The 54,921-nt window shown below is 65.9% G+C and carries 57 protein-coding genes (1 of these 57 only partly in view); 26 read left to right on the top strand and 31 right to left on the bottom strand.

The window, feature by feature from the left end; translation table 11 throughout:
- Nucleotides 1-506, bottom strand: the beginning of a protein-coding gene (gene tauA, locus AB3X89_RS27800; RefSeq protein ID WP_368586150.1) for a taurine ABC transporter substrate-binding protein. It extends 544 nt beyond the left edge of the window; 506 of the gene's 1,050 nt are visible here — the first part of the coding sequence; its start codon is at nucleotides 504-506; its stop codon lies off the left edge, out of view.
- Between the two features lie 234 nt (nucleotides 507-740).
- On the opposite strand from tauA, the gene AB3X89_RS27795 reads away from it, so the two are divergent.
- Genes AB3X89_RS27795 through AB3X89_RS27785 form a run of 3 tightly spaced genes read left to right on the top strand, consistent with a single transcriptional unit; the run spans nucleotide 741 to nucleotide 3,437 of the window.
- Nucleotides 741-1,811: an aliphatic sulfonate ABC transporter substrate-binding protein gene (locus tag AB3X89_RS27795; RefSeq protein ID WP_368586149.1), complete on the top strand. Its 1,071-nt coding sequence runs from the start codon at nucleotides 741-743 to the stop codon at nucleotides 1,809-1,811.
- 28 nt (nucleotides 1,812-1,839) lie between these two features.
- The gene (locus AB3X89_RS27790) at nucleotides 1,840-2,703 is read left to right on the top strand and encodes an ABC transporter permease (protein WP_368586148.1); all 864 of its coding nucleotides are present in this window, start codon (nucleotides 1,840-1,842) and stop codon (nucleotides 2,701-2,703) included.
- A complete protein-coding gene (locus AB3X89_RS27785; RefSeq protein WP_368586147.1) occupies nucleotides 2,700-3,437 on the top strand; it encodes an ABC transporter ATP-binding protein in 738 nt (245 codons plus the stop codon). Before AB3X89_RS27790 ends, AB3X89_RS27785 begins: the two co-directional genes overlap by 4 nt.
- Nucleotides 3,438-3,456: 19 nt before the next feature.
- Here AB3X89_RS27785 and AB3X89_RS27780 read toward each other — a convergent pair whose 3' ends face one another.
- The 6 genes from AB3X89_RS27780 to AB3X89_RS27755 form a co-directional block, all read right to left on the bottom strand.
- On the bottom strand, nucleotides 3,457-3,897 hold the full coding sequence (locus tag AB3X89_RS27780) for a zinc-finger-containing protein (RefSeq protein ID WP_368586146.1): 441 nt from the start codon (nucleotides 3,895-3,897) through the stop codon (nucleotides 3,457-3,459).
- A gap of 107 nt (nucleotides 3,898-4,004) precedes the next feature.
- Nucleotides 4,005-4,682, bottom strand: a complete 678-nt coding sequence (locus tag AB3X89_RS27775; RefSeq protein ID WP_368586145.1) for a DJ-1/PfpI family protein — start codon at nucleotides 4,680-4,682, stop codon at nucleotides 4,005-4,007.
- 280 nt (nucleotides 4,683-4,962) lie between these two features.
- Nucleotides 4,963-5,424, bottom strand: coding sequence for a hypothetical protein (locus tag AB3X89_RS27770; RefSeq protein ID WP_368586144.1), 462 nt, complete (start codon nucleotides 5,422-5,424; stop codon nucleotides 4,963-4,965).
- Nucleotides 5,425-5,552: 128 nt separating this feature from the next.
- Complete coding sequence (locus AB3X89_RS27765) at nucleotides 5,553-6,038, bottom strand: hypothetical protein (RefSeq protein WP_368586143.1); 486 nt, start codon at nucleotides 6,036-6,038, stop codon at nucleotides 5,553-5,555.
- Between the two features lie 9 nt (nucleotides 6,039-6,047).
- Entirely contained in the window at nucleotides 6,048-6,704 is a 657-nt protein-coding gene (locus AB3X89_RS27760; RefSeq protein ID WP_368586142.1) for a M35 family metallo-endopeptidase, read from the bottom strand.
- Between the two features lie 218 nt (nucleotides 6,705-6,922).
- Nucleotides 6,923-7,342, bottom strand: coding sequence for a hypothetical protein (locus AB3X89_RS27755; protein ID WP_368586141.1), 420 nt, complete (start codon nucleotides 7,340-7,342; stop codon nucleotides 6,923-6,925).
- Between the two features lie 616 nt (nucleotides 7,343-7,958).
- Between AB3X89_RS27755 and AB3X89_RS27750 the strand changes: the two genes are divergently transcribed.
- Complete coding sequence (locus tag AB3X89_RS27750) at nucleotides 7,959-8,933, top strand: GlxA family transcriptional regulator (protein WP_368586140.1); 975 nt, start codon at nucleotides 7,959-7,961, stop codon at nucleotides 8,931-8,933.
- A gap of 32 nt (nucleotides 8,934-8,965) precedes the next feature.
- Here AB3X89_RS27750 and AB3X89_RS27745 read toward each other — a convergent pair whose 3' ends face one another.
- The 13 genes from AB3X89_RS27745 to AB3X89_RS27685 all read right to left on the bottom strand — a co-directional run bounded on the left by AB3X89_RS27745 (nucleotide 8,966) and on the right by AB3X89_RS27685 (nucleotide 21,115).
- Nucleotides 8,966-9,505 carry a hypothetical protein gene (locus AB3X89_RS27745; protein WP_368586139.1) on the bottom strand — a complete coding sequence of 180 codons (540 nt, stop codon included), beginning with the start codon at nucleotides 9,503-9,505 and terminating at the stop codon, nucleotides 8,966-8,968.
- A gap of 321 nt (nucleotides 9,506-9,826) precedes the next feature.
- Complete coding sequence (locus AB3X89_RS27740) at nucleotides 9,827-10,822, bottom strand: MxaL protein (protein ID WP_368586138.1); 996 nt, start codon at nucleotides 10,820-10,822, stop codon at nucleotides 9,827-9,829.
- Complete coding sequence (locus tag AB3X89_RS27735) at nucleotides 10,819-11,364, bottom strand: tetratricopeptide repeat protein (protein WP_368586137.1); 546 nt, start codon at nucleotides 11,362-11,364, stop codon at nucleotides 10,819-10,821. Before AB3X89_RS27735 ends, AB3X89_RS27740 begins: the two co-directional genes overlap by 4 nt.
- Nucleotides 11,361-12,347 carry a vWA domain-containing protein gene (locus tag AB3X89_RS27730; RefSeq protein ID WP_368586136.1) on the bottom strand — a complete coding sequence of 329 codons (987 nt, stop codon included), beginning with the start codon at nucleotides 12,345-12,347 and terminating at the stop codon, nucleotides 11,361-11,363. Before AB3X89_RS27730 ends, AB3X89_RS27735 begins: the two co-directional genes overlap by 4 nt.
- A complete protein-coding gene (locus AB3X89_RS27725; protein WP_368586135.1) occupies nucleotides 12,344-13,270 on the bottom strand; it encodes a calcium incorporation protein MxaA in 927 nt (308 codons plus the stop codon). Before AB3X89_RS27725 ends, AB3X89_RS27730 begins: the two co-directional genes overlap by 4 nt.
- Nucleotides 13,267-14,178, bottom strand: coding sequence for a DUF58 domain-containing protein (locus tag AB3X89_RS27720; protein ID WP_368586134.1), 912 nt, complete (start codon nucleotides 14,176-14,178; stop codon nucleotides 13,267-13,269). Before AB3X89_RS27720 ends, AB3X89_RS27725 begins: the two co-directional genes overlap by 4 nt.
- A 19-nt stretch (nucleotides 14,179-14,197) precedes the next feature.
- The gene (locus tag AB3X89_RS27715; protein WP_368586133.1) at nucleotides 14,198-15,220 is read right to left on the bottom strand and encodes an AAA family ATPase; all 1,023 of its coding nucleotides are present in this window, start codon (nucleotides 15,218-15,220) and stop codon (nucleotides 14,198-14,200) included.
- A gap of 198 nt (nucleotides 15,221-15,418) precedes the next feature.
- Complete coding sequence (locus AB3X89_RS27710) at nucleotides 15,419-15,979, bottom strand: DUF3280 domain-containing protein (protein ID WP_368586132.1); 561 nt, start codon at nucleotides 15,977-15,979, stop codon at nucleotides 15,419-15,421.
- 4 nt (nucleotides 15,980-15,983) lie between these two features.
- Nucleotides 15,984-16,988, bottom strand: a complete 1,005-nt coding sequence (locus tag AB3X89_RS27705) for a LysR family transcriptional regulator (RefSeq protein ID WP_368586131.1) — start codon at nucleotides 16,986-16,988, stop codon at nucleotides 15,984-15,986.
- A gap of 7 nt (nucleotides 16,989-16,995) precedes the next feature.
- Complete coding sequence (locus AB3X89_RS27700) at nucleotides 16,996-17,772, bottom strand: hypothetical protein (RefSeq protein ID WP_368586130.1); 777 nt, start codon at nucleotides 17,770-17,772, stop codon at nucleotides 16,996-16,998.
- Nucleotides 17,769-18,680 (bottom strand): substrate-binding domain-containing protein, encoded by a 912-nt coding sequence (locus AB3X89_RS27695; protein WP_368586129.1) that lies wholly within the window; start codon nucleotides 18,678-18,680, stop codon nucleotides 17,769-17,771. The genes AB3X89_RS27700 and AB3X89_RS27695 overlap by 4 nt, the downstream gene beginning before the upstream one ends.
- Nucleotides 18,681-18,712: 32 nt before the next feature.
- On the bottom strand, nucleotides 18,713-19,132 hold the full coding sequence (locus AB3X89_RS27690) for a c-type cytochrome (RefSeq protein ID WP_176120582.1): 420 nt from the start codon (nucleotides 19,130-19,132) through the stop codon (nucleotides 18,713-18,715).
- Between the two features lie 165 nt (nucleotides 19,133-19,297).
- A complete protein-coding gene (locus AB3X89_RS27685; RefSeq protein ID WP_368586128.1) occupies nucleotides 19,298-21,115 on the bottom strand; it encodes a methanol/ethanol family PQQ-dependent dehydrogenase in 1,818 nt (605 codons plus the stop codon).
- 418 nt (nucleotides 21,116-21,533) lie between these two features.
- Here AB3X89_RS27685 and AB3X89_RS27680 point away from each other — a divergent pair, with 418 nt between their 5' ends.
- From AB3X89_RS27680 to AB3X89_RS27640, 9 genes are all read left to right on the top strand, one after another.
- Complete coding sequence (locus AB3X89_RS27680; protein ID WP_018437330.1) at nucleotides 21,534-21,932, top strand: 4a-hydroxytetrahydrobiopterin dehydratase; 399 nt, start codon at nucleotides 21,534-21,536, stop codon at nucleotides 21,930-21,932.
- A 283-nt stretch (nucleotides 21,933-22,215) separates the two neighbouring features.
- Nucleotides 22,216-23,241 (top strand): beta-ribofuranosylaminobenzene 5'-phosphate synthase family protein, encoded by a 1,026-nt coding sequence (locus AB3X89_RS27675; protein WP_368586127.1) that lies wholly within the window; start codon nucleotides 22,216-22,218, stop codon nucleotides 23,239-23,241.
- 114 nt (nucleotides 23,242-23,355) lie between these two features.
- A complete protein-coding gene (locus AB3X89_RS27670; RefSeq protein WP_368586126.1) occupies nucleotides 23,356-24,282 on the top strand; it encodes an NAD(P)-dependent methylenetetrahydromethanopterin dehydrogenase in 927 nt (308 codons plus the stop codon).
- An 11-nt stretch (nucleotides 24,283-24,293) separates the two neighbouring features.
- A complete protein-coding gene (locus AB3X89_RS27665) occupies nucleotides 24,294-25,514 on the top strand; it encodes an ATP-grasp domain-containing protein (RefSeq protein ID WP_368586125.1) in 1,221 nt (406 codons plus the stop codon).
- Complete coding sequence (mch, locus tag AB3X89_RS27660; RefSeq protein WP_368586124.1) at nucleotides 25,480-26,517, top strand: methenyltetrahydromethanopterin cyclohydrolase; 1,038 nt, start codon at nucleotides 25,480-25,482, stop codon at nucleotides 26,515-26,517. The genes AB3X89_RS27665 and mch overlap by 35 nt, the downstream gene beginning before the upstream one ends.
- Complete coding sequence (locus AB3X89_RS27655; protein WP_368586123.1) at nucleotides 26,514-27,512, top strand: RimK family alpha-L-glutamate ligase; 999 nt, start codon at nucleotides 26,514-26,516, stop codon at nucleotides 27,510-27,512. Before mch ends, AB3X89_RS27655 begins: the two co-directional genes overlap by 4 nt.
- A gap of 5 nt (nucleotides 27,513-27,517) precedes the next feature.
- The gene (locus AB3X89_RS27650; protein ID WP_368586172.1) at nucleotides 27,518-28,420 is read left to right on the top strand and encodes a triphosphoribosyl-dephospho-CoA synthase; all 903 of its coding nucleotides are present in this window, start codon (nucleotides 27,518-27,520) and stop codon (nucleotides 28,418-28,420) included.
- A 185-nt stretch (nucleotides 28,421-28,605) separates the two neighbouring features.
- Nucleotides 28,606-29,115 carry a formaldehyde-activating enzyme gene (gene fae / locus AB3X89_RS27645; RefSeq protein ID WP_176107508.1) on the top strand — a complete coding sequence of 170 codons (510 nt, stop codon included), beginning with the start codon at nucleotides 28,606-28,608 and terminating at the stop codon, nucleotides 29,113-29,115.
- A 137-nt stretch (nucleotides 29,116-29,252) separates the two neighbouring features.
- Entirely contained in the window at nucleotides 29,253-29,630 is a 378-nt protein-coding gene (locus AB3X89_RS27640; protein WP_368586122.1) for a hypothetical protein, read from the top strand.
- A 46-nt stretch (nucleotides 29,631-29,676) separates the two neighbouring features.
- Here the strand turns inward: AB3X89_RS27640 and AB3X89_RS27635 are convergent, their stop codons facing one another.
- On the bottom strand, nucleotides 29,677-30,183 hold the full coding sequence (locus AB3X89_RS27635; RefSeq protein WP_368586121.1) for a dihydroneopterin aldolase: 507 nt from the start codon (nucleotides 30,181-30,183) through the stop codon (nucleotides 29,677-29,679).
- Nucleotides 30,184-30,569: 386 nt separating this feature from the next.
- On the opposite strand from AB3X89_RS27635, the gene AB3X89_RS27630 reads away from it, so the two are divergent.
- From AB3X89_RS27630 to AB3X89_RS27620, 3 genes are read left to right on the top strand one after another with little or no spacing between them, the layout of a single operon-like run.
- On the top strand, nucleotides 30,570-32,633 hold the full coding sequence (locus AB3X89_RS27630; RefSeq protein ID WP_368586120.1) for a sigma-54-dependent Fis family transcriptional regulator: 2,064 nt from the start codon (nucleotides 30,570-30,572) through the stop codon (nucleotides 32,631-32,633).
- Nucleotides 32,630-33,250 carry a flavoprotein gene (locus AB3X89_RS27625; RefSeq protein WP_368586119.1) on the top strand — a complete coding sequence of 207 codons (621 nt, stop codon included), beginning with the start codon at nucleotides 32,630-32,632 and terminating at the stop codon, nucleotides 33,248-33,250. The genes AB3X89_RS27630 and AB3X89_RS27625 overlap by 4 nt, the downstream gene beginning before the upstream one ends.
- Nucleotides 33,229-34,611, top strand: coding sequence for a DUF6513 domain-containing protein (locus tag AB3X89_RS27620; protein WP_368586118.1), 1,383 nt, complete (start codon nucleotides 33,229-33,231; stop codon nucleotides 34,609-34,611). Before AB3X89_RS27625 ends, AB3X89_RS27620 begins: the two co-directional genes overlap by 22 nt.
- Nucleotides 34,612-34,624: 13 nt before the next feature.
- Here the strand turns inward: AB3X89_RS27620 and rpe are convergent, their stop codons facing one another.
- From rpe to AB3X89_RS27580, 8 genes are all read right to left on the bottom strand, one after another.
- Entirely contained in the window at nucleotides 34,625-35,332 is a 708-nt protein-coding gene (rpe, locus tag AB3X89_RS27615) for a ribulose-phosphate 3-epimerase (protein WP_368586117.1), read from the bottom strand.
- A 22-nt stretch (nucleotides 35,333-35,354) separates the two neighbouring features.
- Entirely contained in the window at nucleotides 35,355-36,392 is a 1,038-nt protein-coding gene (fba, locus tag AB3X89_RS27610; protein WP_368586116.1) for a class II fructose-bisphosphate aldolase, read from the bottom strand.
- A 44-nt stretch (nucleotides 36,393-36,436) separates the two neighbouring features.
- Nucleotides 36,437-38,488, bottom strand: coding sequence for a transketolase (gene tkt / locus AB3X89_RS27605; RefSeq protein WP_368586115.1), 2,052 nt, complete (start codon nucleotides 38,486-38,488; stop codon nucleotides 36,437-36,439).
- A gap of 46 nt (nucleotides 38,489-38,534) precedes the next feature.
- Nucleotides 38,535-39,407, bottom strand: a complete 873-nt coding sequence (locus AB3X89_RS27600; protein WP_368586114.1) for a phosphoribulokinase — start codon at nucleotides 39,405-39,407, stop codon at nucleotides 38,535-38,537.
- 45 nt (nucleotides 39,408-39,452) lie between these two features.
- Nucleotides 39,453-40,556: a class 1 fructose-bisphosphatase gene (locus AB3X89_RS27595; protein WP_368586113.1), complete on the bottom strand. Its 1,104-nt coding sequence runs from the start codon at nucleotides 40,554-40,556 to the stop codon at nucleotides 39,453-39,455.
- Between the two features lie 27 nt (nucleotides 40,557-40,583).
- Nucleotides 40,584-41,579 carry a CbbX protein gene (gene cbbX / locus AB3X89_RS27590; RefSeq protein ID WP_368586112.1) on the bottom strand — a complete coding sequence of 332 codons (996 nt, stop codon included), beginning with the start codon at nucleotides 41,577-41,579 and terminating at the stop codon, nucleotides 40,584-40,586.
- Between the two features lie 61 nt (nucleotides 41,580-41,640).
- Nucleotides 41,641-42,069 (bottom strand): ribulose bisphosphate carboxylase small subunit, encoded by a 429-nt coding sequence (locus AB3X89_RS27585; protein WP_368586111.1) that lies wholly within the window; start codon nucleotides 42,067-42,069, stop codon nucleotides 41,641-41,643.
- Between the two features lie 117 nt (nucleotides 42,070-42,186).
- Nucleotides 42,187-43,686, bottom strand: coding sequence for a form I ribulose bisphosphate carboxylase large subunit (locus AB3X89_RS27580; protein ID WP_368586110.1), 1,500 nt, complete (start codon nucleotides 43,684-43,686; stop codon nucleotides 42,187-42,189).
- Nucleotides 43,687-44,105: 419 nt separating this feature from the next.
- Here AB3X89_RS27580 and pqqA point away from each other — a divergent pair, with 419 nt between their 5' ends.
- The 3 genes from pqqA to AB3X89_RS27565 all read left to right on the top strand — a co-directional run bounded on the left by pqqA (nucleotide 44,106) and on the right by AB3X89_RS27565 (nucleotide 45,733).
- Complete coding sequence (gene pqqA, locus AB3X89_RS27575) at nucleotides 44,106-44,261, top strand: pyrroloquinoline quinone precursor peptide PqqA (protein WP_368586109.1); 156 nt, start codon at nucleotides 44,106-44,108, stop codon at nucleotides 44,259-44,261.
- Nucleotides 44,262-44,366: 105 nt separating this feature from the next.
- Nucleotides 44,367-44,966, top strand: coding sequence for a DUF447 domain-containing protein (locus tag AB3X89_RS27570; RefSeq protein WP_368586108.1), 600 nt, complete (start codon nucleotides 44,367-44,369; stop codon nucleotides 44,964-44,966).
- A gap of 23 nt (nucleotides 44,967-44,989) precedes the next feature.
- Nucleotides 44,990-45,733, top strand: a complete 744-nt coding sequence (locus AB3X89_RS27565; RefSeq protein ID WP_368586107.1) for a (5-formylfuran-3-yl)methyl phosphate synthase — start codon at nucleotides 44,990-44,992, stop codon at nucleotides 45,731-45,733.
- 14 nt (nucleotides 45,734-45,747) lie between these two features.
- Here AB3X89_RS27565 and AB3X89_RS27560 read toward each other — a convergent pair whose 3' ends face one another.
- Nucleotides 45,748-46,338, bottom strand: coding sequence for an aspartate kinase (locus tag AB3X89_RS27560; RefSeq protein WP_368586106.1), 591 nt, complete (start codon nucleotides 46,336-46,338; stop codon nucleotides 45,748-45,750).
- A gap of 113 nt (nucleotides 46,339-46,451) precedes the next feature.
- Nucleotides 46,452-47,471: an ATP-grasp domain-containing protein gene (locus AB3X89_RS27555; RefSeq protein WP_368586105.1), complete on the bottom strand. Its 1,020-nt coding sequence runs from the start codon at nucleotides 47,469-47,471 to the stop codon at nucleotides 46,452-46,454.
- Between the two features lie 16 nt (nucleotides 47,472-47,487).
- On the opposite strand from AB3X89_RS27555, the gene AB3X89_RS27550 reads away from it, so the two are divergent.
- The 7 genes from AB3X89_RS27550 to AB3X89_RS27520 form a co-directional block, all read left to right on the top strand.
- Entirely contained in the window at nucleotides 47,488-48,237 is a 750-nt protein-coding gene (locus tag AB3X89_RS27550; RefSeq protein WP_368586104.1) for a HisA/HisF-related TIM barrel protein, read from the top strand.
- Nucleotides 48,238-48,531: 294 nt separating this feature from the next.
- A complete protein-coding gene (locus AB3X89_RS27545) occupies nucleotides 48,532-49,911 on the top strand; it encodes a formylmethanofuran dehydrogenase (protein ID WP_368586103.1) in 1,380 nt (459 codons plus the stop codon).
- Nucleotides 49,908-51,602 carry a formylmethanofuran dehydrogenase subunit A gene (locus AB3X89_RS27540; RefSeq protein ID WP_368586102.1) on the top strand — a complete coding sequence of 565 codons (1,695 nt, stop codon included), beginning with the start codon at nucleotides 49,908-49,910 and terminating at the stop codon, nucleotides 51,600-51,602. The genes AB3X89_RS27545 and AB3X89_RS27540 overlap by 4 nt, the downstream gene beginning before the upstream one ends.
- A 10-nt stretch (nucleotides 51,603-51,612) precedes the next feature.
- Nucleotides 51,613-52,584: a formylmethanofuran--tetrahydromethanopterin N-formyltransferase gene (gene fhcD, locus AB3X89_RS27535; protein WP_368586101.1), complete on the top strand. Its 972-nt coding sequence runs from the start codon at nucleotides 51,613-51,615 to the stop codon at nucleotides 52,582-52,584.
- The gene (locus AB3X89_RS27530; RefSeq protein ID WP_368586100.1) at nucleotides 52,581-53,417 is read left to right on the top strand and encodes a formylmethanofuran dehydrogenase subunit C; all 837 of its coding nucleotides are present in this window, start codon (nucleotides 52,581-52,583) and stop codon (nucleotides 53,415-53,417) included. The genes fhcD and AB3X89_RS27530 overlap by 4 nt, the downstream gene beginning before the upstream one ends.
- Nucleotides 53,418-53,496: 79 nt before the next feature.
- On the top strand, nucleotides 53,497-54,081 hold the full coding sequence (locus AB3X89_RS27525) for a cytochrome b (protein ID WP_368586099.1): 585 nt from the start codon (nucleotides 53,497-53,499) through the stop codon (nucleotides 54,079-54,081).
- A partial coding sequence (locus AB3X89_RS27520; protein ID WP_368586098.1) for an alpha/beta fold hydrolase occupies nucleotides 54,078-54,921 on the top strand: 844 nt, incomplete at its 3' end. The genes AB3X89_RS27525 and AB3X89_RS27520, both read left to right, overlap by 4 nt.

Genomic DNA, 54,921 nt, shown 5'->3' with positions numbered 1-54,921 from the left:
ACCGACGACGGATCGACACCCGCCTGCTGCAACGCGACCAGCGCATGAAAATGCGACGTCGACACATACGGCACGCCGATCGTCTTGCCCTTCAGGTCGGTGATCTTCGTGACGCCCGAACCGTCGCGCGCGACCAGCGCTTCCGCGTCGTTGATGTTGTCGAGAATCCAGAACAGCGACAGGTCGACGCCTTGCGACAGGCCCGCCGCGATCGGGCTCGATCCCGCCTCGCCCAACTGGATCGAGCCTGACGCCAGTGCGCGCACCACATCCGCGCCGCTGCCGAGCTTGCGATACGTGACCTTGTAGCCCGTCGCTTTTTCGACGGCGCCGGTGGCTTGCGCGTAACGCCACGGCACGACCATGTCCTGATAGCCGATCACGACTTCGCGGCTTTGCGCGTGCGCGGATGAAGCGAACGGCGAAAACGCGGCAATGCCGGCCGACGCCGCGACGAAGGCAGCGGCGCGCAGCGCACGCCGCAACTGACGGAGAGAGTGATTCATCGGAAGCCTTCGGGTTGATTTGAGATACGAAGAAGGCTCCGACTATAGGCATTTTCGACCGGCGCGGTTCCAACGAATCATGCATAGCTAATCACTGGAACGCAGCATTGCTTTTGCGTCGTGACTCTCCGCCATAGCGCCAAAACTGCTTTGATTCTGAGCATTTGTTGGTTCGCTCGCGCGACCGTCCTGGTTACATTGAACGACCACCACACGCGACCATAAGGACAATCGATGACACCGACCCGGGGCTTTTCATTCTTCACGACAGCGCGCAATGCAATCGAGCCCGGCGGCGAACGCAACCGCAGCAGACGCGGTTGGCTGAAAACGGCCGCGGCCGCGCTTGCACTCGGCATCTTCGGCGCAGCCCACACCGCCCACGCCGCGCCGCTCGACGAGCTGAAGCTCGACTATGCGTACTATTCGCCGGAAAGCCTCGTGATCAAGCGCAACGGCTGGCTCGAACAAGAGTTCGCCGCCGACCACACGCAAGTGAAGTGGGTGCTCAGCCTCGGCAGCAACCGCGCGCTCGAATACCTGAACAGCGGCGCGGTCGACATCGGCTCGACCGCGGGCCTCGCCGCCGTGCTCGGCAAGGCGAACGGCAATCCGATTCGCGCGGTGTACATCTATTCGCGGCCCGAGTGGACCGCCCTCGTCGTGCGCAAGGACTCGCCGATCAAAACCCTCGCCGATCTGAAGGGCAAGAAGATCGCGGCCACCAAGGGCACCGATCCGTTCCTGTTCACGTTGCGCGCGCTGCATACGGCGGGGCTGTCGCGCGACGATGTCGAGATCGTCAACCTGCAGCATCCCGATGGCCGCACCGCGCTCGCCAACGGCCAGGTGGACGCGTGGGCCGGGCTCGATCCGCACATGGCGGCCGCGCAGGTCGACGATGGCGCGCGGCTGTTGTATCGCAACGTCGACTTCAACACCTGGGGCTTCCTGAATGCGCGCGAGGACTTCATCCGCGACCATCAGGACGCGCTCGCGCGCGTGCTGAAGGTCTATGAAAAGGCCCGCGTCTGGATCGCCGCTCACCCTGACGACACCGCCAGGATCGTCGCGGAGGAATCCAAGGTTTCGCTGCCGGTCGCGAAACTGCAGTTGAGCCGCAACGACTTCAGCCAGCCTCAGCCTGGCGCCCGGCAGATTGCCGCGCTCAAAGCCGCTGCGCCGATCCTGGTCGACGAGCAACTCGTGAAGAGCGGCACCGATCTGAACGCGATCATCGATGCACTGGTCGACGCTAAAGTCGCGCAGCCGGTGATTGCGACGGCGAGCAACGGCACGAAATGAACCGCACGCACCAGACCCGAGCCTGCCGATGAGCACCGCGAAGAACTTCACGCTCGCACGGAGGGATTCGTCCTGTCCGTCGTGTAGCGAACTCGCCCAACCGCCGCGCGCGATCGACCCGTTACGACTGTGGCGCTATGCCGGTCTCGCGCTGCCGGTCGTGTTCCTGGCTGTCATCGAGCTGCTGGTGCGCGCGTCGATCCTGCCGATGCATCTGGTCCCCGCGCCGAGCGCGATCGCGCAGACGCTATGGGATCTCGGCGCGGCGCGGCTCGCGCGCCATATCGGCGCGAGCGTGATCCGCGTGTACGGCGGCTTTGCGATCGGCGCCGTGCTCGCGCTGCTGATCGGTGCGGCGATGGGCCTGAGCCGGCGCGTCGATGCGTTGCTCGACCCCATGTTTCAGGCCTTGCGCGCGATTCCGTCGCTTGCGTGGGTGCCGATCCTGCTGCTATGGATGGGCATCGACGAAGCGCCGAAGATCACGCTGATCGCGATCGGCGCGTTTTTCCCCGTGCAGTTGAGCGTGGTGGCCGGCATTCACGGCGTCGACCGCAAGCTGATCGAATTCGGCGAATTGAACCGGCTGAGCCGGCGCGCGCTGTTCACGCGCATACTGCTGCCCGCGTCGATGCCGCAGATTTTCACCGGGCTGCGCACCGGGCTCAGCCTCGCCTGGATGTTCATGGTGGCCGCTGAACTGATCGCGGCGACGCGCGGGCTCGGTTATCTGCTCAGCGATGGACGTGAAACCGGCCGGCCGGATCTGGTGTTCGGCGCGATCCTGCTGCTCGCGTTGCTCGGCAAACTGAGCGACGGCATGCTGAAAGCGATCGAGCTACGCGCGCTGTCGTGGCGCGATGCGCACCAGACGTCGGAGGCCGCGCGATGAATCGGGCACTTGCTCCGTTACTCGAAGTACGTGGACTGACGCGGCGCTTTGGCGAGCGCAACGTGTTCGACAAGGTATCGTTCGCGCTGTCGCGCGGCGAGATCGTCAGTCTGGTCGGTCCTAGCGGCTGCGGTAAAAGCACACTGCTGCGCGCGGTGGCGGGACTCGATCGCGCAACCACGGGTACCGTGCTGATCGACGGCGTGCCTTTGCTCGCGCCGTCGCCGCGCGTCGGCATGATCTTTCAGGAACCGCGCCTGCTGCCATGGCTCAGCGTGGCCGACAACATCGCCTTTGCCGCGGGGCCACACGCGGGAGACGATCCGCGCGTCGATGCGCTGCTCGCCGAGGTGGGCCTCGCTGGCGTGCGCGACGCGCTGCCGAAGCAACTGTCCGGCGGCATGGCGCAGCGCGTCGCGCTCGCGCGAGGTCTGTTCAACGAACCTGAACTGCTGCTGCTCGACGAACCGTTCAGCGCCGTCGATGCGATCACGCGCGCGCGGCTGCAGCAGTTGCTGCTCGCGTTGAAGCATGCGCGCGGCACGACGGTGCTGCTCGTCACGCACGATCTCGACGAAGCGCTGAGTCTGTCCGATCGCGTGCTGCTGTTGTCCCCGGCGGGCGTTGGCAGCCCGAGCCGCATCGCGCGCGAACTGCCGATTGCGTTACAACGGCCGAGGAATCCGCGCGATGCGTCGTTGGATGCGCTGCGCGATGTTTTGCTGGAGATGTAGCGGCCCGCGGAAAGTCGCGCTATCGCGCACGCCGCGCTTCAACGAAAGCCTCGACATAACGCAGCGCCTGTTCGCACTGCTCGGGCGTGAACGCGTGAATGCTCGCCGGAACCGGATCGAAGCCGAGCTCGGTCGCGACCCACCGGATCGCTTTCGCGCGGGCTTCGAAGGCGTTCACGCCATCGCGGCGCACCTTCGCGGCGACGAGCGGTTCGAGCGCGTCGTGCAGCTCGCTCTTCGACTCGCGCAACGCCGCGTCGGCGAGGCGGCCGAGCGGCAGGTTGTGCTTGCTGCGCGAATACACGCCGATCCACGCCTGACAGGCGGTGCAGATCCACAGCGGGCCTTGATCGCTGCGATACGGGTAGGACTCGTCGCCGTAACGCGCGAGCAAAGCACGATTGCCGCAGTAGTCGCATGACGGCTGCGGCAGTGCCTTGACGGGCTTGCCTACGCGCATGGGGAGTGCCCCCGGGACAATTTGCAGTACTTCATCGCATCAATCCGACTGGCGGAAACGGGTGGACCCTCACAGTTTAATGGAATGCCCGCACGCGCAAGCAAGGTTTAGCTTCTCTCTGCGATCTCCATCACGACGCGACGCCGCGCCGCCAGACTTTCCGCCGACCTCTGCCGAACCAGCTCCACCACCGCTTGCGGCGCCGACGCCGGATGGCCCGCGTCGAACGGCGGCGCGGGCGCGTATTCGAGTTCGAGCTGGATCGCCTGCGCTTCTTCGACGCCCGCCAATTCGGCAGCCACGGTCAACCCGAAATCGATGCCAGCCGTCACGCCGCCGCCGGTAATCAGATTGCCGTCGCGGACTACACGCGCATGCGTCGGAATCGCGCCGAGCGGCTCCAGCAACGAGTGAAACGCCCAGTGAGTCGTCGCGCGCCGCCCGCGCAGCAATCCGGCCGCGCCCAGTAGCAATGCGCCGGTGCAGACCGACGTCACGTAGCGCGCGCTCGCGGCCTGCCGGCGAACGAAGTCGATCGTCTGCTCGTCTTGCAACAGCGCGGTCACGCCGCTCCCGCCTGGCACACAGATCACGTCGAGCGCCGGGCAGCTTTCGTACGTCGCGCTCGGCGTCAGCACGAGGCCGTTGCTCGACACCACCGGCTCCCGCGTCTTCCAGACCAGATGCATCGTGGCTTCCGGCAACGATGCGAGCACGTCATGCGGGCCGGTCAGATCGAGTTGCTGTACTTTCGGAAACACCAGAAAACCGATTTGGAGGCTCATAGGGATACCTTATCGAAGGAGAAATCGAAACACGCCATCTGTCATTTCTTCCAGCTGGACGGATCGATTCTATGCGCGTAGTGTTTGGCAAGACTGCCCTTGGTCCCTTGTTTTCTGCCACGCGTTGGCTCACATGTCCAGCGCTCCGCGTTCTATCGTGCTGCTCGGCCGCCGAAAAACGACGCATAGTATGGAAAGACGCGGTTCAGAAAGGGATTCAATGCCTTGCGACTGGTACGCAGCGGCCACGAGTCTTGCCCCTGATCCCACCATGCATTCGTTATTTTCCTTCCGCCATATCAAGCAAGCCCTTTAAGAATTCGTTTTGTGCCTTTCGTAGATTGTAGATGCACTCCGCCTGCAAGGCCGGAAACATGGAGCCCCCGTGCTCGGTTTCCCACTCCGCCCCCGCATTGCGCGGCAATTCGCAATACTTGACAGATGCATTCTGCGTCGCCATGTATTTGTCCAGCAATTTCGCATGAATATTGCCTTTTGGTATGGTTGCACGCAGTTTTTTATATAAGATTTGACTGTCGGTCACCAGTTTTTTTTGCAATCCCGAATAGCATTCGACGTCTCCATAGCCGCCTCCCAAATGTTGCAGACAATCAGAATTTGAAAGTGTCACCGAAAAATCATAATTTGATTTTGCCGCCGCAAAAAAAGGAAATAGCATTCCTGCGATTAAACAGAAAAACCGAGTCTTAGTGCGACGCCATTGCCACTTGATTTCTGCCACCGTTTCTCACATGTCCAGCGCTCCCCCGCTTCATCGTGCTGCTCGCCTTGACAAAAGCAACTGCGCGCGATCTGCTGCGTCGACGCGCCGAAGGTAAAAACCCCCGCCGCCGAAGCGAGAGCGAATTTCTATTTGACGGCCTTGCTCGTCGGCGTTATGCGCGGATCGTCGCATAGTCGTTCGCAGCCGCCTTCACATATCGGGACCAGCGTTACTGATATCTGATCGAGCGTCGCGTTGCCTTTGTCATCAATATCGGGTTCCTTGATGAGTCTCGTATCAACCCAAATATTTCCTTCTTTTATGCCAAGTTGAACCAGATAGCTTTTAAGGATCCCTGCGCGCTTTTCTGCTATATCCTTCGGGCTGTTCTCCTTCACATACCCGCCTGCGTAGACAATTCCTCTAATTTCGACGTTCGGCCATTGCCTCGCAGCAAGCACCAAGTTCGCAATCTTAATGCGATCTATATTTGAAATTTCCGTCGAATTGAGAGGCAGGCTACTTGTCATATCCTCTGAAATGGTGCAGGCAGTTGCGCTACCTGCGGTGGAAACAAAGTAAAACACCATGAGATAGCAGACTCTCAGGAAGTGAAAATTCTTTTGTAGCACGAAATGTCCTTAGTCCTTGAATCCTACGTAACACGCCAAACTGTCTGCATTCCGGATAGCTTTGGCTGGATTATCTTGCGCCCAGAATGAAAGTCCAATGGTGACACCGTACATATCATCGGTTGAATCGAATACATCAGTGAAATGGGTGCATTCGTGAATCAGCGTCAAGACTTGGCAACCGTGCCACAGTTGCGAACGTGGCGAAGTGCAAAAATGTGGGTATATCGCAATGATGCGCCTTGCTGAGTCGGGCTTACAGACCGAAGCATCGGTTGCGCCGTTATCTGGAAAGACGGTGCAAGTGACGTTACGTTGTTTTTGCTTGTCCCAGCGAACGATATTTTCTGGCTTTAAATTCTGCATAACTTGTAGAAGCCTTGGTAATCCTACTTGCAATATGCCATACGTAGCTTCGTCGGCTCGGCCGAACCATTTTTTTGCACGATCCTGCTCGCTTGCATCCCATTTCGCTAATGCTGCGATTCGTGCTTTAATCAAATCAACGGCCTCGTCTCGCGATTTAATGATTGAATCGCGAAACTCTTTGTTACTCATATTCGAACAAATCGGCGTCGGATCGAGAGTAACAGCGATGTTCGAATCAGGGTTTGTGTTTGTTACTGCCGTGTCGTGAACAACGGTCCATTCTGTATTCTCTGACATATCTATTTTTCGAAATTCAGTTTGATGCTTGTGATGTAGTGACACGCTCGGTTTGCCCGAGCGCGTTTGTCGTTCCTGTTACATCAGTTCGCCGTCAACGACGATCTGGTAGTCGTAAGTCCGCGAGCGCGCAGCCAGCCTCATCGAGCGACGTAACGCTGCCCGTGGAAGTGCGGTCCCCATCCGCCAGGAGTCGATCAAACATACTCACCTACTGTTCAATGGGCCACCTCAAGCCTTAACGCCCGGCTACCATTCGTCACTATCCGGTGCGTGCGCCCACTCCAATCCGTTACGCCGCTAGCTAGCACGGTCGAGCCAGTACGCACGCGATAGCGGACATTCGCGAGCGGTTGTGCGTTGTCGTCTCGAAGCGTGAACTGCTCATCGAAACGCATCTGTGCGCGTCCACGACAGTTGCACGCCCATGCGTAACCCAAAGCTTCGGCCATGGCGTAACCGGATTTCATCTTGCGAACCCTGTCAAACGGAAAGAACTCGCCGGTTTCGGCGTTCAGGGCCTGTGCGTGCGGCATTGGCGGGAAGTTTGAGTAGATCGAATAGGTGATACGGCAAAGGTCGCATTCTTCCTCGACCGTCCAATCCTTCCCACTGCTTTGCTGTTTCAGTTGCTCCATTACTCTCCTCAAGAGTTTTCAGGCGATTCCTCGCGAATTAATCATCGAATCGGACCACCGTCAACCGCATTAATTCGGGATAAGCCCGTTTTGACAACTATTTACGATGGTGTCGGTTATCTCAATTTCTATTGCATATTCCTGCTGGCGCGGGACAAAAAAAGGCGGCACTGAGCCGCCTTTATCGTCAGGGATCGAAACTGGTTAGTGTTGCGTCCATGAAGCATCCATAGCCGCCAGTTTCGCGTTTATGCCTTCCGTAGAGTCAGCGAGAATCGCTGCCGCATCTTCCGGTGACAGTTGGCGCTATGTCGGCGGGAGCCATGTTCGCGAATTGGAACGAATCGAACTGCACGGCGCAGTCCGCCACGTCCTCGCACTTGCCGCGCCCCGATACGGATAGCGTGTGTGTCGTCGCACTCAACGACCCGCAACGCGGTCAACGTAGCCGGTGACAACGGGGTCCGCGCCGATCTTCACGACGCAGGGGTCGCATTGAAGGAGAAGCCGAACTACGCCATCTGCCATTTCGTCCAGCTGGACGGATCGATTCTATGCGCGTAGTGTTTGGCAAAACTTCGATTGTCCCCTTGATTTCTGCCACCCATTCGCTCACATGTCCAGCGCTCTCCGCTCTATCGTGCTGCTCGCCTTCCCGAACATGCAACTGCTCGACGTGAGCGGTCCGCTGCAGGTATTTGCGTCCGCCAATGAGCTCGTCGCGCAGCGCGGGCTCGGCAAGCTCTACGCACCCCGCGTCGTGGCTGCCTCAGCCGGGCCCGTCATATCGTCGTCGGGACTCATGGTGCTTGCCGCATCACTGCGCTCGGTGAAGACGCCGCCCGATACGCTGATCGTTGCGGGCGGCCGGGGCGTTCGCCAGGCATCGGCCGATCAACGCCTGATCCGCTGGACGCAGCGCCACGCGCCGCATTGCAGACGCGTCGCGTCGGTCTGCTCGGGCGCGTTCCTGCTCGCCGAGGCAGGCTTGCTCGACGGCCGGCGCGTCGCCACGCATTGGGCGCGTTGCGACGAACTCGCGCAGGCCTATCCGCAACTGCAAGTCGAAGCCGATCCGATTTTCATTCGCGACGGCGATATCTGGACATCGGCGGGCGTCACCGCCGGCATCGACCTCGCGCTAGCGATGCTCGAAGAAGATCACGGCCGCGCGTTGGCGCTCGAGGTCGCACGCGAGCTCGTCGTGTTTCTGAAGCGGCCGGGTGGGCAGTCGCAATTCAGCGCGGCGCTGTCGCTGCAACATGCCGACGACCGTTTCGGCGAATTGCATGCATGGATGACGTCGCATCTCGCAGCCGACCTGTCAGTGCCCGCGCTCGCGCAACGGCTGCATATGAGCGAGCGCAGCTTCATGCGCCACTACAAGGCGCAGACGGGCCGCACGCCCGCGCGCGCGGTCGAGCAGCTACGCATCGAAGCGGCACAACGCTTGCTCAGCGAGACATCCTGGTCGATCAAACGGATCGCGGCGCGATGTGGATTCGGCAGCGAGGAAACGATGCGCTGCAGCTTCGTGCGTCAGCTGCGCGTGGCGCCGCAGGTGTATCGCGAGCGCTTTTCGTCGACGTGACGTGCGCGGCCCGGGAACCCGCGCGACATCACTCAGTAGCGGCGTTTGACGATCAGCGTCGCGCCCGTATCGTGAGAATGCAGTATCGCGACGCGCGCGGTGCCGGAGAACACCCAGTTGTCGACCGTCAAGGACAAGCGTCGCTGCGGTGACTGGCCAATCGACAACACTGAACCGTTCATCTGAACGATGGATATTTGCGGCGCGGTAGATGGACCCATACGCAGAGAATTCGAAGCACTCTGCGCGGCAGCATTTGCGCCCGGTTCGGACAACGGTGCGAACGCCGGTCCGGACGACACCGGGGCTTTCGCGGTGCCGAGCTGGACATCGCGCGCAAGGTCCACGCTATAGTAATTCTCCATTTGCGCGTAGAACGGCTTGCCCCGATCCCCTTGATACTCCATCGCATAACGCTGCTGCCGCTGCTGCTCGAAGTAGCGCCGTGGCTCGGGAATGGGCGGCACGACTTCGACGGGCGACGCGACGATATTGGCGACAATCATCGCTTGCGGCACATCGCCGAAGGGGCCTCCCGCAAACGCGTAGCCGCTCATCAAGACGAGTACCACTCCGACAATCCTCTCGTTTTGGCACGTCATCGGCATGCCTCCATGAAGGAATTGAAACCTCACATGACACGGCGCGTCACTCGAACCGCGCGCCTGGCAGCGTCGCTTGCATTCAGACATTGTAGTCAGTGATTTGCGTACCGGTAGGTCAATGTGTGAGCTATCTCGCGCGTGTGGCGAAGACCGGCAAAAGCTTCTGGCGCAAGCGTCCCGAGTCGAACAATCCCGGCAACTCTTGCGAGGTTTGGCGAGCAACTAGGTGGTCAGATCGGATACCTGCATCTTCAACCGTTGCAGCGTCAACGGTCGCACTCGCGGTAGTCAGTCGGCGCGTGTCGACCGGCCATTGAATGCCGGCGCGATATGCAAAACGATTGTTTGAATGCGCTTTCGCCACGCGCGCGACCATGCGAGAACGGCGTCGGGCATGAAGCGCGCGACGAGCAGCAGCAACGCGAGCAGCGCGGGACACCAGCGCAGATCGGTCGGCACGGGTTCGCGGCGGGCGAAGCGCGCTTCGACCAGCGCATCGCCGAACGAAGTCACGTTCAGCAGACGCCGGTAGTCGAGGCCCGTCTGCCGAGCCAGCGAAGCGAGGTACTCACCGCGCAATTCGGACAACTCCTCGTGCGATTGCGCCGCCACCCCGGAGCCGGGCGTAGGCGACGCCTGGATCACGTCGTCGGCCTGCCAGACGCCGATCCGGTTGCCGTCGGCATCGGTCTTCGGAATGGCCGCTGGCTGGTCGCCGCCGACGCCGATCAGCCAGCCGCTGATCCGCGCCGCATTGATGCCTTCCATCAGCGGGCGCGACGCCAACAGCGGCGGCGCCTCCTGCCCATCGGTGACGAACGCGATGGCCGCGCCGCCGCCGACGTCCTTCGCGACGCGCACGGCCGAATACACACCGCCTTCGGCAATGCGGCTCCAGTTGGTCCAGCGCATGCGCCCGTCGATGCCGTCGAGCGACACCAGCAGCGCGTCGTAGTTGCCGCAGACTTCGACCGGCGCCATCAGCAGCAACACCCGCTGCCCGGTGAACACGCTCCAGCCGACCTTCGAGCCGCACGGCAAACGCTCGAGCGCATCGCGCATCGCGGCCTGCGCGAACTTGAGCCGGCTGACCGGGGCGCCGTCGAGCACCACGTCCTCGACATCCATGCTTTGCGTGATGTCGAACGTGACGATGTAGTTAAACGTGTGGCGCGGCAACGTGACGTCCGGCATCGCGACCGCCGCGATCAAAGCGACGAGCGCGAGCGGCGTCAACGCGTGACGCCATTTTGCGAAGCCACGCTCGCGCTGAACGCCGCTCATGGCAGGTCCTGGCTGCGCGCGTCGCGCACTGTGACGTTGTGCTGCTCTTTCACGTCGGGTCCGGCAAGCGCGGACGGCGTTTCCGGCGCGAGCCACAGCGCGCGCTCGAGGTTGTAGCGCGCGTCCCAATCGTCGGGCGCCGCGCGCAGCGCGAGCCGGTAGCGCGCCTTGGCCTCGCCGATCATCGCCAGAGACCTGACCGTCTGCGCGTCGTCACCGCTGCCTTCGCGCAGGTACAGGTTGCCGAGATCGAACAGCGCCGCGCGGCCGACTTCGTCAGGCGGGCTGCCCTCGGGGAGCAGACCGTTATAGAGCCGCGCCGCCGCGTCGTAGGAGCCCGCTTTCGACAGCGCTATCGCACGGGCCAGCTGAACCTCGCGCGCGTCGCCGCCGGCTTGCTGGTCACGCGCGGCGGCGTTCGTCGCGACAATGGCCTGATTGACGCGCTCCGCGTGCTGCAGACGAACGAAGCCATACGCGGCCCACGCGGCGCAACAGATCGCCACGGTGCCGAACAGCGTGTGGATCAGCGTGCGCTTCATGCCCAGCTCCTCACCTGCAACCGGTGCAACAGCACCAGCAGCGCCGCACAGAACAGCGCGAGCGCGAAACAGTACGGACTCAGATCCTGGCGAGGCAGACGCTCGACGAACGTCGTCGTTGCGTTCTGCTGCCGGTTGATCTCCGCGATCGCCGCCATCATCGCCTTCGGGTCTTCGGCCTGAAACAGCCTGTAAGGCGTCTTCAGCGTCAGAAAGAAGCGATGCAGCTGCGCTTCGGCCGAGCTTCCGCTGGCGGGCTGCGCCGCGTTCAGATCGGGACTGAAGACACTGCTGCGCAGGTAGATGAAGTACAGCGCGATCCGGTTGCGTCGCAGTCCCTCCTCGATGCGCCGTTGCATCGTTTCGTCGAGCAACGCGCCGCCGTCGGAGACGAGCACGATCGCGCGGCGGCCCGACGACAAGCGCCCATCGAACTGCGCGATCGCCGCGAGCATGCCGCGATCGAGCTCGGTGTCCGGCATGCCGCGGCCGATCGCCGTGGCCGCGACCGCGGCCTCGATCACGCGATGGTTGTAGGTGAACGGCATCGCCAGCACGGGGTTGGTGCCGAACATCATGAACGCGAGGCGGTCGTTCGGCCGTTGCTCGACGAAGCGCGTCAGCGCCTCGCGCGCCACGTGGTTCTTGGAGTCGCCGCGCGGCGCCTCGACGCCCTTGCTGCCCATCGGCTCGTCCATGCTCTGGCTGCGGTCCATCAGGATCAGGATCTGTGCGCCGCTGCCGGTGCGCAGCACCTGCAACTGCGAGCGCCCCGGCCCAGCCAGCCCGACGACGATCGCCGCGATCGCCAGCGCCGCGCCACCGCGGACGAGCCAGCCCGCCATGCGCCCGAGGTCGTCAGCGGGCAGCCATGCGACGTTCGAAAACACCAGCGTGTCGCTGCGCCGCCGCAGCAGCGGCAGAGCGGCGAGCGGCAGCAGCACCAGCATCCACGGAAGGGCGAAATCGAGGCTCATGGTCATCGCTGATGGCGCCTCTCCGCCCGATACAGCGCACGGCACAGCGCGTGCAGCGAAAGCTCGCCGGCATTCTCGACGGCGTGCGGCGCCGGCGTGAAAAAGCGCTCGGCCGAGGCCAGATAGAAACGTTCGAGCTGCGCGCGCAGCGGTTGCAGATACGGCGCACGCGCGAGCAACGCGGATAGCGAAGCCGCATGCACGACCTGGCCGGCGGTTTCGTTCAGCGCGCGATGCAGGCAGACCCACGCATCGTTCGATGAAGCGGCGGGCGTCTCCGGCAGCCGTTGCATCTGCCGCCACGCCCGCGCGAACGGCAGCCGGGCCGCCTCGCGCCGGTTGCGCGCCCACCACCAGCTCGCCCACACGAGCAGCGTCGCGAGCAGCAGGCCGAGCGCCCACGCGATCTGCCGGCGCCAGCCGGACGTGGCCAGCATCGGCGCCTGCCGGTCGGGCCGCAGCGGCTGCAAGTCCCCCGCGGCGAACACGGTTTGCGGCGTCAGCGGGCCGATGCTCGCCGGCCATTCGGCGACCTGCAGCTGCGTGCCCGCCGCGGACGTCAGCGTCAACGCGGGCAACGTGATCTGCGTGAGCGTCTGCGGCGCATTGACGACCTGATAGCCGATCACCATCCACTTGCGGCCGTTCGCATCGGTTTCGAGCGTCACGGGCCGGCGTTCGAGCCACACGCCCGTGCGTCCGACCGAAGGCGGCGTGACCGCGCCGATGTCGCGACCGTCGGCCTCCAGCAGCACGCGCTGCGTCAGCACATCGCCAAGCACATAGCCGAACGCGCGCGGCTCCTGAACGTGCGCGGCCACCTCGGCGGCGCTGGCCGTCGCGCAAGCGGCGCCGCCGCATAGCGACGCGATCAGCACGCGCAGCGCCGCCCGACGCGCGCAGCCACCGCGCAGCCCGCGCGCGCTCATACCGTCAGCTCCAGAAAGTAGCGCGACATCGCTTCCGGATCGAACGCGCCTTCGACAAAGAACGGCCGGATGCCGCGCGCGCCGAACACCGCGGCAAGTTCGTCGCGACGGCGCGCGACGCCTTCGCGCCAGCGCTCGCGCACGCCGCGCGATAGCCACACGCGACGCTCCTCGCCGGACTCCGCATCGTTGACGGCCAGCAGCGACGCGTGCTGCGGCGGCGTGGTCTCGGCCGCGTCCCATACGACCATCGGCACCACGCACGCATGCACCAGCATGTCGAGCACCGGCGACAGTCGCGCGAGCGGCCAGTGGAAATCGGACACCACGAACACGAGCGCCTGGCGTCCGGCGATACGGATCGCGCAACGCCGCAATCCTTCGACGGCTCCGCGTTCAGCGTGACGATCGGCTTGACGTTCAGCCTGATCATTCGCCTGACGAGAAGCCGTATCACTCAGGCCTTCGCGCAGCATGCTCGCGAGCAGCGAACCGGTGCCCCGTCCCGTGCGCGCCGGCATGAGCAGATCGTCGCGTTCGCCGCTATCGAAGGCCAGCATGCCGAGCCGGTCGCCGACCCGGAACGCGCTATGGCCGAGCGCTTCGACGAAATCAGCGACGACCTGCAGCTTGGTCTTATGGGTGCCGAATTGCATCGACGCCGACACGTCGACGATCACGAACACCGACACCGCGACGCGCTGCAAATGCACGCGCACGAGCCACTCGTCGCGCGCCGCGCGCAAGCTCGCGCGCAGATCGAGCCGGCGCGGGTCCGGATAGTCGAACAGCCGGCCGTGCATCGCGAACTGCTGGCCCGAGCCGAAGCTCGAGCCCGGATGCGAGCCGGGCCGCGCACCGGCCGCGCGCATCGGCAGACGATAGTGGAATTCAGCGGTGCCGTTCATCGTGTAGGCGCGCCGGCGTTCAGCGAGGCACGGCGACGTTCGCGACGATCCGCGCGATCAGCGCCTCGGCCAGCTCCTGGCGGCGCAGCTCGTAAATCGGCGTGAAGAACACGCGATGACCCAGCGCCGGCAGCAGCACTTCGTGGATGTCCTCCGGAAGCAGATGCGTGCGTCCGGCGAGCCACGCGACCACGCGCGCCGCGCGCAACAGCGCGCTCATGCCGCGCGGACTCGCGCCGGCGAGAATCAGCTGCTCCATGTCGACGCCATCGAGCGCGATGCCGAAGCGCGCCGGCGTTTCCGTCGCCTGCCAGATGTCGTGCACATAGCGCTCGATCGTCTCGCTCGCCTGCACGCCCTGCTGGATCGCCGCGCCGATCCGGTTCAACTGTTCCCACGGCACGATCGACGGTGTCAGTTGCGCGAGCAGGCTGTCGACGTCATGGAACCTCGTGTCGAACACGAGGCTGCGCCGCGCCTCCTCGTCGGTCGGCGTCGGCATGTTCAGCTCGAACAGGAAGCGGTCGCGCGCCGCCGACGCGAGCTCGAAGGTCTCTTCCTTCTCGACCTTGTTGCGGTCGGCGTACACGGTCATGTGCGGAAAGCGATGCTCGCGGCCGAACGCCCACACGGAACGCTCGGCCATCGCGCGCAGCAGCAGCGATTGCACCTGCGGGCGCGCGCGATTGATCTCGTTGAAAAAGAAGGTGGTCAGCTGCTCGCCGTGGCGCAGCAGCGGGCCCGGCTCGATGCGCGGCTTGCCGTCGGCGTCGACATAGGTGTGATAGACGAGGTCGCCCGGCATCAGATCGATCGTGCCTTCGACGCGCTCGAAATCGCCGCCCACCACGCGCGCGAACGCCCGCAACACGGTCGTCTTGCCCACCCCGACGCCGCCTTCGAGCAGCACGTGGCCGCGTGCGAACAGCGCGACGTTGATGAGCCTCAGCGTTTGCTGCTGACCGACGACGACTCGCGCCACTTCGTTTTCGATCTGCTGGGCGTGAGAACGCCAGTCCTGAAGCTGCTCGCCAGAAACCATCGCTGCGATCCCCTTCCGTGGTGGCTGGCGTTTATTTGCGCGACGCCCGAACGTCGACGCGCTTCAAGACTCGCCAGCCTTCCGTTCAAGCACGGTTTATGCCGATCGCACAGGAGGGACGCAAGAGTTAAATCGAATGCGAAAAGTTGGCAGCCTGTCACGACAGCCGGGTACAGACTGTGCCATCGATGCGGCCTATCACGCATCGTTCATCAGCAAGCCGACGAGCGCGCTCGCGCCGCGCCGCCACGACAGATCCGTGTTGCCGCGTATGTCGACCGAGCGCTGGAACAGCGTCCTGCCGCTCGCGACGTCTTCGACCCGGAGGTTCAGATTGAGAATCAGGTTGCTGACTTTCTGCACCCAGCAGACGCCCACCTGCTCGACGCCCAGCGCACGCCCGACCTGGCGGGCGCAACCGTCGCAGGTGGTCAGGTCCTGCGCCGCACCGAGCCGCGCGATCAGCTCGGACGCGCGGCCGTTGTCAGCCACGCGATAACGCTGGCTCGCATCGAGCTGCGCGCGCACCGCATTGCTGACCATCTCGATGCGCGCCGCTTGCACGCGGTTGGTATCGGCATCGTTGTAGGCGGCGTTATCGTCGATCAGGCCGCAGTTCAGCACGGCGATCGTCACCGGCTCGGCGCGCGCCGGCACGACGCCGATCACGAAGAAGCCGGCAAAGCCCACGCACAGCACAGCCGCGCAACGCACGAACGCGGCCTGGTGAAACGAACGCCATGCACGCAACTCACGCATCGCGCTAACGCTCCGCCCCGACCGGCCGTTTCGCGAACACCCCTGCAAACTGCGCATATTCCTGCTCCAGATGCACCGCCGCATGTTCGAGCAGGAACTGCCGGAACATCACGCTGGTCGGCGAAAGCTGCTTGGTGCGCAGATGCACGATCTGCCACGTTCGTACGATCGGCGTGCCGTGCACGTCGAGCAGCGCGATCTCGCCGGTGCGCAACTCCAGCTGCAGCGTATGCAGCGAGATCAGGCTCACGCCCATGCCGGCCATCACCGCCTGCTTGATCGTCTCGTTGCTGCCGAGCGTGACGGTTTTCGCGGGAGTGAACAGATGCTGCCGAAACATCGCCTCGGCGGCCATGCGCGTGCCCGAGCCCGGCTCGCGCAGCAGGAAGGTGTCGTTGCGCAACTCCTGCAGATCGAAGCGGCGCGCGCCGCACAGCGGATGATGCACCGGCGCGATCACCACCTGGGGATGGCTCGCGAGCGGCTCGGCCGTCGTATCGAGCTCGGGCGGCGGGCGGCCCATGATCGCGAGATCGATCGCGTTGTCCTGCAACATGCGCAGCAGCGCGTCGCGATTGCCGACCGAGAAATGCACGTCGACCTTCGGGTATAGATGCGAGTACATCGCCAGCAGTTTCGGCGCGAAGTAGGTCGCCGAGCTGACGATGCCGACGTTGATCGAGCCGCTGTCGGCCTGCTTCAGCGACATCATCGCGTCTTCGGTGTCCTTGATTTCGCCGAGAATGCGGCTCGCGTGGTGGGTCAGCACCTCGCCCGCTTCGGTCAGCGTGAGCTTGCGCGCGACGCGCTCGAACAGCCGCAGGCCGACCGCCTCTTCGAGCTGATGAATCTGCATCGACACTGCCGGCTGCGTCAGATGCAGCTCCTCGGCCGCGCGCGCGAAACTCGTATAGCGGCTCGCGACGACGAAGATCTGCAACTGCCGCAGGGTCAGCGTGCGAACGAAATTCAGCTTGACCCGGTTCGTCGCGAAGCTCGCGTTCTGCATCGGAAACTCAACGGCTCGCCCGCGGCGCATTCGACGGCTTCGCCGGCACCTTGCCCGATGGCAACTTGTTCAGCGCGGATTGAAAACTCAACGACTCCGAATGCGCCGGATGCGCGAAGTCGTTGTTGGGGCCCGGTACGTCGGTGCGAATCTGCAGGACCTGGCCCGGCACGCCGTCGGCGAGCAGGAAGGTGTAGCGCTTGCCCGTGTATTGCGCGAAGCGCGCCGCGTTCGGATCGTTCAGATAAGGCTGCACGACGATGCGCCGCACGCTGACCGGCTTGCCGCCGAGCTCGCCCGGCACGCTCTCGATCTGCGGCCCCGCGGCGAGCGCGAGACGCAGACGCTGCTGGAAATAGCGGCGCTGCCCGCCGGTGAGACCCTGCATCTCCGCGATGTCGCGCTCGAGGAAATAAATGATCGCCGGATTGCATTGCAGTCCGCCGATCGGCAGGTTCACGCTGCCGGTGTGGTCGGTCACCTGTGCGTCGCCCTTCGCGTTGTTCTCGCTGACCACCAGCACCTTGACGACATCGGTGCTGCGCGAGGGCTGCTCCGAATCGATCAGCGCGTAGTCGAGCTCGGTCTGCGCGGCGACGCCGTGCAAATGATCGGTCAGAAAAATCAGCCGCTCCGCCGGCGTGATGTCGTCGCCGCCCGCCGCCGACGCGGCGCTCGCCGGGCTTGCCGCACGGCTTGCGGCCGGCGCGAGGCACAGCACGCACAGCGTCCCCATCAGCGCGGCGCGTGCCGCTCGCAGCCAGGCGCCGCGCGCGCGCGTCATTGCGATGCGTCGCCGGGTTTGCCCGCCGGCGCGTCGACCGGTTTGAGCATCGGCACCTGGTAGGTCGCGAGGATGCTGTCGATCTTGTCGTGATTCGCGCCGATCCATTGATCCACCTTGTCCTTCCAGTCCTTCTCGCCGTAGCGCACGCCCATCGAGATCGTGTAGTCGAAGCGGATGCCGGGTCCCGGCGGGAACGGCACCAGCCTGACCGAATCACCGGCGCGCTTGGCGAAGTAACCGGCGATCGGCCCCCACAGGAACACCACGTCGACGTTGCCCTCGTGCAGATCGTGTTCGATCATCTGGCCAGGGTACACGCCCGGATCGCCGCTTTGCACCTGATACGACACCGCCTGGTCGATCAGGTTGTGGCCGAGCAGCCAGTCCACCGCCGGGGTTTGCGAAAAGATTCCGAAACGCAGCTTGTGCAGCTGATCGGGCGGCAGTTTCAGCAGGTCGTCGGGCGTCTTGATGCTCGCGAATTCGGGGCGGTTCGGCAGCACCATCGCGTAGGTCGAGCGCAGATACGGCTGCGTCGTCGACGTCATGTCATAGCCCTTCGGCACGCCGATGATCAGGTCGCAGCGATAGCGCTCGCTGCCCTCCGCCTTCTCGCGCAACGTGTGGCGCACGAAGCCCATGCGCTGCGGAAAGTACGTGTATTCGAGCTTGTAGCCGAAGTCGCTCGCCATCTGGGCGGCGATGCGGTTCTCATAGCCCTCGCCCTTGTCGTTCGACAACGGCATGTTGTTCGGGTCCGCGCATACCCTGAGCACGCCGTCCGCGCCGTCGTTGTTCGGCAGCGCGGGGCCATCCGCCCGGACCGCGGCGCTCGCGAGCGCCGCCCCACACAACGCGGCCGCGATCACGCTGACATGCACGGACATGCTTCTCTTATCACGCATCGTGAGCCTCCGGAAGAATGACGGCGCGGCCGTTAATTCGAGTCGATGGCATGCAGATCGCCCGGCTTGATCTGCCCATCGGAGCGTCCTTTCAGATACGCATAGAGATTTTCCCAGTTCTTCTGCATCATCTGGCTCGTGCTGAAATCGGGCATACCCTTATCCACCCGGCCGCCGAACACGGTGCGATGAAATTCGTTCTTGTCCAGCGTCTTGAACGCGTCGATCAGCGACGGCCCGACCATGCCCTGCTGCTGCGCGCCGTGACAGCGTTCGCAAGCGAGCGCGCGCCACGTCTTCCAGCCCTGCAGCGTATTACTGTCGACCTTGTTACCGTCGACTACCTTGTACGCGACCTGCGCAATCGAAGGATTGTTCTGCGCGTATCCGACGGGCAGCATGACGAGCGCTACGGGCAACGCGGTGAGCAACAGGATAGATCTGCCTTTCATGCACATGTCTCCATCTGGGAAAAAGCCGCGCCCCGATGCGTTTCAGCGACGCATCCACCAACGGGCGCGATTTGGGGGTAATTCAATGCTTTGGGCGAGGCTGACGGGGCGGCCGTGCCTGTTCAAGCCGCCCCACTGGTTCAGCCTTTCATTTCAGCCGTTCGTTCAGCTCTTTTCGTTAGGAATAGCGAACACGAACAGCGTGCCGCCGAGCGCGGTGTACTTCGCGAGATCCTTGTAGCCGCCGACTGCGCCCAGGCCTTCGGTCGGCTTCTCGAGACCCGCCGCCATGCCGATGCCGGCCCAGCCGCCGATGCCCGAGTACACGCCGACGTACTGCTTGCCCTGATACTCATACGTGAAGACGTTGCCGATGATTCCCGACGGCGTCTTGAAGCGCCACAGTTCCTTGCCGTCCGAGATGCGAACCGCCTTCAGGTAGCCCTCCAGCGTGCCGTAGAACGCGATGCCGCCGCCCGTCGCCAGCACACCCGACCACACCGAGAACTTCTCAGGCTTCGAGTAGATGATCTTGCCCTTGCTCGCATCCCACGCGATGAAGTTGCCCATCGCGTTGCCCTCGTTCGGGCCCGGATACATCGACAGCGTGGCGCCGACATACGGCTGTCCCGACACGTAGTCGACATCGAACGGCTCGTAGTCCATACAGACGTGGTTGGTCGGCACGAGGAACAAGCTCGTCTTCGGATCGAACGCCGCCGGTTGCTGGTCCTTCGAACCGAGTGCCGCCGGGCAGATGCCCTTCACGTTGTGGTCGGACCCGGCCGCCTGTGTCGAGTACGCCGCGTTGCGAATCGGCAGGCCGCTTTGCAGATCGACGCGATCGGCCCAGTTCACCGCCGGGTCGTACTTCTGCGCGACCAGCAGCTGTCCGGTTTCGCGGTTCAGCGTGTAGCCGAAGCCGTTACGGTCGAAGTGCACGATCGCGGGCACCTTCTTGCCGTTGATCGTCAGGTCGGACAGGATCATTTCGTTGACGCCGTCATAGTCCCATTCGTCGTGGGGCGTCATCTGGTAGACCCATTTGGCCGTGCCGGTATTCAGGTCGCGCGCGAAGATCGACATCGACCATTTGTTGTCACCCGGACGTTGCGTCGGGTTCCATGTGCCCGGATTGCCAGTACCGTAGTAAACAAGGTTGAGTTTCGGGTCCCACGCATACCAGCCCCACGTGGTGCCGCCGCCGAGCTTCCACTGATCGCCCTTCCAGGACTTCACCGACGAATCCGCGCCCACCGGCACCATCTGGCCGTTCGAGTACGTCATCGTCTTTTGCGGGTCGAGCAGCATTTCGTTGTCGGGACCCGTGCTGTACGCAGTCCAGACCGGTTTGCCGGTCTTGATGTCGTACGCGATCAGACGCCCGCGCACGCCGAACTCGCCGCCCGAAATGCCGGTCAGCACCTTGTCGCCGAATACGTGCGGCGCGTTGGTGTTGGTTTCACCGGCTTTCGGATTGCCGTTCTGCGCGGTCCACACGACCTCGCCCGTCTTCGCGTTCAGCGCGACGAGCTTGGTGTCGGCCTGCTGCAGGAAGATCTTGCCGTCGCCGTATGCGAGACCGCGGTTGACGGTGTCGCAGCACATCACGGAGACGACCTGTTCATCCTGCTTCGGCTGATACTGCCAGAGGAACGTCTGATCCTTCAGGTTGACTGCAATGACTTTGTTCGGAAACGGGGAGTGGATATACATCGTGTCGCCGATCACGAGCGGCGCGCCTTCATGGCCGCGTAGCACGCCGGTCGACATGGTCCATGCGACCTGCAATTTGCCGACGTTGTTCTCGTTGATCTGTTTGAGCGGGCTGTAGCGGTGATTTGCATAATCGCCCGCCTGGGCCGCCCAGTTGGCCGGGTTTTTCATCAATCCGTCGAGCTGCGAATCGGCCTGCGCAGCCAGAGAGCTAAAGGCTGCGGATGCGAGGATCGCGAGCCCAAGAACTACAGTGCGTAAGTTCATGTCTCCTCCAGAATTGTCCTGCTGTTCAACTCACGAATGACCCACGCTACCTCATCGCATCGTGCGCGCCTTCTCGATTGCAGGTAACGATTAACGCGCTATCCCGATTCGATGTCAGGCTTCGCGACGCATGAACGGCCAACGCATATTCCATGCCGGAATAGCGGCAATATTGCGGCTCTTGCGTGCGCCGGCCCGCCGACCCGGCACGCGCGACCTGTCGCGGCACTCGGGCGTTGCACGCCGATGCTTGCACGGCGGTAAGCTGAAGGGGTTGCGTCACGCGATGCGGCACATACTGTGTCACTTGCGTGATACGAATCGTGTCCTTTGCGAATCACGCGCCGCAGCGCGGGCCTGTCACCTGCATCGAAGCTTCGTTCGGCGAACGATTCGCGCATTCGAGGAGCTAACCGCCATGGCAAACACCGAGCACGTCTATACCGACGAAGAGATCCAGCAACGCCTCGTCGGTCCGTTGCAGCACTGGTATCTGGAAGATGGCTGGCTGCGGCGCAAATACCGCACCGAGGGCTGGAAGGGAACGCTGATGGTGGTCAACGCCGTCGGGCACCTCGCGGAAGCCGCGTGGCATCACCCCGATCTGACGGTCTCGTATGCGTTCGTGATCGTGAAGCTGAAAACGCACACCGCCAAGGGCATCACCGACAAGGACTTCGCGCTCGCAACCAAGATCGAATCGGTGGTCCACTGGCAGCCCGGCCTCGAGGAAGGCCCGCTGGAAGGCACGCCGGCCGACGATCAGCGCTTCCGCTACATCAAGTACGACGCGCCGAAACCCGCGCAAGGCAGTTGACCCGCGCGCCTGCCGCCGCATGAAACAGCGCGTGACACAGTGCGCCTTCGGCGTCACACAGCGTCCATGCAGCGGCGAAACCGGGCGGCGCGCGGCGCGCCGGTTTAGAGATTCCGGTGGGCCGAATCCGCTGCGGCGGCCGTTGCGCGCGCCTGGTACGGCTTTCGCTTGACGTCGCCGGGCGCACTGTCGCTGGAACCCGCGACGCGACACGACGCGTCGCGCACACCCCGCGGCCGAACCCGGTTTCGCGCACCCGCAAGGACACCTGAGGACACACGAGATGCCGCTTCAGCTCCGCCGCCTGCCGCCACGCGCCCCCATCACGATCGATGCGCCCGCGCGGCTGCATCTGGGCTTTCTCGATCCGAACGCGTCGCTCGGGCGCGCGTTCGGCAGCCTGGGGCTCGTCATCGATACGCACGGCACGCGGATTCAGGCGCGGCTCGCCGAACGCGAGCAGATCGGCGGTGTGGCGAGCGAGGCCGAGCGCGCGCGAATTGCGCTGAGTCTCGCGCGGCTGCAGGCTGCCTACGGACCGGCGAGCCTCGCGATCGACGTGCTGGAGGCGCCGCGCGCCCATACCGGCCTCGGCTCAGGCACACAACTGGCGCTCGCGGTCGGTGCCGCGTTCACGCGCCTCATCGGCCAGCCGGCGACGAGCGCCGAGATCGCCAGCCTGCTCGGGCGCGGCGCGCGCTCCGGCATCGGCATACTCGGCTTCGAGTGCGGCGGCCTGCTGCTCGATGGCGGCCCGCCCGGCGATCTGCGCCAGAGCATGCCGCCGCTGCTGTCGCGCCAGCCGTTTCCGCAGCCGTGGCGCGTGCTGCTCGTCAGCGACAACAGCCGCGAGGGCTTGCACGGCGCCGAGGAACGCAGCGCGCTCGCATCGCTCGCGCCGTTTCCGCAGCGGCTCGCCGCGCATCTGTGCCATCTGGTGCTGATGCAGATCCTGCCCGGCGCCGCCGAACATAACTTCGCGCCGTTCGCGCACGGCCTCACCGAACTACAGCAGACGATCGGCGAATACTTCGCGAGCGCGCAAGGCGGCGTGTTCGCGAGTCCCGACGTCGAGCGCGTGCTGCGCGCGGTCGCCGCCGAGCGCACCGCCGGCATCGGCCAGACCTCATGGGGCCCGACGGGCTTCGCGGTGCTCGCGAGTGCGCGCGAGGCCGAGCGCGCACTCGCGACCGCGCGCGCCGTCGCGAGCGCGCTGCCGCATATCGAATGCAGCGTCGTCGCGGGCCGCAATAGCGGCGCGGCGATCAGCGGCGCCGAGGCGCGCGCGCCGCACATCGACGCCGCATGATGCGCGGCCGCGCTCAGGTCGCCGCTCCGGCCGCCGCTCATCCAATGCGCTGCCACGCGCGGCGCGGCCTTGCCCTGCGCCTTCCCGAGACTGCCACTAAAACGAGCCCCTGCCATGTCAGAAACCATTGAAAGGCCCTATATCCTGCACATGTTCACGGCCACGCCGCAGATGAGTCCGTTCGACGTCAACATGGCCGCCGACGCCGGCTACCAGGTCATCGTGCCGTATTGCAACGTCGAAGCCGGCATGGTCGCGAACCTCACGCAGGACGCGATCTTCTCGCGCGGCCCGAAAGGGGTGTCACGCACCGGCATCTTCATCGGCGGACGCGACGTGATGCAGGCCGTCGACATGCTCGACACCGCGCGCAAGGCGATGGTCCCGCCGTTCGAAGTCTCCGTATTCGCCGATCCGAGCGGTTCGTACACGACCGCGGCTGCGCTCGTCGCGCTGGTCGAGCGGCATCTGGGCAAGCAGCACGGCGTGGAACTGGGCGGCAAGCGCGTGCTGATTCTCGGCGGTGCCGGCGCGGTCGGACGCATCGCGGCGGCGATCGCCGCGTCGCGCGGCGCCGACGTGACGATCGCGAGCCACACCGACCGCAGTCGCGCGCTCGGCGCGTCGGCCGAACTGAACGAGCGCTTCGGCATCGTCACCAGCGGCATCGGCACCACGACGCCCGACGAGCTGCGCGGCGCGCTCGCCGACGCGGAAATCGTGCTCGCCACCGCGGTCGCGGGCGTGCAGGTGGTCGGCCGCGACGACCTCGAGCATGCAAAGCGCCTGCTCGTCGCCGCCGACGTCAACGCGGTGCCGCCCGAAGGTATCGCCGGCGTGAACGTGATGAACGACGGCAAGCCGATCGACGGTGTGCCGAACGCGGGCGCGGTCGGCATCGGCGCGCTGGCGATCGGCAACGTCAAGTATCAGGTCGAGCATCGCCTGTTCATGCGCATGCGCACGGGCGGCAAGCCGGTCTATCTGGGCTTCCCGGAAGCCTACGACGAGGCCCGCGCGGTCGCGGCCGGTCTCGGCTGAGAGCGGCCGTCATGAAGCCGCACCGGCCGCTCATGCACGCGCCCATCGTCGCGGTCGTCGGACAGTCCGCGCGCCTGCTCGCGCAGTCCGCGGCGCGCGCCGGCCTGCATGTGGCCGCGCTCGATATCTTCGGCGACTGCGACACGCGCGAGGCCGCCGAACTGTGGTTCGACATCGGCCGTGGTGATGGCGCGCTCGGGATCGACCGGGCGCGGCTCGTCGATGCGCTGGCGCGGGTCGCGCGGTTGCCGGGTCTGCTTGGATGGATCTGCGGCAGCGGGCTCGAAGCTTTGATGCCTGAGCTGTGCCGGGAACCCGGCTTGCCGCGCTTTCTCGGCAACGATGCCGACGCGGTCGCGGCCGTCCGCGAGCCCCGGCGTTTCTTCGCGCTACTAGACGCGTTGCGCATCGGGCATCCGGCTGTGTCGTTCGAGCGGCCCGCGACGGCCGAGGGCTGGCTGTTCAAGCAGGCGGATGGTTGCGGCGGTACGCACATCCAGCCCGCCGACTCTCTCGACTTGACGAGCGCTTCCGCGCACGGCTACTTGCAGCGCATTGGCCAAGGCCGCTCGCTGTCGGCGCTGTTCATCGGCTCGCACGGCCGCGCGCATCTGATCGGTTTCGCCGAGCAACTCACCTGCGCAATCGGCGATCTGCGCTTCGTGCATGCGGGCTCGATCGGACCGATCGACTTGCCGCCAGCGTTCGTCGCGCGCGTGCAGCAAGCGCTCGACGCGCTCTGCGCAAGCACCGGCCTCGTCGGCATCAATAGCTGCGATTTTTTGTCGGACGGCGCCTCGTTCGACGTGCTCGAAATCAACCCGCGACCTTCGTCGACGATGGCGCTCTACGAAACCGCGTCGCCCGATGCGTGGCCAGCCGGCCTGCTCGCCTGCCACCTCGACGCCTGCCGCCACGGCCGCGCGCCATCGGCCGCGAGCCTCGCGCTCGCCCGCGCGCCGCGCTGGCGCGCCGGCCAGCGGGTGCTGTTCGCGCAGCGGCCGTTCAACGTCTCCGCGGCGTTCTCCGACGCCTGCCTGCGCGATCCGCAATGCCGCGACGTGCCGATGCCGGGCACCCGCATCGACGTCGGGCAGCCGGTCTGCACGCTGCTCGTGCGAGCGGCGTCGGTGGACGCGGTGCGCACCGCGCTCGATGCGCAGCACGAACGCGTCGTCCAACGAATCGAAACCTGCGATGAACCCGACCATGCCTGCCTCCACGCCCACTGAGACTTCCCCGCCCGCCGCGCCGCCGAGCGTGAATGCGCTTTCAGAGCGCCTCGTCGCACGGCTCCTCGATCAGGCGGCACATCTCGGCGTTGCGCTCACACGCACACCCGCCGGCACTGTGATCGCCGACGCCGGCGTCGATGCACGCGGCAGCCTCGACGCCGGCGTGCTGATCGCGCGCATCTGCATGGGTGGTCTCGGCCGCGTCGCGGTACGCGCGAACTTCGACGCCGCGCCGCTGTGGCCGACGATGCTCGAGGTCAGCACCTCGGCGCCGGTGCTCGCCTGCCTCGGCAGCCAGTACGCGGGCTGGAGCCTGTCGGCGACCAAGGAGCAGACCGGCGGCAAGAAGTTCTTTTCGCTAGGCTCGGGGCCCGCGCGCGCGCTCGCGGTCAAGGAGCCGCTATTCGACGAGCTCGGCTATCGCGACCGCCACGAACGCGGCGCGCTGGTGCTCGAAGTGGACCGGTTGCCGCCGCAGGTGGTGATCGACAAGGTGCTGCACGACTGCGGCCTCGCGCCCGAATATCTGACGCTGATCGTCACGCCGACACACTCTGTCGCGGGAACGGTACAGGTCGTGGCCCGCGTCGTCGAAGTGGCGCTGCACAAGGTGCACGTGCTCGGCGTGCCGCTCGATGAGATCGTCGCCGGCACGGGCTCGGCGCCGCTGCCGCCGCCCGCGCCCGACGGCATTCAGGCGATGGGCCGCACCAACGACGCGATCCTGTACGGCGGCCGCGTGCATCTGACCGTCCAGCACGACGAAATCGCGCGACGCCTCGCCGACACGCTGCCCTCCGCCAATTCGCGCGACTACGGCCGGCCGTTCGCGGACGTCTTCACGGCAGTCAACTTCGACTTCTATCAGATCGACCCAGCGCTGTTCGCGCCCGCCGAGGTGTGGGTCAGCAGCCTCGAAAGCGGCGCGACCTATCATGGCGGCCGGCTCGACGGCGGCCTGCTGCGCAAACAGTGGGGCGGCGAGCCCGTCGCGCGATGATGATCGCAACGGGCCTGCGCATCGCGATCATGAGCGACGAAACCGGCTGGCACACCGGCCGGCTGAAAAAAGCGTTCCGCGCGCGCGGCGCCGAAGCGCGTTGCGTCGATCTCGCGGATTGCCGCATCGACACCACATGGCTGCCGCACGGCCTCGTGATCCCGGGCTTCGGCCGCACGCTGCCGGATGCGGTGTTCGTGCGCGGCATCGCCGGCGGCACTTTCGAGCAGGTGACGCTGCGCCTGGGCATCCTGCACGCGCTGCGCGAGTCGAGCGTACCGGTCTACAACGACGCTCGAGCGATCGAGCGCAGCGTCGACAAATCGATGACGAGCTTCCTGTTGCATCGTGCGGGCGTGCCGACACCGGCCACCTGGGCCGGCGAGTCCGCCGCGTTCGCGCAACGCGTCCTGATGCGCGAAGCGGCCGCCGGCCGCCAGGTCGTGCTCAAACCGCTGTTCGGCTCGCAAGGCCACGGGCTCAAACGGCTCGGCGCGCGTGGCGGGCTGCTCGCGCCGCTGCCGTCGCTCGCGCGTTATCGGCAGGTCGCTTATCTGCAGCGCTTCGTTGCCGGCGCCCGGCCCGGTTTCGACTGGCGCGTGCTCGTGATCGGCGGCAACGCGGTCGCGGCGATGCGGCGCAGCGGCGGCAAGGGCTGGATTCACAACGTCGCGCAAGGCGCGCGCTGCGAGGCCGCCGAGCTGACGGTCCCGCTCGCGCAGACCGCCGTGCGCGCCACCGCCGCGCTCGGGCTCGACTACGCGGGCGTGGACCTGATCCCGAATCCCGATGACGCCGCGCTGCCGCTCGTGCTCGAAGTCAACGGCGTGGCCGCGTGGCGCGGTTTGCAGTCGGTCGTGCCGCTCGATGTCGCCGCGGCGCTGGTCGACGATCTGCTCGATCGCAAGCTCGCCGCGCAGCGCTGCGCGAACGAGCAAGCCGAGCAAGCCGCTAGCGCCGGGTTGCCCGTGCAGTCTCCGCGGCGCCGGGCTTGAGCGTCATGCCCATCCGTCATGCAATCTCCGTCGAGCGTGCGCGCGCAGCCTTCCTCGCAGCCTGCGCGCTCGACGTCACCACGCCGAAACCCGGCAACGTCAGCAACCAGAGCCCCGGCCACGGCATGAACGCGGCGCAGTTCCTCGCCAGCGCGGACGCATCGCTCGACGCGCTGTTCGCGCGCGGCGCCCGCGTCGGACAGCGCATTCTCGACGCGGTCACACGGACGCGCGCGGCCGTCGGCTGCAATACGAATCTCGGCATCGTGCTACTGATCGCGCCGCTCGCCGCGGCCCTCGACGAAACCGGCGAACGGCCGCTGACGGCGCCAGCGTGGCGCGCGGCCGTCGGCGAGGTGCTGAGCCGGCTCGACGTCGAAGATGCGCTGCTCGCCTATCGCGCGATCGCGCTCGCCAACCCCGGCGGCCTCGGCGACGCGCCCGAGCAATCGGTCCACGCAGCGCCGACGATCGGCCTGCGCGACGCGATGCGGCTCGCCAGCGAGCGCGACAGCATCGCGCGGCAGTACGCGAACGGTTTCGCGGACCTGTTCGAGACCGGCCTCACCGCCTGCTTCGAAGCCTCGACGCCAGCGCCCGAACCCGCGCCCGTCGATCCCGGTGAAATCGCGATGCTCAATGTGTTCCTGGCGTTCCTGGCCGGCTGGCCCGACTCTCACATTGTGCGCAAGCACGGCCTCGCGCTGGCGCAGAGTGTCACGCTCGTGGCACGCGAACAGCACGCGCGCTGGCGTCAAACGCGACCCGCCGCGCGCCGCACGGCAAGCGATCCGCAGCTCGATGCTTGGGACGCCGAATTGAAGGCCCGCGCGATCAATCCCGGCACCAGCGCGGACCTCGCGGTGGCCACGCTGTTCGTTGCACGCTGCGTCGAAGAGCGCGGTTAACCCTGAATCGTCTGCACTGAACACGCCCCAAACGGGCGCGTCAGCATGCCGGGTGCCAGAACTGGCACGGAACCTGTTAGTTAGTACCGCCGTGCAATCCCGCACCGCTCTCGCGATGCTGATCTGGACACGATCGCGGGCGGCGCCTCGTCAGCAGGTCCATACCTACTCATTGGAGGAACAGAATGGCCAAGATCAACCGCGTCATGATCGGTGAGTCGCTAGTCGGCGACGGCAACGAGGTCGCGCATATCGACTTGCTGATCGGACCGCGAGGTTCGGCTGCGGAAACCGCGTTCTGCAACGCGCTCACCAACAACAAGGACGGCTTCACGTCGCTGCTCGCCGTCGTCGCACCGAATCTCATCACGAAGCCCAATACGATCCTGTTCAACAAAGTGACGATCAAAGGCGCCAAGCAGGCCGTGCAGATGTTCGGCCCGGCGCAGCACGCGGTCGCGCTAGCAGTGGCCGACAGCGTCGAGGACGGCACGATCCCGCAGGAAGAAGCCGACGATCTGTTCCTCTGCGTCGGCGTCTTCATCCACTGGCAGGCGGAGGACGACAAGAAGATCCAGCAGTTCAACTATCAGGCGACGCGCGAGGCCATCAAGCGCGCGGTCAGCGGCGAGCCGAGCGCGGCTGAAGTAGTATCGAAGAAGGGCACCGTCGCGCATCCGTTCGCGCCGAACTGACGGTGCATGGCAGCGCAGGAGACGCGGCGCCGTTCGCGGCCCCGCCTCCTCGCGCATCCCGTCGCCTCGCGGCCGCAAGGCAGGGCCCTCGCGCAGCGGTTCGCGAAGCGGGTTCAATGCTCTCGCAGAGGCATTCAATGACTAATAGATGTCGCGCACTTCTCGCCTTTACCTCGCTCATGCTCGCCGCGCCGCTCGCGTGGGCGAGCGGCTATAACTATCCGACCGAGGGCCGCGTCGAATACGTGCTCAGTTGCATGGACGATAACGGCCACGATTTCGCAAACGTCTACAAGTGCTCGTGCGTGATCGACAAGATGGCCGCATCGTTGCCGTACGACGAATTCGTCGACCAGTCGACCTTCTCGAAGTACGCGACGCTCGGCGGCGAAGGCGGCGCGGAATTCCGCGTCGATCACGCCAAGGCTCAAACCAGGAAATTCCGCGCGCTGCAAACGAGCGCGTACCAGGCGTGCGGACTCGGTCCGCAGAAAACGTCGACCGTGGCGAAATGACGACGGTTCGAGACGCGCCGGGCGTCCGGCGTGCCCGCTCTCTCCGTCAATTCGGCACCAGTCCCTTGCCGAGCGACGCGTAACACGGGAGCCCCACGGCGGGCGCCGGGCCATCGCCGCGACGCCGCTCGATCTGCACGCCGACGGCCGCGAGGTCGGCGAACTTGGCCGGCTTCGCGAGCGACACGCGCACCCAGTGCGCGCCGAAGTCGGCGATCAGCAGTTGCGCGATCGTCTCCGCAAGCGCCTCCAGCAGACGCACGCGATGCGACGCGAATAGCTCGAGCAGCGCCTCGCGCACGGCCGCATAGTTGACCGTATCTTCGATCCGGTCCGTCGCGCACGCGCGGATCGCGGGCACGCCGATCGCCAGATTCACGCGCACCGGTTGCGCAACATGCAACTCGCTGCTGTCGATACCGATGACCGTCTGGCCGATGAAGTTCTCGATGAACACGATGTCGAGGCGCTCGGGCAACGCGCCGGCTTGCGAGCCGGGATTGGCGCCGAGGCTGGAAAATGCGGCAAGGCGAACAGTATCGATACGATCCATGATGGTCTCCGCCGCGGCGCGGCCCAAGATTAAACAGCCTGTGATGAACAGCGAACGATGCAACAGTAGAACAGTGGAACTGCGCGACGCGCGGCACACTCTGTGTCGAAGCTGCGACAGGCATGCAACCTGCAAAACGGTATAACGCATCGCGCATCGAGAAAAGCAAATTCCGGGCACGGTGAGGTAAACCCACAGTCACTTTCTGTTGAACCGATCTTGCATCGAGCGTACAGTTTTAAATATCCGCCTCGTAGCAGGGCCGGTCGCGAGGGAGCAGACGGACCGAGAATCCGCCGCACCAAGGGCAGACAGGCTTGATAAAGCGGCATTCGCAGCGTGCAAAGCCGTCACGCTTCCGAAATGTCGCAACGGAGACAAATCCCATGTCGTTGCTCGCTGACAGCAGTACGCACGTCCGGGAAGTTCTGAACGTGGTCAACCACCAGTTGACCACGCGCCCGACAAGCGAACCCGTAGCTCAGTCGTGGACGCGCTGCATCAACGAATTCCAGCTGGACCCCGCGCGTTTCGTGCCGCCGCCGGTGCTCACCGAATACGAACTCAGCGCGCGCCGTGAGGCGCTCGGCGATCTGATCGCGTGTTCGAAGCTCGAGATGACGACGCTCTATCAGCAGCTCGCCGATCCCGAGCTCGCGGTCGTGCTGGTCGATTCGGGCGGCGTGATCGTGCATCAGGTGTCGTCCGTGCCGTTCGCCGAGGCGGTCGCCGCCGACGGCTTTCGCGTCGGCGCGCTGTGGAGCGAACGCGAAGCCGGCACCAACGGCATGGGCACCTGCCTCGCGGAGCGCGACTGCATCGCCGTCTGTCAGCACGAGCATTTCTATCCGCGCTACACGTCGCTCACGTGCTCGGCCGCGCCGATCTTCGACGACGGCGGCGAGATCGCCGGCGTGCTCGACGTCACGAGCCGCTCGAAGCTGCTGCAGCAGCACTCGCTGGTGCTGGTCGGCATGTCGCGGCAGATGATCGAAAACCGTCTGCTCGATGCGCGCTACCGGCACGCCAACATGATCCATTTCCACAGCCGCCCGGAATTCGTCGGCACGCTGCACGGCGGCAAGCTCGCGGTCGGCGACGACAGCACCGTGCTCGCCGCGAATCGCAGCGCGCTGTTCCAGCTCGGCTTCCGCTCGCTGAGCGAGCTACGCGGCCGGCGTATCGAGGAAGCGTTCAACGCGTCGCTCGAAGACATGATCGCGCGCAGCATTCGCGGCTCGTTCCATCCGGTCACCGTCTACAGCGCGAATGCGACGAACCGCTTTTTCCTCGTTGCGCAGACGCCGCAGAACGGCACCGGGCGCGTGACGCGCGTGATCGTCACCGACTCCGCGATCCGCAGCAGCGCCCCCGAAAAGCACGAGAAACACGACAAGCACGCGCCGGTACCGAAGCTCGACGAAATCGCGCACCTCGAATTCGGCGACCCGCGCATGGCCTCGCAGATCCAACTCGCCGCGCGCGTCATCCAGCGCAAGATTCCGATCGTGCTGCGCGGCCAGACCGGCACCGGCAAGGAAGTCTTCGCGCAGGCGCTGCATAGCATCAGCCCGCACGCCGACGGTCCGTTCGTGCCGGTGAACTGCGCGTCGCTGCCGGAGAACCTGATCGAGAGTGAGCTGTTCGGCTATCGCGCCGGTGCGTTTACCGGCGCGCAGCGCGAAGGACGGCGCGGCAAGATCGTGCAGGCCAACGGCGGCACGCTGTTTCTCGACGAGATCGGCGACATGCCGCTCGTGCTGCAGGCGCGCCTGCTGCGCGTGATCGAGGAACACGAGGTCACGCCGCTCGGCGCCGAGACCACCGTCAAGGTCAATTTCCAGCTGATCAGCGCGAGCCACCGCAATCTGCTCGAACTCGTGCAGAGCGGCCAGTTCCGCGAGGACCTGTATTACCGGCTCAAGGGCGTCGAGCTGAATCTGCCGGCGCTGCGCGAGCGCGTCGACAAGCTGCCGCTGATCCATCATCTGCTCGCCAACGAAACCGACGATCCGCCCGAGCTGACGGCGGAAGCCGAACACGCGCTGCTCACTTATGCGTGGCCCGGCAACATCCGTCAGCTGCGTCACGTGTTGCAGATGGCGATTGCGCTATCCGACGGCGAGCCGATCCGTTGCGAGCATCTGCCGCCCGAGGTCACGCAACGCACCTCGGCGGTCGACCTGCCGACCGCGCTGCGCCTCGCGAACGCGGACATGGACGGGCATCTCGCCGACGAAGCGGACATTTCTTCGCTGAACGCGATCCAGCTGAACGAGCGCGAGACGGTGCTGTCGCTGCTCGACGAGCATCGCTGGAACGTCAGCAACGTCGCGAAGGCGCTCGGCATCAGCCGCAACACGCTGTACCGCAAGATGCGCCGGCTGCACATCCGGCTGTCGCACGAAGGCTCGCCGCCGGACGGCATGCCGCTCGATCTCGACGCATGACCCAGCCGTCCCCTAACGAGTCAGCGCCGAAGGCCGCCCGCGATCTCGCCGACTTCAAGCCCGATGCACGCTTCGCGTGGTGCGTGACGGGCTCCGGTCACATGCTCGAAGAATCGATCGCGCTCGCGCGGCGCTTGCCGCGCGTCGATCTGTTTCTGTCCGCGGCGGCCGAGGAAGTGCTGCCGCTGTACGGCTGGCCGCTCGACAAGCTGCGCGAACAGTTCCGCGTGCTGCGCGACAACAGCGCGAGCGGCGTACCGGTCGGCATGCTGTATCACGGCGTCTATCACACGGTCGTGATCGCGCCAGCCACCAGCAACACGGTCGCCAAATGCGCTTACGGCATCTCCGATACTCTGCCGACCAACATGTACTCGCAGGCCGGCAAACAATGCATCCCCGGCATCGTCTTTGCATGCGACACCGAACCGAGCGTGATCACGCATAGCCCGGACGAATGGGTCGAACTGCGGCCACGGGCGATCGAACTCGACAACGTCGAGCGTCTGGCACGCTTCGAATACACGACGCTCGCGCGCTCGCTCGACGAACTCGAAGCGGCGCTCGCCCAACGCCTCGCGACCCTCGATCTCGCATGGACCACATCCTCTTCCTGACCGGCCGGCTTGCCGAACCGAGCCTGCGGCGCGTGCTCGACGGCATGGCGCCGGCGCCGTTCAGTTGGGAGGTGCGCGAAATCGGCCTGCAGGTCGCCGCGTTGATGACCGCCGACATGATCCAGCGCCGCTTGCCCACCCCGCTCGCCGCGCAGCGCGTGATCGTGCCGGGCCGCTGCCGCGGCGATCTCCACGCGCTGAGCGCGCATTTCGGCGTGCCGTTCGAGCGCGGTCCCGAGGAGGTCAAGGACCTGCCGCAGTTTTTCGGCCACAAGGCGAAGCCGTTCGACCTGAGCCGCTACGACACGGAGATTTTCGCGGAGATCGTCGATGCGCCGCGGCTCGACCTCGACGGCATCGCCGCAAGGGCGCGCGAGTATGCGGCCCAGGGCGCGGACGTGATCGACATCGGCTGTCTGCCGGACACGCCGTTTCCGCATCTCGAAGACGCAGTACGGCGCCTGAAGGCCGAAGGCTATCGCGTCAGCGTCGATTCGATGCGCAACGACGAACTGCTGCGCGGCGGCCGCGCGGGCGCCGACTATCTGATGAGCGTGAACGTCGACACGCTATGGATCGCCGACGAAGTGCCGTCGACGCCGATCCTCGTCGCGCGCGAACCCGCTGACGCCGCCTCGCTCGACGCCGCGATCGACGCGCTAACCGCGCGCGGCCGCGCGTTTCTCGCCGATCCGATTCTCGATCCGATTCCGTTCGGGCTGGCCACGTCGATTGCGCGCTATGTGCGCTTGCGCGAGCGCTATCCCGACATCGCGATCATGATGGGCATCGGCAACGTGACCGAGTTGACCGAGGCCGACACGAGCGGGATCAATGCGGTGCTGCTCGGCATGGCGGCCGAATTGCGCGTTGGCGCGGTGCTGACGACTTCGGTGAGTCTGCATGCGCGGCGCGCGCTGCGCGAAGCCGATGTCGCGCGCCGCGTGATGCATGCCGCACGCGATGCGCAAGTGCTGCCCAAGGGCATCAGCACCGAGCTTGCAACGGTCCATGCGAAAAGGCCGTTTCCGTACAGCGCCGAAGAAATCGACGAATTCGCGCGCGCCGTGCGTGATCCGAATTTCCGCGTGCAGATCAGCGCCGACGGCATTCACGTGTACAACCGCGACGGCCATCGACGCGGCGACGATCCGTTCGCGCTGTACCCGCAGCTGAACCTCGAAACCGACGGCGGCCACGCGTTCTACATGGGCGTGCAGCTTGCGCGCGCGGAAATCGCGTGGCGGCTCGGCAAGCGCTTCGATCAGGACCAGCCGCTCGACTGGGGCTGCGCGGTCGACCGGCCTGAAGAAGATCTCAGCGTCTGGTGCGGGCCGGGCGAGACGATGAAGAAGCGCTGAACCCGCCGCGCCGTCACTGCATGGCCGCTACGGCCGCGGGTTCGTCGACGGTAGCCAGTTCGCCGCGCATGCCGCGAATCGCCTGCGCGCGATCGCTCGCGCCGAACACGGCCGATCCCGCGACGAACACATCGGCACCCGCCGTGGCGACACGCGCGATGTTCGACGCCTTCACGCCGCCGTCCACTTCGATCAGCAACGGCCGCCCGGTGCGCTGCATCGTCGTGTCGACGCGCTCGCGCAGCCGCCGCAGCTTATCGAGCGTCTCGGCAATGAACGCCTGGCCGCCGAAGCCCGGATTCACCGACATCACCAGCACGACGTCGAGCATCTCCAGCACATGATCGAGCACCGTGAGCGGCGTCGCCGGATTCAGCGCGAGCCCCGCGCGAGCGCCGTGCGAGCGGATCAGCTCGATGGTCCGATGCACGTGCAGCGTCGCCTCCGGATGAAAACTGATCAGGTTCGCGCCCGCCTCGGCAAACGCCGACACCAGCGGATCGACTGGCGTGGTCATCAGGTGCACGTCGAACGGCAGCGACGTGTACGGCCGGATCGCCGAGCACACGAGTGGCCCTGCGGTCAGGTTCGGCACATAGTGGTTGTCCATCACGTCCAGATGAATCCAGTCCGCGCCGGCCGCCGTTACGTCGCGAATCTCGTCGGCGAGGCGGGCAAAATCCGCCGACAGCAGCGACGGAGCAATCAGGAATTCGCGCATTGCGTTCTCCGTACCAGTGGCGTCAGTGATAGCGGCTCGCCATCGTGTCGAGCGGCAGCGGCTTGATGCGCGCCGCCTGCCCCGCGCAACCGAACGCTTCGAAACGCTCGATGCAGATCGCGCTAGCCGCGGCGGTGGCCGCCTTCAGGGCCGCGCGCGGATCGAACTCGGAGCGCGCATTGGCGAGCGATTTGCGCATCGCGCCGCTCATCGCGAGACGGATGTCGGTGTCGATATTGACCTTGCGCACGCCGTGCGCGATGCCGCGGCGGATTTCGTCGACGGGCACGCCGTAGGTGGTCGGAATCTCGCCGCCGAATTCGCGGATCACCGCGAGCCATTCCTGCGGCACCGACGACGAACCGTGCATCACCAGATGCGTGTCGGGAATGCGCGCATGGATATCGGCGACCCGGTCGATCGCGAGGATGTCGCCAGTCGGCTCGCGGCTGAACTTGTACGCGCCGTGCGAAGTGCCGATCGCGATCGCGAGCGCATCGACGCCGGTCGCGTCGACGAAGCGCCGCGCTTCGTCGGGGTCGGTCAGCAGGTGCTCGCGCGTCAGCTTGCCTGCTGCGCCGACGCCATCCTCCTCGCCTGCCGTGCCGGTTTCGAGCGAGCCGAGACAGCCCAGCTCGCCCTCCACCGACACGCCGACCGCATGCGCGGCGTCCACCACGCGCCGGCTCACGTCGACGTTGTAGTCGTACGCGGCGGGCGTTTTCTGGTCGGGCAACAGCGAGCCGTCCATCATCACCGACGTGAAGCCCGAGCGGATCGCCTGCTGGCACACCGCCGGGCTCGCGCCGTGATCCTGATGCAGCACGAGCGGAATGTCCGGGTGCGCTTCGAGCGCGGCGAGCACCAGATGGCGCAGGTACGGCTCGCCCGCATACTTGCGCGCCCCGGCCGACGCCTGCAGGATCACCGGGCTATCGGTGGCCTCGGCCGCGCGCATGATCGCGTGAATCTGCTCCATGTTGTTGACGTTGAACGCGGGCACGCCGTAGTCGTGTTCGGCCGCGTGATCCAGCAGTTGCCGCAGGGTGATGAAGGCCATTGCGTGCTCCTCGATATGAAATGAAATCTTGTCGAGCGGCGTGCTCAACGCGCACGATCCGCGACGCGCCGCGCTGCGTCGATCACCGCCTGCGCGTTCAGCCCGAAATGCTCGAATAACGCGGCGGCCGGGGCCGATTCGCCGAACGTATCGATGCCGAGCACGCCGCCGTCGAGCCCGACGTATTGCCGCCAGAACGCGCGCACGCCCGCCTCGATTGCGACACGCGGCACGCCCGGCGGCAGCACGGCGTCGCGCCAGGCGCGCGGTTGCCGGTCGAACGCGGTGGTCGATGGCATCGATACGACGCGCGCGGCGATGCCGGCGGTCGCGAGCGGCGCGATCGCGTCGAGCGCGAGCGACACTTCCGAGCCGGTGGCGATCAGCACGACACGCGCCGGTTGCTCTTGCCCTCCGTCATCGGGCCAGTCGCGCAACACATAGCCGCCCCGCGCAATCGCGGCGATCTGCACGGCGGAGCGCGTGACGAAACGCAGGTTTTGCCGGCTCAGCAACAGACACGACGGTCCTTCCCGCTCCACCGCGCTGGCCCACGCCTGCGCGGTCTCGACGGTATCGCACGGACGCCAGACGTCGAGCCCCGGAATCAGCCGGAGGCTCGCCGCGTGTTCGACCGCCTGATGCGTGGGCCCGTCTTCACCGAGGCCGACCGAGTCGTGCGTGAACACGAAGATCGAGCGTGTCTTCATCAGCGCGGCCATGCGCAACGCGTTGCGCGCGTAGTCGGAGAAGGTCAGGAAGGTGCCGCCGAACGGCAGATAGCCGCGATGCAGCGCGATGCCGTTCATCACCGCGCTCATGCCGAACTCGCGCACGCCGTAGTGCACGTAGTTGCCGCCGCGTAAGCCGTTTTCATCGCTGCGCACGTCGATCGCGCCCGGCCAGTCCGTCAGGTTGGAACCGGTCAGGTCGGCGGAGCCGCCCAGCAGCTCCGGCAGGCTGCGCGCGAGTGCGCCGATCGCCTTTTGCGAAGCCTTGCGCGTCGCGATCGATTCCGCCGCGCAATCCGCATCGCGCAGCAGCGCGCGAACCGTGTCGTACCAATGCGCGGGCAAGCGGCCCTGCACACGCCGCTCGAATTCGGCGGCCTCCACCGGATAGTGCTGGCGATACGCATCGAAACGCGCGCGCCACTCGGCTTCCGCGGCGGCACCGCGCGCGCTCGCGTCGAAGTTCGCGCGAATCTCGTCCGGAATCTCGAACGGCGGATGCGGCCAGCCGAGCGCGCGGCGTGTGCGTTCCACCTCGTCGGCGCCGAGCGGCGCGCCGTGCACGTCGTGCGTGCCGGCCTTCGACGGCGCGCCCTGGCCGATCACCGTGCGGCAGCAGATCAGCGTCGGCCGGCCGGTCGCGCGCGCCGCGAGCAACGCGCGATCGACCGCATCGACGTCGTGGCCGTCCACCTCGCGCACCACATGCCAGCCGTAGGACGCGAAGCGCGCGGGCGTGTCGTCGGCGAACCATTGCGCGACGTTGCCGTCGATCGAGATGCCGTTGTCGTCGTACAGCACCGTCAGCTTATCGAGCTTCAGCGTGCCCGCGAGCGACGCCGCTTCGTGGGAGATACCCTCCATCAGGCAGCCGTCGCCGGCGAACACATAGGTGCGGTAATCGACGATTCCGTGCCCGGGCCGGTTGAACTCGCGTGCGAGCAACGCCTCGGCGAGCGCCATGCCGACGCCGTTCGCGAGCCCCTGGCCGAGCGGCCCGGTAGTCGTCTCGACGCCGGGTGTGACGCCCACCTCGGGATGCCCCGGGGTTTTGCCGTGCAACTGGCGAAAGCGCTTCAATTCGTCGATCGGCAGGTCATAGCCGGTCAGATGCAGCAGTCCATACAGCAGCATCGAACCATGTCCGTTCGACAACACGAACCGATCGCGGTCTGGCCACGCGGGATTGCGCGGGTTGTGCTTCAGATGCCGGTCCCACAACGCGACCGCGATCTCGGCCATGCCGAGCGGCATGCCGGGGTGTCCCGACTTCGCGGCTTCCACCGCGTCGATTGCGAGCATGCGCAGCGCGTCGGCCATCGGGCGCGCGGCGGGTGCGTCAAGCGGTTGCGCGACTGCGCTCATCGAAATTCTCCTTGCGAAACGAACGTCGGCAGGGGCAGCGTTGTGCTCAAGCGCGCGAGCGCCGGTCGATCAGTTGCAGGATCATCGGCGTGAAGATCAGTTGCATCGCGAGCCCCATCTTGCCGCCCGGCACGACGATCACGTTCGGGCGCGACATGAACGAGTCGTGCAGCATCGTCAGCAGATACTGGAAGTCGATGCCCTTCGGCCGCGCGAAGCGGATCACCACGAAACTCTCGTCCGGCTGCGGAATCTCGCGGGCGGTAAACGGATTCGACGTGTCCACGGTCGGCACGCGCTGGAAGTTCACATGCGTGCGCGAGAACTGCGGGCAGATGTAGTTCACGTAGTCGGGCATACGGCGCAGGATCGTGTCGACCACCGCTTCGTGCGTGTAGCCGCGCATCGTCTGGTCGCGGTGCAGCTTCTGGATCCATTCGAGATTGATGATCGGCACGACACCGATCAGCAGATCCGCATGCCGCGCGATGTTGACCTTGTCGGTCACCGCGGCGCCATGCAGCCCTTCGTAGAACATCAGGTCGCTATTGGCCGCGACGTCTTCCCACGGCGTGAAGGTGCCGCTGTCCTGCTTGTACAACTGCGCTTCGGCCGCGTCGTGCACGTAGCGACGAAACTGCCCGCCGCCGTTTTCGCCGTAGCGCGTGAACAGGGTCTCGAGTTCTTCGAGCAGGTTTGCTTCCGGCCCGAAGTGACTGAAATTCGGCACGCCGTCGCGTTCGCGCTCCTGCATCGCCGCGCGCATGCCGTTGCGGTCGTAGCGATGGAACGCGTCGCCTTCGACGATCTGCGCATTGATGTGCTCGCGTCTGAAGATATGCATGAAACTCTTCATGACGGTGGTGGTGCCCGCGCCGCTTGAGCCGGTCACCGCGATGATCGGATGTTTGACTGACATACGTTTGTCTCCGGATGACTGGTTCTTCGTCTCGTGAGCCGCTGATCACGCCGTGAAATCCGGCAGGAACAGCGAGCGCGTGCCGAACAGCGGCGACGAGAACGGCTTGTCCTCGCCGCGGTCGTATTCGCCGTGATAGCGCGCAATGCGCTCGACCTCGTTCTTCGAGCCGAGGATCACCGGCACGCGGCCATGCAGCGCGCGCGGCGCGAGCTCGAGAATGCGCTCGCGGCCGGTAATCGCGAGACCGCCCGCCTGCTCGACCAGAAAGCTCATCGGGTTCGCCTCGTAGAGCAGGCGCAGGCGCCCTTCCATGGCCGGCGTTTTCGAGTCGCGCGGATACATGAACACGCCGCCGCGCATCAGGATGCGATGCACTTCCGCGACCATCGACGCGATCCAGCGCATGTTGAAGTCGCGCGCGCGGCAGCCGCTGCGGCCGTCCTTGCACTCCTGCACGTAGCGGCGCACGGGCGGCTCCCAGAAGCGCTCGTTCGATGCGTTGATCGCGAACTCGCCGGTTTCTTCCGGAATCCGGATGTTCGAATGCGTAAGCACGAAGTTGCCGATGTCGCGCTCCAGCGTGAAGCCGTGCGTGCCGTTGCCGACCGACAGCACCAGCATCGTCGAGGGTCCATACACGGCGTAGCCGGCCGCCACCTGTTCGCAGCCCGGCCGCAGGAACGCGGCTTCGCTGCTGGCATCCTCCGCCGGATCGCGGGTGCGCAGTACCGAAAAGATCGAGCCGACCACGCCGTTGATGTCGATATTCGACGAGCCGTCGAGCGGATCGAACGCCAGCAGATACTCGCCACGCGGATACTCGGGCGGAATCGGGTACACGTGCTCCATTTCCTCCGACACCATCGCGGCCAGCAAGCCGTCCCACTCGCATTGCTGAACGAAAATCTCGTTGGTGGAGACGTCGAGCTTCTTCTGCTCCTCGCCGTGCGTGTTGAGCGTTTGCGCGGAACCGTAGTTGCCGCCTAACGCGCCCTTGGTCAGCATCGCCGAGATCGATTTGATGGCGGCCGCGACGTCGATGAGCAGCGCGGAGAGTCCCGCCGTGTCCCGCGTGCTTTCCGTACACGGCGGGCGATCGAGCGTGTCGATCAGGAACTTCGAAAGTGTCGTGCGTCCGTCCTGCATGGCGTTCTCCTTCGATGGTGTCGTGATTCAGCCCGGCGGCACCGTGACGGCGCGCGCGGTGGAAGGCGGTGGCGAGGACGGCTGTATGGACTCGTCGAATACGCGGCTCGCGCGCACGTCGGCGGCGTCGATCAGCGTCAGCGTGGCGGCGTCGATCGGCTCGCCACCCTGCAACGCGCTCGCGAACAGGCGGTTCGCCTGGCGCAGCCGCGCGCGGTCGAGCGCATTGCGCACCGAGCGCGCGTTGGCAAAATTCGGTTGACGGATGCGGCGCGCCAGATAGTCGGCGAACGCGCAACGCGACGCGGCATCGAAGCGGTAGTGCATGGTGTCGAGCATCCGCTCGGCGATCTCGAGCAGTTCGGTTTCCTCGTAATCGGGAAACGTGATGTGATGCGCGATGCGCGAGCGGAAACCCGGATTGCTCTCGAAGAACACTTCCATCCGCGACGCGTAGCCGGCCAGAATCACGACCAGGTCGCTGCGCTGGTTTTCCATCGTCTGCAGCAGGATTTCGATCGCTTCCTGCCCGTAATCGCGCTCGTTCTCCGGGCGATACAGGTAATACGCTTCGTCGATGAACAGCACGCCGCCCATCGCGCGCTTCAGCACATCGCGCGTTTTCGGCGCGGTATGACCGATGTACTGGCCGACCAGATCGTCGCGCGTGACCGACACCAGATGATTGCGGCGGATGTAGCCGAGCCGGTGCAGCACCTCGGCCATGCGCAGCGCGACCGTCGTCTTGCCGGTGCCGGGGTTGCCGGAGAAGCACATGTGCAAGGTCGGCGCGCCGCCCGCGAGACCGAGCGAAGCCCGTGCGCGTTCGACCAGCAGATGCGCGGCGACTTCGCGAATGCGCGTCTTCACGGGTGCGAGCCCGACCAGATCGCGATCGAGTTCGCCGAGCACGTCGCCGATGCCCGAGTCGCGGTACAGCGCCGCGAGGTCGATGTGGGGGGTGGCGTCGTCGCTGTGCGCGGTGAACGCGGGCAATGCGTCCACGATGGCGGCGTCAGTCATTGCTCCTCCTTGCTGCGGGTTGTCGTGTGCCTGGCTTGCACCCTCGTGCCCGGTCAGCGGCTCAGCCCGTCGCTCCGTAGCGCTCGCCCGCCGGCCGGTCGGTCGCATAGCCCGTCGTGCTGTAGCGCTGCATGCGCCCCTGCGCATCCTGACGCGACAGACGGAAGCCCGGCTCCGCATCCGGCCGGTTGACGATGAACGACAGGCGCATCGTCTCGAAGGTGCGCTCCGAATCGAAGGCGTTGACCTTGATGTAGTGCTGCGGCCGCGCCTCGCGACAGGCCCGGACCTCCTGCAAGACGCCTGCCGCGTCGTGCAGATCGAACATCGGCATTCCCCACATTTCCCAGTACGTGTTGCGCGGATGCGGGTCGTCGGTGAATTCGACCGAACAGGCCCAGCCCTGGCGCAGCGCATAGTCGATCTGCAGGCCGATTTCCTCGTCGGTCAGCTCGGGCAGAAAAGAAAACGTTCCTTGGGTAATACGCATGACGAACCTCGTTGATGGATGTCGCGTTCAGAACGGTGTCAACGGCGCCCCGCGCGGTGCCGTGGCACCGCGTTGCGGATGCGCTCGTGAAGCGCTGGCGAGTAACGCTCGGCTCTCTTAGGCCGCGGTCGGTGTGGCGGCGAAATCGGGCGTGTCGGTCGACGCGTAGTTGAAAGTCACGTCGCGCCACGTATCGAGCGCCTGCTTGAGCGGCGTGCACCAGCGCGCGGCCGCTTCGAGCACGTCGGGCCCTTCGCGCAGAATGTCGCGGCCCTCGTTGCGCGCCTTGACCATCGCTTCGAGCGCGACGCGATTCGCGGTCGCGCCGGCCTGGATGCCGGCCGGATGGCCGATCGTGCCGCCGCCGAACTGCAGGATCGCGTCGTCGCCGAACAGGTCGAGCAGTTGATGCATCTGCCCCGCGTGAATCCCCCCCGAGGCGACCGGCATCACCTTGCGCAAGCCGGCCCACGGTTGCTCGAAGAACAGGCCGCGCGACAGATCGACCGCGTTGTGCGCGTCGCGGCACACGTTGTAGTAGCCCTGCACCGACAGCGGATCGCCTTCGAGCTTGCCGACCGCGGTGCCCGCGTGCGCATGATCGACGCCCGCCATGCGCAGCCATTTCGCGATCACGCGAAACGAGATGCCGTGATTGCGTTGCCGCGTGTACGTGCTATGCCCCGCGCGATGCAGATGCAGAATCATGTCGTGCTTGCGGGCCCAGCGCGACATCGACTGGATCGCGGTCCAGCCGATCACCAGATCGATCATCACGATGCACGAGCCGAGCTCTTTCGCGAATTCGGCGCGCTCGTACATGTCCTCCATCGTGCCAGCCGTCACGTTCAGGTAGTGCCCTTTGACCTCGCCGGTTTCGGCCTGCGCGCGGTTCACCGCTTCCATCGCGAACAGGAAGCGGTCGCGCCAATGCATGAACGCCTGCGAGTTGATGTTCTCGTCGTCCTTCAGAAAATCGAGGCCGCCGCGCAGGCCCTCGTACACCACCCGCCCATAGTTCTTGCCCGACAGACCGAGCTTCGGCTTGACCGTGGCGCCGAGCAGCGGCCGTCCATACTTGTCGAGCCGTTCACGCTCGACGACGATGCCGGTCGGCGGCCCCTGGAACGTCTTCAGATACGCGACGGGGATGCGCATGTCTTCGAGCCGCAACGCCTTCAGCGGCTTGAAGCCGAACACGTTGCCGATGATCGACGCGGTCAGGTTCGCGACCGATCCCTCTTCGAACAGATCGAGTTCATACGCGATGTACGCGAAGTACTGCGGCTCGTCGGCGCGCGACACCGGCACCGGTTCGACGCGGTATGCCTTCGCGCGATACATGTCGCAGGCGGTCAGGCGGTCGGTCCACACCACCGTCCACGTCGCGGTCGACGATTCGCCGGCCACCGCGGCCGCCGCTTCCTCTGGTTCGACACCGGGTTGCGGCGTGATGCGAAAGAGCGCGATCACGTCGGTCTCTTTCGGTTCGTAGTCCGGTTGCCAGTAACCCATCTCGCGGTATTTCATCACGCCCGCCGCGTACCGCTCGCGCGGATTGTGCGGATTGCGCGCTTGATGTCCGGGCTGGATCGGCGGTTGACTGAAATCGTTCATGACGTGTCCTCGAAGGTGGCAAGCGCACTGCCGGAAGAACGAAGCGCTTGAGTTGCACTGTAGGCATGGACACGCCCAAGGGGAATTCACGATTTTATTTGGCAGACTTAATGGATCGATTATCGCTATCACATCGTTAGTTTCTTTTTCACGCCATGAAACGGCAATGGGAGCAGAATCGCTTAGTGTGGGGGAGGGGCACGGCGTGACAGCGCAATCCGAATAGCGAATCGCGTGGAACACTTTGCTTCGTTTCCGCCACAACGCGCGGACGGTTGCGTCTGGCAACCCGCGCAAGCGCCAGGGCGTGGCGCAATTCGCCGAGCGCTGTATTAGCGCTCGAATCCGCGCCCGCCTGGCCGGCCGGCACACGCACGGGCATGGAGATTGCGTGATGCCGGCTGCTGTCGACATCTGGCATGAAATTTCGCCGGGCCGGCGGCTCAGAGCAGTTCGAACCGCAGTTCCAACCGCAGTTTCAACCGAAGGAGGAAGCACGTATGCAATGGACGACTCCGAGCTACACCGACGTACGCCTCGGTTTTGAAATCGTGATGTATGTCGCTACGCGTTAAGCCCGCAACCGGGCCGCACGCCGCGGCCCCTTTGCGGTTCCCGTTTGTGTTTGACCTCTGCTGACGGCCGGCCTTCCGGCGCTGTCGGGACAAACGTTCCCAACCATGATCCACGAAACGATCGTCACCACGGCAGCGTGCGATGGCCGTCCTCATATCGCGCCGATGGGCGCGCGCTACGAGGGTGAGCGCATCATCCTTTCGCCTTTCCGACCGTCGGTTACGCTCGACAACATCGTCGCGACGCGCTCGGCCGTGCTCAATTTCACCACCGACGTGCGCATCTTCGCGGGCTGCGTCACGCACTACGCGACCGATTGGCCGACCGTGGCCGCAAGCCGTGTCGCGAGCGTGCGGCTGGCCGAATCGCTGGCCCACGCCGAACTCGAGCTCGACGAACTGCAAGACGACAAAGAGCGCCCGGTACTGGTGATGAAATGCGTGCACCGCGAAAACCACGCGCCGTTCGCGGGCTTCAATCGCGCGCAGTCGGCGGTCGTGGAAGGCGCGATTCTGGTAAGCCGGCTTTTCATGCTGCCGGCCGATAAGGTCGATCGCGAAATGGCGTATCTGCAGATCGCGATCGATAAAACCGCCGGCGACAACGAGCGCACCGCATGGGGCTGGCTCGTCGCCGCGGTCGCGCGCTACCGCGCGAATCTGGAAGGGGCGGCCAATCACGCCGCCACGTCCGCCCATCACTGAACCCGTTTGCCGGGAGAACCCTGATGACCGCATTGCTTGCGAGCGTCCGCTCGGATGAGGAAGCATTCGACGCCGCACGCGCCGGCGCCGAGCTGATCGACCTGAAAGAACCGAACGACGGCGCGCTCGGCGGCCTGTCGATCGGCGCCATTACCAACATCGCGCGACAGCTGCGGGCGCGCTATCCGGTCAAGCCGATCAGCGCGACGATCGGCGACGTGCCGGCCGATGCGTTCGACGAGATCGCCACGCGCGTGATCGACGTTAGCGACGCCGGCGTCGACTATGTGAAGGTCGGGGTCGCGCGCGGTCCGGCCGCGCGGCACTGCATCGAGCAACTCGCGAATCTGCCGGCCACCGTCGTGCCGGTGCTGCTATGCGACGGCGGCATGGACGACGAGCTCGTCATCCACACCGCGGCGCTCGGCTTTGCCGGCCTGATGTTCGATACCGCGAGCAAGGACGGCGGCACGCTGTTCGATCACGTCGATGTCGACTCGCTCGCGCGCTGGTTGCGGCTCGCGCGTCAGCGCGGCGCAATGGTGGGCATCGCCGGTGCGCTCGGCTGGGCGCAGTTGCCGCAGATCCGCGCGCTGGCGCCCGACGTGGCCGGTTTTCGCACCGCGCTGTGCGCCGACGGGCGCCGCTCGCGGCTCGATCCCGAGCGCGTCGCGCAATGGGCAAGCGCGTTGCATCGGCCGGCTAGCGAAATCCGCGTCGATGGCGGCGCACCGCTGCCGGGTTCGACGAGCGCGACGCGGCTCTAAGGTTCAGCCATCCCTCACATCACCGGAATATTCAGCAAACGGTCGCGCATCAGCGCGACGTTGCTCTTGTCGAGCAGTTCGACCACATAGTTCGCGTCCGTCACGTAGTCGACGAACTTGCGGTCGACCACCCCCGACGCGGCCAGCATTTCGAGCGGATCGTCGGCGGCGATCGGACAGGATTTGACGACGATCAGCCGCTCCGCGTTGAGCATCGTCGATAGCCAGGCGGCAAGGCTGTCGGAGGTCGTATCCCAGTTGCTCATCGTGTCGGGCGTGTCGCGCATCAGCGCGGTCGGCACCCACACGGCGACGTGGCCGTCGCGCAACGTGCGGCGAATCTTCGCCTCGCTCGACGCGATCACCAGTTCGGGCGACACACCTTGCATCAGCAGCGCATATTGCGTCATCGCGAGCAGACACATGTTGTGCGCGGCCAGATCGTCGAAGTTCCACTCGCCCTGATACTGCCGCACCTTGTCCGCGAAATCGCCGCCGCCGGGCACGATCACCACGCGTCCGCCGCCGACTTCGCATAGCTCGCTGAGCCAGTGGCGCAGTGCCGGGTCGTGACTGAGGCTGCCTCCGATCTTGACCACCCACATGACTGTTGTCCTCGCGTCCAGTTGAGTGCCCGGCCGGGTCGCGTCGATTCGCAACCTCGTTCATCACCGAACTTGTCCCGCTCGCCCAATCGTCCCGACTGTCCCTCTTTGCGCTACTCGTGCGCTGGCGCCGCGTCTTCGGGCGGCGCCGCACCGGTCAACTCATGCAGCGCGCGCGTCAGGCCGCTGCCGCGCACCGCCGACAGCCCGGCATAAGCGACCGTCAAACGCGGATTCACTTCGATCACGACCGGCCCTCGCTGCGGATGCCAAACGACATCGATGCCGACGAAGCCACGCAAACCCGGGATCGCCCGCGCGACGCGATGCGCGAGCGTGTCGAGCGCGCGGCCCATGTCGCTGTGCTGGTCGATCTGATCGACCAGCACGCCGTCGAACTCGACGATCCGCGCCACCTCGCCCGGCGCGTCGCCGCCGCTCAGCCCGATCTGCTGACGGTTGATGCTGAGCAGCTTGGTCGCGTCACCGCGGCAGATCAGCGACAGGCTCAACGGCTCGCCATCGACCCACGCTTGCAGCACCGGATTGCGCCCGGCCGCCGCGCGCGCTTCGTACTCGGCGCAGGCATCGGCGAGGCGTTCGTAGACGATCGTGTCGAGGCCGCCCGCGCCGTCGTCCGGTTTCACGACCCAGCGGCCGCCGTGCTGCGTGGCCGGGTCGCCGGGTTCGAGCGCCGGCGTCGTCGCAATGCCATGCGCGGCAAGACACGCCGCGGTCGCGCTCTTGCTCGACGCGACGCGGATCGCTTCCTTCGCGCAGCCAAGCCACCGGGCGGTGCCGACCGCATCGTGAAAGCGCAGCAGCAGGTCGTCGCATTCCGGCGCGACCACCCACGCGTAGTCGTGCTCGCGCGCCACGCGCGCGACGAACGCCGTCATCGATTCGCCGGGCGCGGCCATACAATGAGCGTCGCCCGCCGCTGGTGTTTCGAAGCGCGAGGTCGCGAAGGTGACGTGCACGCCGTCCAGTTCACGCAAGGCGGCGACCAGTGCGTCGCGCATCACGCGTCCTTCGACGATCAGCGCGCTCAAATCGGCGAGACTGCCTGCGCCGGCGAGTTCGGGGTCGATGCCGCCGCCGGTGAGATACTCATAAACAAAGATCTTGGTCAAAGGAAAGCGCCCCTCTATGCAGGTGATACCTGTTCTCGATCTGCTCGACGGTCAGGTCGTCCGCGCGGTACGCGGCGAGCGGAGCGCCTATCGGCCCATCCGGTCCCGCCTCGTCGCGACGAGCGACCCACTTGCTACCGCCCGCGCGCTACTCGAAGCCAGCGGCGCGCGCACGCTCTATATCGCCGATCTCGGCGCCATCCTGCAGCGCGGCGCGCATGCTTCGACGCTCGCCGCGTTGCGCGCCGCGCTGCCCGGCATCGAGCTGTGGCTCGACGCGGGTTTCGCGGACTACGCATCGATGCGCGCGCTGTTCGAGCGCATCGACGCTGCTGTTGATCAACTCGACAGCCCTACTGCCAATTCAAACCCTGCGACCCTCGTGCCGGTCTTCGGCTCGGAGACGCTTCGCGAAATCCATGCCGTGCACGCGGCGCAGCGCGCCGGCCTCGCGCCGATCCTGTCGCTCGATCATCGCGCCGGCGAACTGCTCGCCGCGACCGCGCTCGATCGCTCGTCGGCATGGTGGCCGTCGCGCGTGATCGCGATGACGCTCGACCAGGTCGGCAGCTACGCCGGCCCCGATCTCGCGACATTCGAGCGCCTGCGCGCGCAAGCCGCCGCTCATACGACGCTGATCGGCGCGGGCGGCATCCGCAATCGCGACGATCTGGCCGCCGCGGCCGCCATCGGCGCAAGCGCCTGGCTGGTGGCGTCCGCGCTGCACGATCGGCAGATCGACTGCGCGCCTTCCGATTCGGCGTAGGCCTTCCATACAATTTCCATGCCACGCGTTCTGACAGCGCTGTCTGTAAACGCAACACAAGCCGGACAGTTTGCGTGTGACACTCTGCTCCAGAACGGCACACATTTTGTATGGCGCAGCGGGCCTTTGAACCCGCGCGCCGACGCACGATCGGGCACGCTCGTCGCCGGTACCTCGCGCAGGTTGATCGCTGAATGCAAAGCAGCATGACCGTAAGCGCGGCCCGCTTCAGCGCGGTGCTCGCCCGCTGACGATTCGTAGAAAGATCGGCATGGAGCTTGCTAAACCTGGCCCATGCATAGTCCCGCCACCGATCCATCGACCCCTGGCCCGAGCGCAACCCGCGCCGCGCCGCTCACACGCGACTGGATCTGTCCGTTCTGCCCTTTGCTGTGCGACGACCTGGTCGCCGCTTCCCACGACGACGGCACGCTCGAAGTACCCGACACCGAATGCTCGCGGCTCGCTCACGCGCTAGCGCAGTACGGCGGGACGGATGCGCAATGCAGATGCGTGGTCGACGGCAGCGAAGTGGACATGGATACCGCGCTGGCGAGCGCCGCGCAGTTGCTCGCGAACGCGCGCCGCCCGCTGTTCGGCGGCCTCGCGACCGATGTCGACGGCACCCGCGCGTTGTATCCGCTCGCCGCCGCCTGCGGTGCGATCCTCGATCATCTGCACGGCGATGCGCTGACGCCCGCGACGCTCGCGTTGCAGGATCGCGGCGCGTTCTTCACGACGCTCTCCGAAGTGCGCGCGCGCGCCGATCTGCTGGTGTTCTTCGGGTGTCAGCCGTCGCGGCGCTACCCGCGCTTCTTCACGCGCGTGCTGGCGGGCACCGAACTCGCGCGCGAGCTGGTCTTCGTCGGCTGCGAAGCGGACCCGGCGGCGGCCGGCTTGCCGCAAACGCGTATCGACTCGCTGCTGCACGACACTGATCCGTATGACACGCTCGCGCTGTGGTCGGCGCTCGCCGAAGGACGCGACGCGGCCGCGCTAAGTCACGGCGATGGCAGCCACGCCAACGTGGCAACCGCGCTCGCGTCACTGCACGCACGCATCGCCAACGCGCGCTACGCAGTGGTCGTCTACGAACCGGCCGCGCTGCCCGCGCCGCACGCGGCGCTGCTGATCGAAGCGCTAAACCGGATCGTCAAGGCCGTGAATCGCACGACGCGCGCGGCATGTGTCGCGCTCGGCGGTGACGATGGCGCGCTGACGGTCAACCAGACCGTCACGTGGCTGTCAGGCTTGCCGCTGCGCACGCGCGTGTCGATGCCGGGGCGCGTCAGCGGCGCCGCGCCGCTCGATCACGATCCGTATCGCTATCGGACCGCGCGGCTGCTCGCCGAACGCGAAGTCGATGCGCTGCTGTGGATTGCGGGCTTCGAGCCGCATGCATGGCCCGCGTCGCTCGATCCCACGCTGCCGCTGATCGTGCTCGGTCACCCTGCGCTCGCGAATGCCGCCAAGGCACGCGGCGCGAACACGGTGTTCGTGCCGGTCGCGACTCCGGGCATCGATAGCGGCGGGCATCTGTTTCGCGTAGACGGTACGGTCGTGATGCCGCTCACTGCGGCGCGTGGTGCTGTGCTGGAATCTGTGGCGTCGATTGCCGCGCAGTTGCACGAACGACTGAGCGAACGATCGAATCCGCGCGAGGATCGGCCATGACTCTCGTTCGGCTCAAGGGCGGCACGCTGTTCGACCCGATCAACAACGTCAACGGCGAACGCCGCGATCTCACGTTCCGCGACGGCCGCATCGTCGATGTTCCCTCCACCACCCCCGTCGATCGCGAATACGACGCGGCCGGCATGATCGTGATGGCGGGCGGCATCGATCTGCATTCGCATATTGGCGGCGGCAAAACCAATCTGTCGCGTTTGTTGCTGCCGGAGGACCATCGCGCCGACGCGCCTCGCGAGGCCGCCTACGAAGCCGCGCGCGACGACAACGGCCGCTATCTGCGTCTGCCTTCGTGCGGCGTCTGCACGCCGGGCACGCTCGCGACCGGCTACCGCTACGCCGAAATGGGCTACACGGCTGCGTTCGAACCAGCGATGATGCCGTCGAACGCGCGCCACACGCACCTCGAAATGGGCGACACGCCGATCATCGATCACGGCGCGTACGTGATGCTCGGCAACGACGAACTGTTCCTGCAAATGCTCGCCGCACACGACGACTTCGAACGTCTGCGCGACTACGTCGGCTGGACGATCAACGCGAGCAAGGCGCTCGGCGTCAAGGTGGTGAACCCCGGCGGCATCTCCGCGTTCAAGTTCAACCAGCGCTCGCTCGACGTCGACGAACCGCACGCGCACTACGGCATCACGCCGCGCGACGTGCTGCGCACGTTGACGCGCGCGCTGACCGAGCTGCGCGTGCCGCATCCGCTGCACGTGCATACGAGCAACCTCGGCGTGCCCGGCAACCTCGCATCGACGATCGCGACGATGGACGCCGCCGACGGCCTGCCGATCCATCTGACGCATATCCAGTTTCACAGCTACGGCACCGAGGGTTCGCGCAAGTTTTCGTCGGGCGCGCGGCAGATTGCCGAGGCGGTGAACGCGCGGCCGAACGTGTCGATCGACGTCGGCCAGATCATCTTCGGACAGACCGTCACGGCCTCCGGTGACACGATGATGCAGTTCCGCAACGCGCCGCTCGCGCGGCCGCACAAGTGGGTGGTCGGCGATATCGAGTGCGACGCGGGCTGCGGCGTACTGCCGTTCCGCTATCGCGAACAGAGCTATGTGAACGCGCTGCAATGGATCATCGGGCTCGAAATCTTTCTGCTCGTCGACGACCCGTGGCGCGTCGCGATGACCACCGATCATCCGAACGGCGGCCCGTTCACGAGCTATCCGCATCTGATCCGCCTGCTGATGGATAAAGCGTTTCGCGATGAGCAGCTGGCGAAGCTGCATCCCGAAGCGCAGGTTGCCAGCGCGCTGCCGGAACTCAAGCGCGAATTCTCGCTGTACGAGATCGCGATCATCACGCGCGCCGGTCCCGCGCGGCTGCTCGGTCTGCGCGATCGCGGCCATCTCGGCGCGGGCGCGGCGGCGGACATCGCGGTTTATCGCGACGAGCCGGACCGCGAGCGGATGTTCACGTCGCCCGCGTATGTGTTCAAGGACGGCGAACTGGTCGCGCGCGACGGCACGCTGGTCGCGACGCCGACGGGCGGCATCCATTTCGTCGCGCCGGAGTTCGATCGCGGTATCGAGAAAACGCTGCGCGCGTATAGCGACGCTAATCTCGCGAGCAACTTCGCGCACGCCGCGATCAGCGACGACGAAGCCTGCCGCTGCTGCCGCGGCGGGCGGCTGTTGCCCGTCGAATGTCTAACCTGACGCGGCCACGATGAACGCTCCCGCCCCGCTCGAAATCAACGGCACCGCGATCGACGCAACCTTCGCCGAAGCCTTCCCGATGAAAGCGACCCGGCTCTTGATCACCGCGCACACGCCGACCTGGGCGATGCACGCGGCGAACTCGCTGTCGGGCTTCGCGACCTCAGTGATCGGCTGCGGCTGCGAGGCGGGCATCGAGCGAACGCTCGCGCCCGACGCGACGCCCGACGGCCGGCCCGGTGTCGCGGTGCTGCTGTTCGCGGTGTCGACGAAGGAACTGGCGAAGCAGATCGGGCGGCGTGTCGGCCAATGCGTGCTCACCTGCCCGAGCACGGCCGTCTACAGCGGCATCGATCCGGCCACGAGCCGCGCGCCGCTGTCGGACCTGGCGCCGCTCGGCAGCGGGCTGCGCTTTTTCGGCGACGGCTGGCAGATCGCCAAGATGATCGACACAGGGAACGGCCCCACGCGTTACTGGCGCGTGCCGGTGATGGACGGCGAGTTCGTCTGCGAAGACACGGCGGCGACGGTCAAGGCCGTCGGCGGCGGCAACCTGCTGCTGCTCGCGCGCGACCAAGGCGCGGCGCTCGCCGCCGCCGAAGCCGCGGTCGAAGCGATGCGCCGGCTGCCGAACGTGATCATGCCGTTTCCCGGCGGCATCGTGCGGTCGGGCTCGAAGATCGGCTCGAAGTACGCGGGCGCGACTGCGTCGACCAACGACGCGTTCTGTCCGAGCCTGATCGGCCTCGCATCGCGCAGCGAGTTGAGCGCGGACGTGGGCTGCGTGCTGGAGATCGTGATCGACGGTCTGACCGACGCCGACGTCGGCGCGGCGATGACGGCCGGTATCGGCGCGGCGACCGGACTCGGGCGCGCGGCCGGCGTGCTGCGCATTTCGGCGGGCAACTACGGCGGCAAGCTCGGGCCGTACCACTTTCATCTGCACGAGCTGGCGGCGGGACTCGACGGGGGACGCGCATGAGCACGACCACGTTGCGCGTGAAGACACCGCCCGGCTTTCGCGTCGATGCGGCCGCGCTGTCACCGGCCGCGCTGGCAAGCATGAGCGTGGCCGAGATCGAGCGCATCGTGCTGCCGGGCGGCAACGAGCGCTGCGTGGTCGGCGACGTATTCGAGGTTGTGCGCGATGACGCGCCCGCATCCGGCGACGACACGGCCACGCTGCTGATCGACGGCGCCGCTCGGTGGCTCGACCGGCTCGGTGCGCAGATGGACGGGGGGCGGCTCGTCGCGCGCGGCCCGGTCGGCGACTACAGCGGCTTCAGGATGAGCGGTGGCTTGCTTGAAATCGACGGCGACGCGGGGCACTTCACCGGTTGCGAAATGCGCGGCGGACGCGTGACGGTGCGCGGCGACAGCGGCGACTTCGCCGCCGGCGCGGTGACGGGCGACATGGAAGGCATGAGCGGCGGCACGCTGACGATTCACGGCAACGCGGGCGCGCGGCTCGCCGACCGGATGCGCCGCGGCCTCGTGCTCGTCGGCGGCAACGCGGGCGACTTCGCGGCGTCGCGGCTGGTGGCGGGGACCGTCGGCGTGGCGGGGCAACTGGGCGCACACTATGCGTATGCGATGAGGCGCGGCACGCTGCTGCTCGCGCAACGACCCGAGGGTTTGCCGCCCCCGACGTTCACCGGCGGCGGGCACGGTTTCGACGTATTCTGGTCATTGCTCATACGCAGCCTCGCGGCCGAAATCGCGCCGTTTTCGCAGTGGCGCGCGGACCGTCTGCCGGTTCGTTTTACGGGCGACCTCGCGGTCGACGGCCGCGGCGAAATCCTGATCGCCGGCTGAGGCAGCTATGTCAGCCAGGACCGAAACGATAGTCGGCAAAAAAGAAACGTCCCGCCACGATGTTGCATGGAGACAGCGCATGACGACAGCGGATTCACGAAACGCGAAGCCTGATATCAACGTCAACGCAACTGCCCGCGCCGGCGGCCCGCGCTATGCCGCGCTGCTGATCGCGCTGCACTGGCTGATCGCGCTCGGCATCATCGGCCTGCTCGCGCTCGGCCTCTATATGGTCGGATTGCCGAAGGGGTTGCCTGTCAAAGCGACGCTGATCAATCTGCACAAGTCGCTCGGACTGACGGTTTTCCTGCTGGTGCTTTTGCGCATCGTCGCGCGGGCAGTCCTTCACCGGCCTGCCCTGCCGCCGATGCCACCGTGGCAACGCGCCGCCGCGCGCACTACGCAGGGTCTTTTATACGTCTGTATGGTGGCGATGCCGCTCGCCGGGTATCTCGGCTCGTCGTTCAATCGCTACGGCACGCGCTTCTGGGGCATCCTGCTGCCGAAGTGGGGCTGGGACGACGCGCATCTGCGCGACCTGTTCTTCGGCCTTCATCATGCGATCGGCTATGCGCTGATCGCGCTGATCGTGCTGCACGTGGCGGGCGCGTTCAAGCATCAGTGGATCGATCGCGACAACCTGCTCGCGAGGATGCTGCCATGACGATGCGAAGCTCGTCGCGCCCGACGCAGGCAGCCGCCGCGCTCGAAGTCCATACGCTGCGCACGCGCGATGGTCATCGGGTGTGGTACGCGCTCGCCGGCGCGCGCGACGGCGTGCCGGTCGCGGTGCTGCACGGCGGCCCCGGCAGCGGCAGTCAGCCCGGTGTACTGCGGCTCTTCGATTTGCGGCGTTTTCGCGTCGTGCTGATCGACCAGCGCGGCACCGGTGCGTCGACGCCGCAGGGCAGCGTGCGCCACAACCGCACCGACTATCTGATCGCCGATCTGGAAGCGATTCGCGTGCGGCTCGGTTTCGCGCGCTGGGGCGTGCTCGGCGGATCGTGGGGCGCGGCGCTCGCGCTCGCGTATGCGGGACAGTGTCCGCAGTCGGTCACGGGCGTCGTGCTGCGCGGCCTGTTCCTGACTTCCGCGCGCGAAGTTCGCGGTTTGTTCGTCGCGTCGCGCAAGCGCGCGCCGCGTGCGTGGTCGAGACTGCGTGACGCTGCTCGCTGCGACGAGCCCGCAACGCTGGCCGCGCGATGCGGCTCCGGCTTGCAATACGGCGCGAACGAAGCGCGTCAACGTTCCGTCGCGCTGGCCTGGCGCGGTTATGAAAACGCGGTGCTGGCGAGCGCATCGCCGCGATGCGCCGCGGCGCAACGACGTGGGGTCCTGCGAAACGCACACGATTCCCAACCCCACACCCGCAAGCTGATCGGCAAATACCGGATTCAGGCGCACTACCTCGCGCATCGCTGCTGGCTCGGCGAAACGCGTTTGCTGTCGCTCGCGCGCCGCGCGGCGGCGGCCGGCGTGCCGATCGCCGCCGTGCATGGCGCGC

It is taken from the genome of Paraburkholderia sp. BR14320 (assembly GCF_040948665.1).
Taxonomy (GTDB): domain Bacteria; phylum Pseudomonadota; class Gammaproteobacteria; order Burkholderiales; family Burkholderiaceae; genus Paraburkholderia; species Paraburkholderia youngii.
The sequence above is the reverse complement of the archived record's forward strand: the minus strand, read 5'-3'. Positions and strand labels throughout refer to the sequence as shown.

What these genes read in the sequence shown, in the direction of transcription:
- AB3X89_RS27795 (WP_368586149.1), top strand. Translation starts at nt 741, where the DNA reads ATGACACCGACCCGGGGCTTTTCATTCTTCACGACAGCGCGCAATGCA.
- AB3X89_RS27790 (WP_368586148.1), top strand. Translation starts at nt 1,840, where the DNA reads ATGAGCACCGCGAAGAACTTCACGCTCGCACGGAGGGATTCGTCCTGT.
- AB3X89_RS27785 (WP_368586147.1), top strand. Translation starts at nt 2,700, where the DNA reads ATGAATCGGGCACTTGCTCCGTTACTCGAAGTACGTGGACTGACGCGG.
- AB3X89_RS27780 (WP_368586146.1), bottom strand. Translation starts at nt 3,897, where the DNA reads ATGCGCGTAGGCAAGCCCGTCAAGGCACTGCCGCAGCCGTCATGCGAC.
- AB3X89_RS27775 (WP_368586145.1), bottom strand. Translation starts at nt 4,682, where the DNA reads ATGAGCCTCCAAATCGGTTTTCTGGTGTTTCCGAAAGTACAGCAACTC.
- AB3X89_RS27760 (WP_368586142.1), bottom strand. Translation starts at nt 6,704, where the DNA reads ATGTCAGAGAATACAGAATGGACCGTTGTTCACGACACGGCAGTAACA.
- AB3X89_RS27755 (WP_368586141.1), bottom strand. Translation starts at nt 7,342, where the DNA reads ATGGAGCAACTGAAACAGCAAAGCAGTGGGAAGGATTGGACGGTCGAG.
- AB3X89_RS27750 (WP_368586140.1), top strand. Translation starts at nt 7,959, where the DNA reads ATGTCCAGCGCTCTCCGCTCTATCGTGCTGCTCGCCTTCCCGAACATG.
- AB3X89_RS27740 (WP_368586138.1), bottom strand. Translation starts at nt 10,822, where the DNA reads ATGAGCGGCGTTCAGCGCGAGCGTGGCTTCGCAAAATGGCGTCACGCG.
- AB3X89_RS27735 (WP_368586137.1), bottom strand. Translation starts at nt 11,364, where the DNA reads ATGAAGCGCACGCTGATCCACACGCTGTTCGGCACCGTGGCGATCTGT.
- AB3X89_RS27730 (WP_368586136.1), bottom strand. Translation starts at nt 12,347, where the DNA reads ATGACCATGAGCCTCGATTTCGCCCTTCCGTGGATGCTGGTGCTGCTG.
- AB3X89_RS27725 (WP_368586135.1), bottom strand. Translation starts at nt 13,270, where the DNA reads ATGAGCGCGCGCGGGCTGCGCGGTGGCTGCGCGCGTCGGGCGGCGCTG.
- AB3X89_RS27720 (WP_368586134.1), bottom strand. Translation starts at nt 14,178, where the DNA reads ATGAACGGCACCGCTGAATTCCACTATCGTCTGCCGATGCGCGCGGCC.
- AB3X89_RS27715 (WP_368586133.1), bottom strand. Translation starts at nt 15,220, where the DNA reads ATGGTTTCTGGCGAGCAGCTTCAGGACTGGCGTTCTCACGCCCAGCAG.
- AB3X89_RS27710 (WP_368586132.1), bottom strand. Translation starts at nt 15,979, where the DNA reads ATGCGTGAGTTGCGTGCATGGCGTTCGTTTCACCAGGCCGCGTTCGTG.
- AB3X89_RS27705 (WP_368586131.1), bottom strand. Translation starts at nt 16,988, where the DNA reads ATGCAGAACGCGAGCTTCGCGACGAACCGGGTCAAGCTGAATTTCGTT.
- AB3X89_RS27700 (WP_368586130.1), bottom strand. Translation starts at nt 17,772, where the DNA reads ATGACGCGCGCGCGCGGCGCCTGGCTGCGAGCGGCACGCGCCGCGCTG.
- AB3X89_RS27695 (WP_368586129.1), bottom strand. Translation starts at nt 18,680, where the DNA reads ATGCGTGATAAGAGAAGCATGTCCGTGCATGTCAGCGTGATCGCGGCC.
- AB3X89_RS27690 (WP_176120582.1), bottom strand. Translation starts at nt 19,132, where the DNA reads ATGAAAGGCAGATCTATCCTGTTGCTCACCGCGTTGCCCGTAGCGCTC.
- AB3X89_RS27685 (WP_368586128.1), bottom strand. Translation starts at nt 21,115, where the DNA reads ATGAACTTACGCACTGTAGTTCTTGGGCTCGCGATCCTCGCATCCGCA.
- AB3X89_RS27680 (WP_018437330.1), top strand. Translation starts at nt 21,534, where the DNA reads ATGGCAAACACCGAGCACGTCTATACCGACGAAGAGATCCAGCAACGC.
- AB3X89_RS27675 (WP_368586127.1), top strand. Translation starts at nt 22,216, where the DNA reads ATGCCGCTTCAGCTCCGCCGCCTGCCGCCACGCGCCCCCATCACGATC.
- AB3X89_RS27670 (WP_368586126.1), top strand. Translation starts at nt 23,356, where the DNA reads ATGTCAGAAACCATTGAAAGGCCCTATATCCTGCACATGTTCACGGCC.
- AB3X89_RS27665 (WP_368586125.1), top strand. Translation starts at nt 24,294, where the DNA reads ATGAAGCCGCACCGGCCGCTCATGCACGCGCCCATCGTCGCGGTCGTC.
- mch (WP_368586124.1), top strand. Translation starts at nt 25,480, where the DNA reads ATGAACCCGACCATGCCTGCCTCCACGCCCACTGAGACTTCCCCGCCC.
- AB3X89_RS27655 (WP_368586123.1), top strand. Translation starts at nt 26,514, where the DNA reads ATGATGATCGCAACGGGCCTGCGCATCGCGATCATGAGCGACGAAACC.
- AB3X89_RS27650 (WP_368586172.1), top strand. Translation starts at nt 27,518, where the DNA reads ATGCCCATCCGTCATGCAATCTCCGTCGAGCGTGCGCGCGCAGCCTTC.
- fae (WP_176107508.1), top strand. Translation starts at nt 28,606, where the DNA reads ATGGCCAAGATCAACCGCGTCATGATCGGTGAGTCGCTAGTCGGCGAC.
- AB3X89_RS27640 (WP_368586122.1), top strand. Translation starts at nt 29,253, where the DNA reads ATGACTAATAGATGTCGCGCACTTCTCGCCTTTACCTCGCTCATGCTC.
- AB3X89_RS27635 (WP_368586121.1), bottom strand. Translation starts at nt 30,183, where the DNA reads ATGGATCGTATCGATACTGTTCGCCTTGCCGCATTTTCCAGCCTCGGC.
- AB3X89_RS27630 (WP_368586120.1), top strand. Translation starts at nt 30,570, where the DNA reads ATGTCGTTGCTCGCTGACAGCAGTACGCACGTCCGGGAAGTTCTGAAC.
- AB3X89_RS27625 (WP_368586119.1), top strand. Translation starts at nt 32,630, where the DNA reads ATGACCCAGCCGTCCCCTAACGAGTCAGCGCCGAAGGCCGCCCGCGAT.
- AB3X89_RS27620 (WP_368586118.1), top strand. Translation starts at nt 33,229, where the DNA reads ATGGACCACATCCTCTTCCTGACCGGCCGGCTTGCCGAACCGAGCCTG.
- rpe (WP_368586117.1), bottom strand. Translation starts at nt 35,332, where the DNA reads ATGCGCGAATTCCTGATTGCTCCGTCGCTGCTGTCGGCGGATTTTGCC.
- fba (WP_368586116.1), bottom strand. Translation starts at nt 36,392, where the DNA reads ATGGCCTTCATCACCCTGCGGCAACTGCTGGATCACGCGGCCGAACAC.
- tkt (WP_368586115.1), bottom strand. Translation starts at nt 38,488, where the DNA reads ATGAGCGCAGTCGCGCAACCGCTTGACGCACCCGCCGCGCGCCCGATG.
- AB3X89_RS27600 (WP_368586114.1), bottom strand. Translation starts at nt 39,407, where the DNA reads ATGTCAGTCAAACATCCGATCATCGCGGTGACCGGCTCAAGCGGCGCG.
- AB3X89_RS27595 (WP_368586113.1), bottom strand. Translation starts at nt 40,556, where the DNA reads ATGCAGGACGGACGCACGACACTTTCGAAGTTCCTGATCGACACGCTC.
- cbbX (WP_368586112.1), bottom strand. Translation starts at nt 41,579, where the DNA reads ATGACTGACGCCGCCATCGTGGACGCATTGCCCGCGTTCACCGCGCAC.
- AB3X89_RS27585 (WP_368586111.1), bottom strand. Translation starts at nt 42,069, where the DNA reads ATGCGTATTACCCAAGGAACGTTTTCTTTTCTGCCCGAGCTGACCGAC.
- AB3X89_RS27580 (WP_368586110.1), bottom strand. Translation starts at nt 43,686, where the DNA reads ATGAACGATTTCAGTCAACCGCCGATCCAGCCCGGACATCAAGCGCGC.
- pqqA (WP_368586109.1), top strand. Translation starts at nt 44,106, where the DNA reads ATGAAATTTCGCCGGGCCGGCGGCTCAGAGCAGTTCGAACCGCAGTTC.
- AB3X89_RS27570 (WP_368586108.1), top strand. Translation starts at nt 44,367, where the DNA reads ATGATCCACGAAACGATCGTCACCACGGCAGCGTGCGATGGCCGTCCT.
- AB3X89_RS27565 (WP_368586107.1), top strand. Translation starts at nt 44,990, where the DNA reads ATGACCGCATTGCTTGCGAGCGTCCGCTCGGATGAGGAAGCATTCGAC.
- AB3X89_RS27560 (WP_368586106.1), bottom strand. Translation starts at nt 46,338, where the DNA reads ATGTGGGTGGTCAAGATCGGAGGCAGCCTCAGTCACGACCCGGCACTG.
- AB3X89_RS27550 (WP_368586104.1), top strand. Translation starts at nt 47,488, where the DNA reads ATGCAGGTGATACCTGTTCTCGATCTGCTCGACGGTCAGGTCGTCCGC.
- AB3X89_RS27545 (WP_368586103.1), top strand. Translation starts at nt 48,532, where the DNA reads ATGCATAGTCCCGCCACCGATCCATCGACCCCTGGCCCGAGCGCAACC.
- AB3X89_RS27540 (WP_368586102.1), top strand. Translation starts at nt 49,908, where the DNA reads ATGACTCTCGTTCGGCTCAAGGGCGGCACGCTGTTCGACCCGATCAAC.
- fhcD (WP_368586101.1), top strand. Translation starts at nt 51,613, where the DNA reads ATGAACGCTCCCGCCCCGCTCGAAATCAACGGCACCGCGATCGACGCA.
- AB3X89_RS27530 (WP_368586100.1), top strand. Translation starts at nt 52,581, where the DNA reads ATGAGCACGACCACGTTGCGCGTGAAGACACCGCCCGGCTTTCGCGTC.
- AB3X89_RS27525 (WP_368586099.1), top strand. Translation starts at nt 53,497, where the DNA reads ATGACGACAGCGGATTCACGAAACGCGAAGCCTGATATCAACGTCAAC.